The 55,310-nt window shown below is 71.9% G+C and carries 55 protein-coding genes (2 of these 55 cut by a window edge); 17 read left to right on the top strand and 38 right to left on the bottom strand.

Going from position 1 to position 55,310, the window contains the following annotated elements; genetic code table 11:
• From AB0I67_RS33145 to metH, 11 genes are all read right to left on the bottom strand, one after another.
• Positions 1-15: the beginning of an ABC transporter permease gene (locus tag AB0I67_RS33145; RefSeq protein WP_357931688.1), read on the bottom strand. The gene continues 999 nt to the left of window position 1, outside the view; only the first 15 of its 1,014 coding nucleotides appear in the window; the start codon lies at positions 13-15; its stop codon lies beyond the left edge, outside the window.
• Between the two features lie 72 nt (positions 16-87).
• The gene (locus AB0I67_RS33140; RefSeq protein ID WP_357931685.1) at positions 88-1,860 is read right to left on the bottom strand and encodes an ABC transporter substrate-binding protein; all 1,773 of its coding nucleotides are present in this window, start codon (positions 1,858-1,860) and stop codon (positions 88-90) included.
• Positions 1,861-1,923: 63 nt separating this feature from the next.
• Positions 1,924-2,922: an ABC transporter permease gene (locus AB0I67_RS33135; RefSeq protein ID WP_357931682.1), complete on the bottom strand. Its 999-nt coding sequence runs from the start codon at positions 2,920-2,922 to the stop codon at positions 1,924-1,926.
• A 361-nt stretch (positions 2,923-3,283) separates the two neighbouring features.
• Positions 3,284-3,790 carry a cellulose synthase gene (locus AB0I67_RS33130; protein ID WP_357931679.1) on the bottom strand — a complete coding sequence of 169 codons (507 nt, stop codon included), beginning with the start codon at positions 3,788-3,790 and terminating at the stop codon, positions 3,284-3,286.
• Between the two features lie 212 nt (positions 3,791-4,002).
• On the bottom strand, positions 4,003-5,067 hold the full coding sequence (locus AB0I67_RS33125) for an oligopeptide/dipeptide ABC transporter ATP-binding protein (protein ID WP_357931676.1): 1,065 nt from the start codon (positions 5,065-5,067) through the stop codon (positions 4,003-4,005).
• Positions 5,060-6,055, bottom strand: a complete 996-nt coding sequence (locus AB0I67_RS33120) for an ABC transporter ATP-binding protein (protein ID WP_357931673.1) — start codon at positions 6,053-6,055, stop codon at positions 5,060-5,062. Before AB0I67_RS33120 ends, AB0I67_RS33125 begins: the two co-directional genes overlap by 8 nt.
• Positions 6,052-6,960 carry an ABC transporter permease gene (locus tag AB0I67_RS33115; RefSeq protein WP_357931670.1) on the bottom strand — a complete coding sequence of 303 codons (909 nt, stop codon included), beginning with the start codon at positions 6,958-6,960 and terminating at the stop codon, positions 6,052-6,054. Before AB0I67_RS33115 ends, AB0I67_RS33120 begins: the two co-directional genes overlap by 4 nt.
• On the bottom strand, positions 6,957-7,964 hold the full coding sequence (locus tag AB0I67_RS33110) for an ABC transporter permease (protein ID WP_357931667.1): 1,008 nt from the start codon (positions 7,962-7,964) through the stop codon (positions 6,957-6,959). Before AB0I67_RS33110 ends, AB0I67_RS33115 begins: the two co-directional genes overlap by 4 nt.
• The gene (locus AB0I67_RS33105) at positions 7,964-9,640 is read right to left on the bottom strand and encodes an ABC transporter substrate-binding protein (protein ID WP_357931664.1); all 1,677 of its coding nucleotides are present in this window, start codon (positions 9,638-9,640) and stop codon (positions 7,964-7,966) included. The genes AB0I67_RS33110 and AB0I67_RS33105 overlap by 1 nt, the downstream gene beginning before the upstream one ends.
• A 125-nt stretch (positions 9,641-9,765) precedes the next feature.
• Entirely contained in the window at positions 9,766-10,416 is a 651-nt protein-coding gene (locus AB0I67_RS33100) for an HAD family phosphatase (RefSeq protein ID WP_357931661.1), read from the bottom strand.
• A 158-nt stretch (positions 10,417-10,574) separates the two neighbouring features.
• On the bottom strand, positions 10,575-14,078 hold the full coding sequence (gene metH, locus AB0I67_RS33095) for a methionine synthase (protein WP_357931658.1): 3,504 nt from the start codon (positions 14,076-14,078) through the stop codon (positions 10,575-10,577).
• A gap of 413 nt (positions 14,079-14,491) precedes the next feature.
• Here metH and AB0I67_RS33090 point away from each other — a divergent pair, with 413 nt between their 5' ends.
• The 4 genes from AB0I67_RS33090 to AB0I67_RS33075 all read left to right on the top strand — a co-directional run bounded on the left by AB0I67_RS33090 (position 14,492) and on the right by AB0I67_RS33075 (position 16,768).
• Positions 14,492-15,346 carry a PAC2 family protein gene (locus AB0I67_RS33090; RefSeq protein WP_357931655.1) on the top strand — a complete coding sequence of 285 codons (855 nt, stop codon included), beginning with the start codon at positions 14,492-14,494 and terminating at the stop codon, positions 15,344-15,346.
• Between the two features lie 250 nt (positions 15,347-15,596).
• Positions 15,597-16,082 (top strand): hypothetical protein, encoded by a 486-nt coding sequence (locus tag AB0I67_RS33085; RefSeq protein WP_357931652.1) that lies wholly within the window; start codon positions 15,597-15,599, stop codon positions 16,080-16,082.
• A gap of 96 nt (positions 16,083-16,178) precedes the next feature.
• Positions 16,179-16,580, top strand: a complete 402-nt coding sequence (locus AB0I67_RS33080) for a hypothetical protein (RefSeq protein WP_357931649.1) — start codon at positions 16,179-16,181, stop codon at positions 16,578-16,580.
• The gene (locus tag AB0I67_RS33075; RefSeq protein ID WP_357931646.1) at positions 16,541-16,768 is read left to right on the top strand and encodes a DUF6186 family protein; all 228 of its coding nucleotides are present in this window, start codon (positions 16,541-16,543) and stop codon (positions 16,766-16,768) included. Before AB0I67_RS33080 ends, AB0I67_RS33075 begins: the two co-directional genes overlap by 40 nt.
• Here AB0I67_RS33075 and AB0I67_RS33070 read toward each other — a convergent pair.
• From AB0I67_RS33070 to AB0I67_RS33040, 7 genes are all read right to left on the bottom strand, one after another.
• Positions 16,699-17,478 carry a CbiX/SirB N-terminal domain-containing protein gene (locus tag AB0I67_RS33070; protein WP_357931643.1) on the bottom strand — a complete coding sequence of 260 codons (780 nt, stop codon included), beginning with the start codon at positions 17,476-17,478 and terminating at the stop codon, positions 16,699-16,701. The two genes, AB0I67_RS33075 and AB0I67_RS33070, sit on opposite strands and share 70 nt — an antisense overlap.
• A complete protein-coding gene (locus tag AB0I67_RS33065; protein ID WP_357931640.1) occupies positions 17,475-18,638 on the bottom strand; it encodes a uroporphyrinogen-III synthase in 1,164 nt (387 codons plus the stop codon). Before AB0I67_RS33065 ends, AB0I67_RS33070 begins: the two co-directional genes overlap by 4 nt.
• 93 nt (positions 18,639-18,731) lie before the next feature.
• Complete coding sequence (gene nirD / locus AB0I67_RS33060) at positions 18,732-19,076, bottom strand: nitrite reductase small subunit NirD (RefSeq protein WP_357931637.1); 345 nt, start codon at positions 19,074-19,076, stop codon at positions 18,732-18,734.
• Positions 19,073-21,496, bottom strand: coding sequence for a nitrite reductase large subunit NirB (nirB, locus tag AB0I67_RS33055; protein ID WP_357931634.1), 2,424 nt, complete (start codon positions 21,494-21,496; stop codon positions 19,073-19,075). Before nirB ends, nirD begins: the two co-directional genes overlap by 4 nt.
• Positions 21,493-22,890 (bottom strand): FAD-dependent oxidoreductase, encoded by a 1,398-nt coding sequence (locus AB0I67_RS33050; protein ID WP_357931632.1) that lies wholly within the window; start codon positions 22,888-22,890, stop codon positions 21,493-21,495. Before AB0I67_RS33050 ends, nirB begins: the two co-directional genes overlap by 4 nt.
• Positions 22,887-24,902, bottom strand: coding sequence for a molybdopterin oxidoreductase family protein (locus AB0I67_RS33045; protein ID WP_357931628.1), 2,016 nt, complete (start codon positions 24,900-24,902; stop codon positions 22,887-22,889). The genes AB0I67_RS33050 and AB0I67_RS33045 overlap by 4 nt, the downstream gene beginning before the upstream one ends.
• 68 nt (positions 24,903-24,970) lie before the next feature.
• The gene (locus AB0I67_RS33040) at positions 24,971-26,251 is read right to left on the bottom strand and encodes an MFS transporter (protein ID WP_357931626.1); all 1,281 of its coding nucleotides are present in this window, start codon (positions 26,249-26,251) and stop codon (positions 24,971-24,973) included.
• 166 nt (positions 26,252-26,417) lie between these two features.
• Here AB0I67_RS33040 and AB0I67_RS33035 point away from each other — a divergent pair, with 166 nt between their 5' ends.
• The gene (locus AB0I67_RS33035; protein WP_357931623.1) at positions 26,418-26,840 is read left to right on the top strand and encodes a peptide deformylase; all 423 of its coding nucleotides are present in this window, start codon (positions 26,418-26,420) and stop codon (positions 26,838-26,840) included.
• Positions 26,841-26,844: 4 nt separating this feature from the next.
• Here AB0I67_RS33035 and AB0I67_RS33030 read toward each other — a convergent pair whose 3' ends face one another.
• Positions 26,845-27,093, bottom strand: coding sequence for a WhiB family transcriptional regulator (locus tag AB0I67_RS33030; RefSeq protein WP_357931620.1), 249 nt, complete (start codon positions 27,091-27,093; stop codon positions 26,845-26,847).
• Between the two features lie 90 nt (positions 27,094-27,183).
• On the bottom strand, positions 27,184-27,789 hold the full coding sequence (locus AB0I67_RS33025; protein ID WP_357931618.1) for an HAD family hydrolase: 606 nt from the start codon (positions 27,787-27,789) through the stop codon (positions 27,184-27,186).
• A 403-nt stretch (positions 27,790-28,192) separates the two neighbouring features.
• On the opposite strand from AB0I67_RS33025, the gene AB0I67_RS33020 reads away from it, so the two are divergent.
• Positions 28,193-29,374, top strand: a complete 1,182-nt coding sequence (locus tag AB0I67_RS33020; RefSeq protein ID WP_357931615.1) for a glycosyltransferase — start codon at positions 28,193-28,195, stop codon at positions 29,372-29,374.
• Positions 29,375-29,448: 74 nt separating this feature from the next.
• On the opposite strand, the gene AB0I67_RS33015 is transcribed toward AB0I67_RS33020, so the two are convergent.
• The 6 genes from AB0I67_RS33015 to AB0I67_RS32990 are packed head-to-tail and all read right to left on the bottom strand — an operon-like array spanning position 29,449 to position 33,748.
• On the bottom strand, positions 29,449-29,865 hold the full coding sequence (locus tag AB0I67_RS33015) for a CBS domain-containing protein (protein ID WP_357931612.1): 417 nt from the start codon (positions 29,863-29,865) through the stop codon (positions 29,449-29,451).
• Positions 29,866-29,903: 38 nt separating this feature from the next.
• A complete protein-coding gene (gene mshC / locus AB0I67_RS33010) occupies positions 29,904-31,115 on the bottom strand; it encodes a cysteine--1-D-myo-inosityl 2-amino-2-deoxy-alpha-D-glucopyranoside ligase (RefSeq protein ID WP_357931609.1) in 1,212 nt (403 codons plus the stop codon).
• A complete protein-coding gene (locus AB0I67_RS33005) occupies positions 31,093-31,722 on the bottom strand; it encodes an NRDE family protein (protein ID WP_357931607.1) in 630 nt (209 codons plus the stop codon). Before AB0I67_RS33005 ends, mshC begins: the two co-directional genes overlap by 23 nt.
• Positions 31,723-31,730: 8 nt before the next feature.
• Complete coding sequence (locus tag AB0I67_RS33000; protein ID WP_357931605.1) at positions 31,731-32,507, bottom strand: SCO1664 family protein; 777 nt, start codon at positions 32,505-32,507, stop codon at positions 31,731-31,733.
• Positions 32,504-33,052, bottom strand: coding sequence for a DUF3090 domain-containing protein (locus tag AB0I67_RS32995; RefSeq protein ID WP_357931602.1), 549 nt, complete (start codon positions 33,050-33,052; stop codon positions 32,504-32,506). The genes AB0I67_RS33000 and AB0I67_RS32995 overlap by 4 nt, the downstream gene beginning before the upstream one ends.
• A gap of 9 nt (positions 33,053-33,061) precedes the next feature.
• Positions 33,062-33,748 carry a histidine phosphatase family protein gene (locus tag AB0I67_RS32990; RefSeq protein ID WP_357931599.1) on the bottom strand — a complete coding sequence of 229 codons (687 nt, stop codon included), beginning with the start codon at positions 33,746-33,748 and terminating at the stop codon, positions 33,062-33,064.
• 51 nt (positions 33,749-33,799) lie between these two features.
• On the opposite strand from AB0I67_RS32990, the gene AB0I67_RS32985 reads away from it, so the two are divergent.
• Together AB0I67_RS32985 and AB0I67_RS32980 are read left to right on the top strand one after the other, a co-directional pair.
• Positions 33,800-34,744 (top strand): aldo/keto reductase, encoded by a 945-nt coding sequence (locus tag AB0I67_RS32985; protein WP_357931596.1) that lies wholly within the window; start codon positions 33,800-33,802, stop codon positions 34,742-34,744.
• A 120-nt stretch (positions 34,745-34,864) separates the two neighbouring features.
• Positions 34,865-35,779, top strand: coding sequence for a hypothetical protein (locus tag AB0I67_RS32980; protein WP_357931593.1), 915 nt, complete (start codon positions 34,865-34,867; stop codon positions 35,777-35,779).
• Positions 35,780-35,819: 40 nt separating this feature from the next.
• Here AB0I67_RS32980 and fabI read toward each other — a convergent pair whose 3' ends face one another.
• Positions 35,820-36,584 carry an enoyl-ACP reductase FabI gene (fabI, locus tag AB0I67_RS32975; protein WP_357931590.1) on the bottom strand — a complete coding sequence of 255 codons (765 nt, stop codon included), beginning with the start codon at positions 36,582-36,584 and terminating at the stop codon, positions 35,820-35,822.
• A gap of 2 nt (positions 36,585-36,586) precedes the next feature.
• Positions 36,587-37,282, bottom strand: coding sequence for a beta-ketoacyl-ACP reductase (locus AB0I67_RS32970; RefSeq protein ID WP_357931587.1), 696 nt, complete (start codon positions 37,280-37,282; stop codon positions 36,587-36,589).
• Between the two features lie 77 nt (positions 37,283-37,359).
• On the opposite strand from AB0I67_RS32970, the gene AB0I67_RS32965 reads away from it, so the two are divergent.
• A complete protein-coding gene (locus tag AB0I67_RS32965) occupies positions 37,360-38,853 on the top strand; it encodes a TldD/PmbA family protein (protein WP_357931584.1) in 1,494 nt (497 codons plus the stop codon).
• Entirely contained in the window at positions 38,853-40,223 is a 1,371-nt protein-coding gene (locus AB0I67_RS32960) for a metallopeptidase TldD-related protein (protein WP_357931724.1), read from the top strand. Before AB0I67_RS32965 ends, AB0I67_RS32960 begins: the two co-directional genes overlap by 1 nt.
• Here AB0I67_RS32960 and AB0I67_RS32955 read toward each other — a convergent pair.
• Both AB0I67_RS32955 and AB0I67_RS32950 read right to left on the bottom strand, forming a co-directional pair.
• Positions 40,207-41,274 (bottom strand): linear amide C-N hydrolase, encoded by a 1,068-nt coding sequence (locus AB0I67_RS32955; RefSeq protein ID WP_357931581.1) that lies wholly within the window; start codon positions 41,272-41,274, stop codon positions 40,207-40,209. The two genes, AB0I67_RS32960 and AB0I67_RS32955, sit on opposite strands and share 17 nt — an antisense overlap.
• Positions 41,275-41,383: 109 nt before the next feature.
• A complete protein-coding gene (locus AB0I67_RS32950; RefSeq protein ID WP_357931578.1) occupies positions 41,384-41,596 on the bottom strand; it encodes a dodecin in 213 nt (70 codons plus the stop codon).
• A gap of 37 nt (positions 41,597-41,633) precedes the next feature.
• Here AB0I67_RS32950 and AB0I67_RS32945 point away from each other — a divergent pair, with 37 nt between their 5' ends.
• The gene (locus tag AB0I67_RS32945) at positions 41,634-41,948 is read left to right on the top strand and encodes a DUF3099 domain-containing protein (protein ID WP_357931575.1); all 315 of its coding nucleotides are present in this window, start codon (positions 41,634-41,636) and stop codon (positions 41,946-41,948) included.
• A 279-nt stretch (positions 41,949-42,227) separates the two neighbouring features.
• On the opposite strand, the gene AB0I67_RS32940 is transcribed toward AB0I67_RS32945, so the two are convergent.
• The 3 genes from AB0I67_RS32940 to AB0I67_RS32930 all read right to left on the bottom strand — a co-directional run bounded on the left by AB0I67_RS32940 (position 42,228) and on the right by AB0I67_RS32930 (position 45,588).
• On the bottom strand, positions 42,228-43,205 hold the full coding sequence (locus AB0I67_RS32940; RefSeq protein ID WP_357931722.1) for an NTP transferase domain-containing protein: 978 nt from the start codon (positions 43,203-43,205) through the stop codon (positions 42,228-42,230).
• Positions 43,206-43,639: 434 nt separating this feature from the next.
• Positions 43,640-44,629 (bottom strand): GTP 3',8-cyclase MoaA, encoded by a 990-nt coding sequence (gene moaA / locus AB0I67_RS32935; RefSeq protein ID WP_357931572.1) that lies wholly within the window; start codon positions 44,627-44,629, stop codon positions 43,640-43,642.
• A gap of 167 nt (positions 44,630-44,796) precedes the next feature.
• On the bottom strand, positions 44,797-45,588 hold the full coding sequence (locus AB0I67_RS32930; RefSeq protein ID WP_357931569.1) for a CPBP family intramembrane glutamic endopeptidase: 792 nt from the start codon (positions 45,586-45,588) through the stop codon (positions 44,797-44,799).
• A gap of 326 nt (positions 45,589-45,914) precedes the next feature.
• On the opposite strand from AB0I67_RS32930, the gene AB0I67_RS32925 reads away from it, so the two are divergent.
• Positions 45,915-47,072, top strand: coding sequence for an RtcB family protein (locus AB0I67_RS32925; protein WP_357931566.1), 1,158 nt, complete (start codon positions 45,915-45,917; stop codon positions 47,070-47,072).
• Positions 47,073-47,151: 79 nt separating this feature from the next.
• Here the strand turns inward: AB0I67_RS32925 and AB0I67_RS32920 are convergent, their stop codons facing one another.
• The 3 genes from AB0I67_RS32920 to AB0I67_RS32910 form a co-directional block, all read right to left on the bottom strand.
• Positions 47,152-47,619: a hypothetical protein gene (locus AB0I67_RS32920; protein ID WP_357931563.1), complete on the bottom strand. Its 468-nt coding sequence runs from the start codon at positions 47,617-47,619 to the stop codon at positions 47,152-47,154.
• Between the two features lie 200 nt (positions 47,620-47,819).
• Entirely contained in the window at positions 47,820-49,226 is a 1,407-nt protein-coding gene (locus tag AB0I67_RS32915; protein ID WP_357931560.1) for a HAMP domain-containing sensor histidine kinase, read from the bottom strand.
• Entirely contained in the window at positions 49,223-49,897 is a 675-nt protein-coding gene (locus AB0I67_RS32910) for a response regulator transcription factor (RefSeq protein ID WP_357931557.1), read from the bottom strand. Before AB0I67_RS32910 ends, AB0I67_RS32915 begins: the two co-directional genes overlap by 4 nt.
• Before the next feature lie 140 nt (positions 49,898-50,037).
• Here AB0I67_RS32910 and AB0I67_RS32905 point away from each other — a divergent pair, with 140 nt between their 5' ends.
• Positions 50,038-50,544 carry a hypothetical protein gene (locus tag AB0I67_RS32905; RefSeq protein WP_357931554.1) on the top strand — a complete coding sequence of 169 codons (507 nt, stop codon included), beginning with the start codon at positions 50,038-50,040 and terminating at the stop codon, positions 50,542-50,544.
• A 222-nt stretch (positions 50,545-50,766) separates the two neighbouring features.
• Positions 50,767-51,549, top strand: a complete 783-nt coding sequence (locus AB0I67_RS32900) for an isocitrate lyase/phosphoenolpyruvate mutase family protein (RefSeq protein ID WP_357931551.1) — start codon at positions 50,767-50,769, stop codon at positions 51,547-51,549.
• A 70-nt stretch (positions 51,550-51,619) separates the two neighbouring features.
• Here the strand turns inward: AB0I67_RS32900 and AB0I67_RS32895 are convergent, their stop codons facing one another.
• Together AB0I67_RS32895 and AB0I67_RS32890 are read right to left on the bottom strand one after the other, a co-directional pair.
• Positions 51,620-52,141, bottom strand: coding sequence for a hypothetical protein (locus AB0I67_RS32895; protein WP_357931548.1), 522 nt, complete (start codon positions 52,139-52,141; stop codon positions 51,620-51,622).
• A gap of 151 nt (positions 52,142-52,292) precedes the next feature.
• Positions 52,293-52,805 carry a hypothetical protein gene (locus AB0I67_RS32890; RefSeq protein WP_357931546.1) on the bottom strand — a complete coding sequence of 171 codons (513 nt, stop codon included), beginning with the start codon at positions 52,803-52,805 and terminating at the stop codon, positions 52,293-52,295.
• 415 nt (positions 52,806-53,220) lie between these two features.
• On the opposite strand from AB0I67_RS32890, the gene AB0I67_RS32885 reads away from it, so the two are divergent.
• From AB0I67_RS32885 to AB0I67_RS32875, 3 genes are all read left to right on the top strand, one after another.
• A complete protein-coding gene (locus AB0I67_RS32885; RefSeq protein ID WP_357931543.1) occupies positions 53,221-53,502 on the top strand; it encodes a hypothetical protein in 282 nt (93 codons plus the stop codon).
• Between the two features lie 135 nt (positions 53,503-53,637).
• On the top strand, positions 53,638-55,095 hold the full coding sequence (locus AB0I67_RS32880) for a peptide MFS transporter (RefSeq protein ID WP_357931540.1): 1,458 nt from the start codon (positions 53,638-53,640) through the stop codon (positions 55,093-55,095).
• 13 nt (positions 55,096-55,108) lie between these two features.
• A protein-coding gene (locus AB0I67_RS32875; RefSeq protein ID WP_357931537.1) for a trimeric intracellular cation channel family protein crosses the window boundary here: on the top strand, positions 55,109-55,310 show its start. Its footprint extends 413 nt past the window's final position; 202 of the gene's 615 nt are visible here — the first part of the coding sequence; the start codon lies at positions 55,109-55,111; the stop codon falls past the right edge of the window.

Genomic DNA, 55,310 nt, shown 5'->3' with positions numbered 1-55,310 from the left:
GAGGTAGGTGACCACTGCTCCCCCGGTTCCGGTGGCCGGGCCCCGCGGGGCCCGGCCACCATCACCTCGGTCGTGCCGGATGGACGGTTACTGCTGCACACCCATGTTCAGGTAGTCGTACATGTCCCAGGCGCCGCTCACGAAGACGTTCGTGACGCCCTTGCCGCGCATCGGCAGGCCCTTGGAGTAGACGCCCGGAAGGACGTAGGCCCGCTCCATGACGATCTGGTCGATCTTCGCCCAGTACTCGGCGACCTTGTTGGCGTCGGTCTCACCGAGCGACTGGTCGATGAGGCCGTCGATCTCCTTGTCCTTGATGGACAGGTTGTAGTTGCCGCCCGACTCGCGGATGGTGCGGCTGTCCACGATCTGCGACATGAAGCCGAAGCCGGTGTTCCAGTCGGCGCCCCAGCCGTTGACGGCCAGGCCGATGCCGTTCTTCTTCACGAAGTCGGGCTTGCCGGCGTAGAGGCGGAAGTAGTCGCCGGTCGGGTAACCCTTCGGGTTGACCTTGATGCCGACCTTGGCCAGCGCCTGCTGGATGGCTTCGGCGGTGGCCTTCTCCTTCGGCCGGTCGGCGCGGTAGGAGATGTTGGTCTCGAAGCCCTCGGGCTTGCCGCAGGCGGCCAGGGCGGCCTTGGCCTTCTCGACGTCGCCGCTGCCGCTGGTCGGGTAGAGCTCGATCTTCTTCCAGCCGGCCAGGCCCGGAGGCATGAGGCTGGTCGCGATCTCGCCGCCGATGGCGCCGCCGTAGGCGTTCTGCAGGGCGTCGCGGTCGGCCGCGAAGAGCACGGCCTTGCGGCACTCGACGTTGTCGAACGGCGGGACGTCGGGGATGATCGAGGTGTACCAGGTCCGGGTGGCCGTCGGGTTGTCGGTCCGGGCCTTGAGCGCCTCGTCGCCGGCCACGCGGCCGAGCGCGGCGGGCTGCAGGCCGGTGCCGGCCACGTCCACGTGCAGGTCGCCCGAGATCAGGCGGTTGTCGAGGTCGTCGGCGTTGACGCCGAGCGAGATCTCGTACCGGTCCGGGAGGGCCTTGCGGATCGGGTCGGTGGCCTGGTCCCAGTTCGGGTTGCGGACCAGCACGTACTGCTTGCCGGCCTCGACGGTCTCGAACATGTAGGGGCCGGACGCGATCGGGTGCTCGCGGTACTTGGCGCCGGTGTCCTTGGCCTGCGGGACCGGGGCGGTCGCGGGCAGGGCCGCGAAGTAGTCGAAGCCGCCGAACGCCTTCTTCAGGTGGAAGATGATCGTCTGGTCGTCGGGGGTCTCGATCGCCTGGTCGGTCTTCACGTCCGGCGTCTTGTAGACGCTCTTGAAGTCCTTCGGCAGGTCGAGGAAGTCGTTGAAGTAGGTCGGGCCGTTCACCAGGACGGTCTTGTCCAGGGAGCGGAGCACCGCGTACTTGACGTCCTTCGACGTGATCGGCGTGCCGTCCTCGAACTTCAGGCCGGCGCGCAGCTTGTAGGTCCAGGTCTTGGCGTCGTCCGACGGGACGCCTAATGCCTCGGCGAGGTCGGGCACGAGCTCCTGGCCCTGCTTGCCGGGGGCCGGCTTGTAGGTGACCAGCGGCCGCGCGTAGATGCGGCTGAGGTTCCAGGACATGCCGTAGTAGGTGTCTCCGGGGTCGATGGAGTCCCAGTCCTCGGAGACGGCCATCTTCAGCGTCCCGCCCTTGGCGTCGGACGGGTTGAAGACGTTGTCGATGCCGGCGTTGAACTTGTCCTCCGCCGCCGCCGCGGGCTGCGAGGCCCCGCCGGGGCTGCCGGTGGCGCCGGGCGAGCTCTCCGTGCCGGTCGAGCCGCCGCCGCAGGCGGCCAGGGCGAGCGCGAGCGTGGTGCCCGCGGCCGCCAGTGCCACTTGTGATCTTCTCATCATTCCTACTTGCACCCCTTGGTGGTGGTGGACAACGAAAGTTGTCGGTCAGCGTGAGGACTTCGGGTCCAAGGCGTCGCGCAGCCCGTCGCCGAAGAGGTTGAACGCCAGCACGGTGATGAAGATCGCCATGCCGGGGAAGAACATGAAGTGCCACATGTTGTACCGGCGCACCGCGTCGGCGAGCATGCCGCCCCAGGTGGCGGTCGGCGCCTGGACGCCCACGCCCAGGAACGACAGCGCCGCCTCGAACAGCACGTTGGTGGGGATGAGCAGCGTGGCGTAGATCAGGATCGGCGCGATCAGGTTGGGCAGGATCTCGCGGAACAGGATGTACGGCCCGCGTGCCCCGAGGCTGCGCGCGGCGTCCACGAACTCCCGCTCACGCAGCGACAGGGTCTGCCCTCGGATGATCCGGGCGATGTACGGCCAGCTGAAGAAGCCGATCACGAAGATCAGCAGCCCGATGCGCAGCGTGTCGCCCTGGATCTTCAGCTCCTGCTCGAACTGGCCCAGCACGCCGACCAGGGCGATGGCGAAGACCAGGAGGGGGAAGGCGAGGAAGACGTCCATGATGCGGCTGATGACGGTGTCGACCCAGCCGCCGAAGTAGCCGGCGATGACGCCCATCACGGTGCCGATGATCACCGAGAGCACGGTGGCGAAGAAGGCGATGAGGAGCGAGATGCGCGAGCCGTACAGGACCCGGCTGAAGATGTCGCGCCCGTTGCCGGGCTCCACGCCGAACAGGAACTCCGAGCTGATCCCGGTCCCGCCGATGGGGAGGGTGAACGGGTCGAGCTGGTCCTTGTGGAACTCGTTGGGCGGGTGACCGAACCAGCTCACGATCAGCGGCGCGAACAGCGCGATGAGGATGAGCAGGACGATCACGATGCCGCCGGCGATGGCGACCTTGTCGCGCTTGAGGCGCATCCAGGCGATCTGACCGAGCGAGCGGCCCTGGATGGCTTTGGCGCTGGATAACTGGGCCACCGCCTCCGGCGTGGCCTCCGTCGCCGAGCCGGGGACGTCGAGCGGCGCGGACATCAGACCCCCACCAGGGGGGCGGATACCGCGGCCGTTCCGATGAAGACCGGCTCACTGCGTTCGGTCATGCTTCCTCCTTCGCATGACCAAGGCGCTGCGCAGCCTTCACTGCCAAAAGCGTGTCGCAGCCCCTGGATCTCAGACGGCTTGAGCCCGTCCGAGCGCCTCCGGGTCAGGGGCGCCCGTTCGCGCGGGGACCGCGGTGGCTAGGTCCCACGACGGAGGATGTATTGCGGGCAATTGTGCTGGCTAGTCCCTTGAGGGGGTCTGTGGCTCAACTGTGATCGGTGCGAAACGGGTTCGTGTTGATCTTGACGAGTTTGTCCGTGAGGGGTTCCGGTTAGGTCCCGGAACCGTGACATTAATTGATGCCGTGCTTTTTGAGGATGTCCTCGATGTCGGAGAAATCCTCGTCGCCGGCCGGCTTGCGGCGGGCCGGAGCGGCGGCTTTCGGTGCGGCCGGAACGGCCTGCGGGGCCGTCGGGGCGGCAGCGACAGCCGTACCCTTCTGCTCGGCTTTGACCGATTTGTCGGCCTTCTTCGGCCTGCCCTCCGTCTTGGCGAGCTTGCGGCCCCGCAGCACGCCGGTGACCACGAACAGCACCGCCGAGACCGCGGCCAGGATCACGCCCGCCCACACCATCGGGTTGAGCACCAGGCCCGTCACGAACCCCACGATCGACGAGCCGATGTTCCACAGCACGCCGAGCGCCCCGGTCAGCAGGGCCGCGATCGGCAGCAGCGACCAGGCCGCCAGCCGGAGCGCCGGCAGCAGGCCCCGGCGCCGCCAGGCGAGGTAGGTGAACACTCCCCCGGCCGCCGTCAGGCCGATGCACAGCGCCGGCCAGAAACTGGAATCGATCGGCATCTCGCCCCGCCCCTTCGTCTGTGGCTTTGTCCCCATCCTGGCACGCCCGCGCCGGGCCGGCGGTCCTCCGCAAGGAGGGTCCTGCCCTGAGGCGCCCTCGGGGGCATACCGGATGCGCCACCCCCGATACGGCGAAGCGCCCCGCCGTACGGGAAGGGCTTCTTCCACAGTACGGCGGAGCGCCGGGGAGTGAGCGGGCGGCGGCCGGCCGGTCAGACGGGCAGGCCGACCTCGGTCGCGGTCGGGTCGTGCGAGCTGGCCGCGGCCTGGATGCGGCCGGAGACGATCTCCTCCGACCAGTGGCAGGCCACCTTGCGCCCCGGCCGGATCTCCCGCAGCGCCGGCACCTCGTCGGCGCAGCGGGTGGTCTGCCGGAAGGGGCAGCGGGTGTGGAAGCGGCAGCCGGGCGGGATGTTGGCCGGCGAGGGCAGGTCCCCGGTGAGCAGGATGCGCTCACGCCGCTCCTCGACCTCGGGGTCGGGGATCGGGATCGCCGACATCAGCGCGATCGTGTACGGGTGCAGCGGCTCGGCGTACAGCTCGTCGGAGGAGGACTCCTCGACGATCGCGCCGAGGTACATGACCCCGATCGTGTCGCTGACGTGCCGCACCACCGCCAGGTCGTGCGCGACGACCACGTAGGTGAGGCCGAGCTGCTCCTGCAGGTCCTCCAGCAGGTTGACGATCTGCGCCTGGATCGACACGTCCAGCGCGGAGACCGGCTCGTCCGCGATGATCATCTCCGGGTTGAGCGCGATCGCGCGGGCGATGCCCACCCGCTGGCGCTGGCCGCCGGAGAACTCGTGCGGGTAGCGCCCGGCGGCGTTGGCCGGCAGGCCGACCACGTCGAGCAGTTCCCGCACGCGCGCGCCGTGATCGCCCTTGAAGGCGTGCGTGCGCAGCGGCTCGGTCAGGATCGACTCCACGCTCTGGCGCGGGTCCAGGGACGCCAGGGGGTCCTGGAAGACCATCTGGAGCCGGCGCCGCAGCAGCCGCAGCGGCTCGGGCCGCAGCGAGCGCATCTCGACGCCGTCGAAGGTGACCGTGCCGTCGGTGGGCTCGACCAGCCGGAGCATCGCCCGGCCGAGCGTCGACTTGCCGCAGCCGGACTCGCCGACCAGGCCGTAGGTCTTGCCCCTGCGGATGTCGAGGTCCACCCCGTCGACCGCCCGGACGTGCCCGACGACCTTGTCGACGAACACCCCCTTCTTGATCGGGAAGTGCACCTTGAGCCCGCGCACGGACATCAGCACGTCGTCGTTGGTCTGCTCAGTCATTCGATCCCCCGAGCGGGTTGTAGCAGCGCAGCTCGTGCTCCGGCCGCAGGCGGTCGGGCCCGAGCGCGGGCGGCGTGCCGACGCACTCCTCCACCCGGTTGCGGCAGCGCGGTGCGAAGGCGCAGCCCTCGGCCCAGGCCAGCATGTCGCGCGGCGAGCCCTGGATGGGTTCCAGGCGCTCCCCCCGGGGCTGGTCGAGGCGCGGGATGGAGGCGAGCAGGCCGCCGGTGTACGGGTGGCGGGGGTGGCCGAACAGCTCGCGCCGCCCGGCCCGCTCCACGATCCGCCCGGAGTACATGACGTGGACGCTGTCGCACATGCCCGCGACCACGCCCAGGTCGTGCGTGATCATGATGAGCGCGGTGCCGGACTCGCGCACGAGCTCCTTGAGCAGCTCCAGGATCTGCGCCTGGATGGTCACGTCGAGCGCCGTGGTGGGCTCGTCGGCGATCAGCAGCCGGGGCTTGGCCGCCAGCGCCATCGCGATGAGGGCGCGCTGGCGCATGCCGCCGGACAACTGGTGCGGGTACTCCTTCAGCCGCCGCGCCGGGTCGGGGATGCCGACCCTGGCCAGCAGGTCGGCCGCCTCCTTGCGGGCGGCGTCGCCGCTGAGCCCGCGATGGCGCACCAGCACCTCGGTGACCTGCGTGCCGATGGGGATCACCGGGTTGAGCGAGGTCATCGGGTCCTGGAAGACCATGGCCAGGTCGCGGCCGCGCATGCGGCGCAGCTTGTCCTGGGGCAGGCCGATCAGTTCGGTGCCGTCGAAGGAGATGCTGCCGCCGAGCCGTACGCCCCGCTTGGGGAGCAGGCCCATGATGGCCAGCGAGGTCACCGACTTGCCGCAGCCGGACTCGCCGACCAGGCCGACGGTCTCGCCGGGCGCGACGGAGAAGCTGACCTTGTCGACCGCGCGCACGTCCCGGCGGCCCCGACGGCTGAAGACGATCTCCAGATCGTTGACGTCGAGCAGGTTGTTCACGTTCACCGCCGGTACTTCGGGTCGAGGGCCTCGCGCAGCGCTTCGCCGAGCAGCGTGAAGCCGAGCGCGGCCAGGACGATCGCCACGCCGGGCGCGATGACCAGTTGCGGGGCGTTGGCCAGGTGGCGCTGCGACTCGGCGAGCATGCGGCCCCACTCCGGGATGGAGGGGTCCTCGCCGGACAGCCCGAGGAAGGCCAGGCCGGCCGCCTCGATGATGGCAGTGGCCAGCGTCAGGGTCCCCTGCACGATCACCGGGGTGAGCGAGTTGGGGAAGACGTGCCCGAGGATGATCCGGCTGCGCTTGACGCCCAGGGACTTGGCGGCCAGCGCGTAGTCGGCCTCGCGCTGGGCCAGCATCTGGCCACGCAGCAGCCGGGCGAAGACCGGGATGTTGACGACGCCGATGGCGATCATCACGGCGGTCATGCCCTGCCCCAGCATGGCGGCGATGCCGATGGCGAACAGCAGGCCGGGGATGGCGAGCATCATGTCGACCAGGCGCATCACGGTGGAGTCCACCCAGCCGCCCAGCCCGCCGGCCAGCAGGCCCAGGATGATGCCGCCGGCCATGCCGAACAGCAGCGAGACCACGCCGACCAGCAGCGACTGCCGGGCCCCCAGGATGATCCTGGACAGCAGGTCGCGGCCGTTGTCGTCCAGGCCCAGCCAGTGCTCCGCGCTCGGGCCCGGCACGTGGCCGGGGCCCTCGATCTGGGACAGGTCGGGGGCCATGGCGGTGTACGGGGCCAGCCAGTCGGCGAAGATCGCCACGAAGACGAACAACGCGATGAGGACGGCCCCGATGATCGCGGCGGGGTTGCGCGACAGCCGCTTGACGGCCTCGCGCCACAGGCCGCCGCCCTGCTCCTCGGCCACCGTGATGGCGGCCTCTGCGGCTCCAAGGCTCATTTGACCCTCACCCTCGGATCAATCAGGCCGTAGGCCACGTCCACCACCAGGTTGATCAGCACGAAGAGGGTGGCGATCACCAGGATGAACCCCTGGATGCTGGGATAGTCGCGGGTGGGAATGGCGTCGGCGACGAACTTGCCCACGCCGGGGAAGGCGAAGACGGTCTCGGTCAGGATCGCTCCCGACATGAGCAGGCCGAACTGCAGGCCGACCACGGTGGTCACCGGCAGCAGCGCGTTGCGCAGCACGTGCCGGCGGGTCACCACCCCGGCGGTGAGGCCCTTGGACTCGGCCGTGCGCACGTAGTCCTCGTTGAGCACGTCCAGCACGGCGGCGCGCGTGATGCGCGCGATGATCGCCAGCGGGATCGTGGCCAGCGCGACGGCCGGCAGGACCAGGTGCAGGATCGCGTCCCAGAAGGCGGCCATGTTCCCGGTGACCAGGCCGTCCAGGACGTAGAAACCGGTGGGGTGCTCGACGTTCAGCATCCGCGCCTCTTGCCGGCCGGTGTTGGGGAACCAGCCCAGCTTGACGGCGAAGACGTACTTCAGCATGTACGCGAGGAAGAACACCGGAATGGTGATGCCGACCAGCGAGCCGGTGATGGTGGCCGAGTCGAGCCACGTCCCGCCGCGCCGGGCCGCGAAGTAGCCCAGGGGGACGCCGACGACCACGGCCAGCAGCAGCGCCGTGACGCCGAGCTCGAAGGTGGCGGGGAAGCGCCGGATCATCTCGTCGAGGACCGGCTGATTGGTCTGGACAGAAGTGCCGAAGTCGAACTGCACGATCTTGCCCAGGAACCTGAAGTACTGGACGTAGATCGGCTCATCCAGGCCCATCTGCCGGTTGATGAGATCGATCTGCGCCTGGGTGGCGCGCTCGCCCAGAAGCGCCTGTGCAGGCGATCCGGGCAGCGCGCGCACCCATGCGAAGAGTGCTATCGACAGCCCCAGGAGCACGGGAACGAGCACCAGGAGCCGCCGGACGATGAACCGGAGCATCAGCCTCGGGACACCAGGGAGAAGTTCTCGTTGCTCAGCGGGTCGGTGAGGAAGCCCTTGATGTCCTTGCCGAGGCCGACGAACGACTTGTTGTGCACGTACGGCAGGCCGGGCAGGAAGTCCATGATGAGCTTGTTGGCTTCCTGGTACAGGGCGGTCCGCTTGGCGGGGTCCGTCTCGCGCTCGGCCTCGTCGAGCTTGCCGAAGATCTCCTTGTTGTCGAAGCTCCAGCGCTTCTGCGGGGCCTGGAAGAAGGTCCCGACGAAGTTGTCGGCGTCGGCGAAGTCGGCGTTCCAGCCGATCATGAAGATCATGGCCTTGCCGTTGTCGACGGCGTCGATGTACTCGGGGGTCCACCGCGCCGACTTGACGACGACCTTGAAGCCGGCGGCCTCGAGGTCGGCCTTGAAGGCCTCGAAGTTGGCCTTGGGGTCGGGCATGTACGGGCGGGTGACGCCGGTCGGGTACCAGAGCTCGACCGTCGGGTTGGCCACGCCGGACTCGGCGATGAGCTGCTTGGCCTTGTTCACGTCGTACGGGTAGGTCGTGACCTGCTCGTTGTAGCCGGCCAGCTCCGGCGGCATGAACTGGGTCGCCACGGTGGAGCCGGGCGGGTACTTCGCCTTGACCAGGGCCTCACGGTTGATCGCGTGGGCGATGGCCTGGCGGATCTTGGGGTTGTCCATCGGCGCGAGCTTCTGGTTGAAGCCGATGTAGCCCACGTTGAGCGCCGGGCGCTCCTGGATGGTGTAGCCGGCGCCCTTCAGCGTCTCGACGTCGGCGGGCTCGACCTGGTCGAAGCCGTCGATCTCGCCGCTCTCCAGAGCCTGGCGGCGGGCGGGGGCGTCGGAGATGGCGCGGAAGATCAGCGACTTGATCTTGGCCTTCTCGCCGTGGTAGCCGTCGAAGGCCTCCAGGGTGAGCTTGTCACCGCGGGCCCAGGAGACGAACTTGTAGGGGCCGGTGCCGACCGGGGCCTCGGTGGCGAACTTGCCGGTGAACTCCGGCGCGTCGCCCTTCATCTCGACCGCGTCGCCGCTCTTCTGGATCGCGGCGGGGCTGACCATCGAGAACGACGGCAGGCTCAGCGCGGAGATGAAGCTGGCCGACGGCGAGGCGAGGCTGATGACGATCTTGTCGGCGCCCTCGGTCTTGCAGCCCTTGTAGGAGCTGGGCGTCATCTCCGGGTCTTCGTTCTTCGCGAAGCCGCCGAAGACGGTCTGCCAGTAGTAGCTGACCGCGGGGTTCTGCTGGGCGCCCTTGAAGTTGAACCAGCGCTCGAAGTTCCAGCAGGCGGCCTCGGCGTTGAAGTCGGTGCCGTCGTGGAACTTCACGCCCTGCTTGAGGGTGAAGGTCCAGTTGGTGGCGTCGGTGGACTCCCACTTGGTGGCCAGCGCCGGGACCACGTCGGTGGCGCCGGGCTTGGTGCCGACCAGACCCTCGAAGATCTGGCGGACGACCCGGAGCGACTCGCCGTCGCTGACGTACGCGCCGTCCAGGGCCTTGGGCTCAGCCGACAGTGCCCAGACGAAGGCCTTGTCCCCGCCGCCCCCTGCGGAGGGCTGCGTGCTCTCGCCCGGCTGGTTGCCCGTCCCCCCGCCACCGCCACAGGCGGCCGCCGCCAGCAGCAGAGCGCCGCCGGCCACGACCGCGGACAGTCGCTTTCGTGCTTCCATATTCCACCTCAGTAAGTTCCGTCCTGCCAAGGACGGACCCGGTCATAGGTCTTCGGAGTATGGTCTCTGGCGGGGTTGTGTCAGGAAAAGCCCTAGTCACGACCTGTGTCGCAATCGTGATTGGGTCATGACCCGGTGGACACAAGGTCACGAAGTTGAGACACGTTGGTCTCAGTCAATGAGACCAGAACGAGACGTCCTGGCGCGGGCTCGATCGGCAGCAGGCTCGGCACCGCCACGACGGCGCACCCGGCCGCCGTTCCGGCCGCCACCCCGTTCGGCGAGTCCTCCAGGACCACGCAGCGGGTCGGCTCCACGCCCAGCCGCTGCGCCGCGGTCAGGTAGGGCTCGGGGTCGGGCTTGGTGTGCGTCACGTCGTCGGCGGTCACGATGGTGTCGAACCGCTCGCGGCCCACGAAGGTCAGCACCGCGTCGGCGATCTCCTTCAGCGAGGAGGTCACCAGCGCCACGGGCACCCCCTCGGCGCGCAGCGCGTCGAGCAGCTCCAGCGCGCCGGGCATCATCGTCACGCCCTCGCGCAGCCGGGAGATCATGCCCTGGATCATCCACTCACGCAGCGTCTCGGGGGCGACGTCGGAGCCGGAGACGGCCAGCATGTAGGCCACCGTGCGCTCCATCGAGCCGCCCACCAGGTGGGTCTGGTGCTCCGGCGTCCACTCGCCGCCGAGCTTGGCCATGACCTTGGTCTCCACCTCCAGCCACAGCTTCTCGGTGTCGACCAGAAGGCCGTCCATGTCGAAGAAGACCGCTTCCATGCATTCTCCCTGCTCTCGATCGGGCAAGTGTCAACGATGCCAGGCGGCCCGCGCATTCCTGCGCGCCGGGGTAGACGGGCCTTTGCCCAGCTCCTGACCCCGGGCATCCCGGAGGAGCGGGGCTCGGCCCGCCTGCCGTACCGATCGGGGAGGTCGGTTCAGACGTTGAAGTACTTCGCCTCCGGGTGGTGGGCGACCAGGGCGGAGGTGGCCTGCTCGGGGTGGAGCTGGAACTCCTCCGACAGGCTCACCCCGATGCGCTCGGGCCGCAGCAGTTCGAAGAGCTGCTGCTGGTCCTCCAGGTTGGGGCAGGCCGGGTAGCCGAAGGAGTAGCGGCAGCCCTGGATGTTGACCTTGAGCATGTCGTCCAGCGACTCACCGCCGCCGATGCCGAGCTCGGCCCGGACGCGGGCGTGCCAGTACTCCGCCAGCGCCTCGGTGAGCTGCACCGACAGGCCGTGCAGCTCCAGGTAGTCGCGGTAGGCGTCCTTGGCGAACAGCTCGGCCGTCGCCTCGGAGATGCGCCCGCCCATGGTCGCCACCTGGAAGGCCACGACGTCGGTCTGGCCCGACTCGCGCGAGCGGAAGAAGTCCGACAGGCACAGGTGCCGGTCGCGCCGCTGGCGCGGGAAGGTGAAGCGGGTGCGCTCGTCGCCGGCGTCGTCGAGGATGATCAGCGAGTCGCCGTCGCTGACGCACGGGAAGTAGCCGTAGACGACCGCCGCCTCCAGCAGGCCCTCGGTCTGGATCCGCTCCAGCCACATGCGCAGCCGCGGCCGGCCCTCGGTCTCGACGAGCTCGTCGTAGCCGGGCCCGTCGCCGCCGCGGGTCGGCTTGAGCCCCCACTGGCCCAGGAACAGCGCCCGCTCGTCCAGGAAGGAGGCGTAGTCGTTGAGCGAGATGCCCTTGACGATGCGGTCGCCGAGGAACGGCGCGACCGGCAGCGGGTTGTCGGCGGCCACGTCGGAGCGGGCGGGCAGCTCCTCGACCGCGGTGCGCTGGAGCACCGCGCCGGTCTTGACGCGGCGCTCGCGCAGCGCGGGCAGCGGGGCGCCCTCGCGCTTGTGCGCCATGAAGGCGTCCATCAGGCGCAGGCCCTCGAAGGCGTCGCGGGCGTAGCGGACCTGGCCCTCGAACATGCCCGCCAGGTCCTGCTCGACGTAGGCGCGGGTCAGCGCCGCGCCGCCGAGCAGCACCGGGAAGCGGGTGGAGATGCCCCGGGAGTTCATCTCCTCGAGGTTCTCCTTCATGATCACGGTCGACTTGACCAGCAGGCCGGACATGCCGATCACGTCGGCCCGCTTGTCCTCGGCCGCCTCCAGGATGGCGCTCACCGGCTGCTTGATGCCGAGGTTGACCACCTCGTAGCCGTTGTTGGACAGGATGATGTCGACCAGGTTCTTGCCGATGTCGTGCACGTCGCCCTTGACCGTGGCCAGCACGATCCGGCCCTTGGTCTCGCCCTCGACCCGCTCCATGTGCGGTTCCAGGTGGGCCACCGCGGTCTTCATCACCTCGGCCGACTGCAGCACGAAGGGAAGCTGCATCTGGCCGGAGCCGAACAGCTCGCCGACCGTCTTCATGCCGTCGAGCAGCACGTCGTTGATGATCTCCAGGGCGGGCCGCTGGGTCAGCGCGTCCTCGAGGTCGGCCTCCAGGCCCTTCTTCTCGCCGTCGATGATGCGGCGCTTGAGCCGCTCCCACAGCGGCAGCGCGGCCAGCTCCTCGGCCTTGCCCTGGCGCATCGCGGCCGCGTCGACGCCCTCGAACAGGTCCATGAAGCGCTGCAGCGGGTCGTAGCCCTCGCGGCGGCGGTCGTAGACCATGTCGAGCGCGACCTGGCGCTGCTCGTCGGGGATGCGCGCCATCGGCAGGATCTTGGAGGCGTGCACGATCGCCGAGTCGAGCCCGGCGTTGACGCACTCGTTGAGGAAGACCGAGTTGAGCACGATGCGCGCGGCCGGGTTGAGGCCGAAGGAGATGTTGGACAGGCCCAGCGTGGTCTGCACCGTCGGGTAGCGCCGCTTGAGCTCGCGGATGGCCTCGATGGTCTCCAGGCCGTCGCGCCTGGTCTCCTCCTGGCCGGTGGCGATCGGGAAGGTCAGGCAGTCGACGATGATGTCCTCGACGCGCATCCCCCAGTTGGCGGTGAGGTCGTCGATCAGCCGGGAGGCCACGCGCACCTTCCACTCGGCGGTGCGGGCCTGCCCCTCCTCGTCGATGGTCAGCGCCACCACGGCCGCGCCGTGCTCGCTCACCAGCCGCATGATCTTCTGGAAGCGGGAGTCGGGGCCGGCGCCGTCCTCGTAGTTGACCGAGTTGACCGCCGCCCGGCCGCCGAGCATCTCCAGGCCGGCCTGCAGCACCGCCGGCTCGGTCGAGTCGAGCATGATCGGCAGCGTGGAGGCGGTGGCGAAGCGGAAGGCCAGCTCCTTCATGTCGGCCACGCCGTCGCGGCCCACGTAGTCGACGCACAGGTCGAGCAGGTGGGCGCCGTCGCGGGCCTGGTCGCGGGCCATCTCGACGCAGTCGTCCCAGCGGCCGGCCAGCATCGCCTCGCGGAAGGCCTTGGAGCCGTTGGTGTTGCAGCGCTCGCCGATGGCCAGGTAGGAGGTGTCCTGCCGGAAGGGGACCGACTGGTAGAGCGAGGAGACGCCCGGCTCGGGCTGCGGCTTGCGCGCGGCCGGGGCCTTGCCCGGGCGGACCTCCTCCTGCTCCGGCGCGGGGGCCGCGGCGCCGACGCCGACGCGCTCCACCACGTGGCGCAGGTGCTCGGGGGTGGTGCCGCAGCAGCCGCCCACCAGCGTCAGGCCGTAGTCGCGGGTGAAGGCCTCGTGCGCGTCGGCCAGCTCGGCCGGGCTCAGCGGGTAGTAGGCCCCGTCGGCGGTCAGCACCGGCAGGCCCGCGTTCGGCATGCACGACAGCTTCAGGCGCGAGTGGCGGGCCAGGTGGCGCAGGTGCTCGCTCATCTCGGCCGGGCCGGTGGCGCAGTTGAGGCCGACGATGTCGACGCCCAGCGGCTCGATCGCGGTCAGCGCCGCGCCGATCTCGGAGCCCAGCAGCATCGCGCCGTTGGTCTCGATCGTCACCTGCGCGATGATCGGCACGTCGCGCCCGGCGGCCGAGATCGCCCGCTTCGCGCCGACGACCGCCGCCTTCACCTGCAGCAGGTCCTGGCTGGTCTCGATGATCAGCGCGTCCGCGCCGCCGGCGATCAGGCCCGCCGCGTTGTCGCGGTAGGCGTCGCGCAGCGTCTTGTACGGCAGGTGCCCCAGCGTGGGCAGCTTGGTGCCCGGGCCCATCGAGCCCAGCACGAACCGCGGGTGCTCCGGCGTGGACCAGCGGTCGGCCGCCTGCCGGGCCAGGCGCGCGCCGGCCTCGGAGTACTCGTACACGCGCTCGGAGATGTCGTACTCGCCGAGCGCCGACAGGTTGGCGCCGAAGGTGTTGGTCTCCACGCAGTCCACCCCGACCGCGAAGTACGCCTCGTGCACCCCGGCGACGATGTCCGGCCGGGTGACGTTGAGCACCTCGTTGCAGCCCTCGTGCCCCTCGAAGTCGTCGAGGGTGGGGTCCTGGGCCTGCAGCATCGTCCCCATCGCCCCGTCGGCGACGACCACGCGCTGGGACAGGACTTCACGGAAGGACGGGGAGCTGTTCATGCCCCCAAGCTTAGCGACCCCGGCCGTCCCGCCTGGCGCGCGATCACGGGGTGAGACACGCGTTTCCGTCTTCGCCGACGGCTCCGGTTTCCGTCTTGTGTACGGCTACCGCCCGTTGTGTACGGCTACCGCCCCTGAAGCCCGCTACGGGCGCCCACCTGGCCGATCAAGGCCGACGTCACTACCCCCGCCGGGCGCCCCCGACACCCGGCCCCTCCGGCGGCCCCCTTCGGCCGGGGCCCCTGAGACGGCGGGGACAGGAGGGAAAGCCCAGGAAAACACCCACGCGAACCCCGGTGCGCACGGGAACCCCGTGGGCGGCGGTGCGCTGGAAGCGTAAGGCCCCCGGAGTCGTGACGCGGCCCCCTCCTCACGGCATAGGCTTAGGCCACACCAGCGAGAGGAGGGCGCGCGTGATCGAGCTCGAAGGGCTCCCCGAGCTCGTCGACCCGGTGCTGATCGCCGCGTTCGAGGGGTGGAACGACGCGGGCGAGGCGTCGAGCGGCGTCATCGCCCACCTCGAGAACACCTGGCAGGCCCGGCCGCTGGCCGCCCTCGACCCTGAGGACTACTACGACTTCCAGGTCACCCGGCCCATCGTCGAGCTGAGCGAGGGCCTGCAGCGCTCGATCGTCTGGCCGACGACGCGGCTGTCGCACGCCCGCCCGCCGGGTGCCGAGCGCGACGTCGTCCTGCTGCGCGGCATCGAGCCGAACATGCGCTGGCGTTCCTTCTGCGAGGAGATCGTCGAGGTCTGCCGCGAGCTCGGCATCGAGCTGGCCGTGATGCTGGGCGCGCTGCTCAACGACTCCCCGCACACCCGGCCCGTGCCGATCATCGGCGCCGCCTCCGACGAGGGTCTGGCGCGCTCGCTCAACCTGGAGCTCAGCCGCTACGAGGGCCCGACCGGCATCGTCGGCGTCCTGCAGCACGCGCTCGGCGCGGCCGGGCTGCAGTCGGTGTCGCTGTGGGCCTCCGTGCCGCACTACGTGGCCCAGCCGCCCAACCCCAAGGCCACCCTCGCCCTGCTGCGCCGGGTGGAGGACCTGCTCGACATCCCGATGCCGGTGGGCGACCTCGAAGAGGAGTCACGCGCCTGGGAGCACGGCGTGGACGAACTCGCCTCGCAGGACACCGAGGTGGCGGAGTACGTCAAGGAGCTCGAGGAGCGCAAGGACGCCGCCGACCTGCCCGAGGCCAGTGGCGACGCGATCGCGGCCGAGTTCGAGCGTTACCTCCGCCGTCGCAACGGCAACACTGACAGCTAATTTTCAGCCTTTTCGCACTGGTTTCGCGCAACAATCGTTATCCGCGCTCTTTACGGCGGATCGCACCAGGCTGGCACTCCAACCGGCAACAATTTGATGACAAGGGGAAACGCGGTCGATAAACACCGCCGAATCCCGCCAGCGCCACGTCGAACCTGTCCATGTGACTGCGCACGTTAGGCCAACCATGGCGACTTCCCATGTAGATCCGCACCAAAGAAGTCAGGACACCAGGCTGCGCGTTCTGAAGATGGCTCTTTCGCTGCGCGAGAATCGCACCGGCGGACCCGTGGACCACTTCCTCGCCCTGCTCCAGGACCGTCTCCCGCTCTGGCTCCGCATCCTGCACAACCTCACGCCCGGTCAGGGCGAGGTCCAGGACAACCTCCGCTTCGCCGCCCGGGCCGGGATCGACTACTACGTCGAGGTCCAGTCGGCGGCGTTGCCCGCCTTCATCGAGCCGTCGGTGACCGTCCGCTACCGCGAGGCCGTCCGCGACAGCGAGCTCGGGCCGATGGCGGAGATCGTGCCGCTCTCGGTGTACTTGGAGGCCGAGCAGCGCCGTGGCCGCGTCGACGCCTCCGTCGACCCCACCGGCAGCGCCCGGCTGCTCCTGGCGGGGTGCTTCCAGCACGCCTACTATGAGATGTTCATGGGAGCGGACGCCGGGCACTCCCGGGACGCGGCCGCCGCGGAGATCGTCCGCGCACTCCGCCTCGAACCCGCCTCCGGCTGACCGGACGCCACCCGGTTCCCGCCCGTCCGGATTCTCGGGCCGCCTTCGGAGGCGGCTCGCCGGCCTGCGGGCTCGTCTGTCGGGAGGTGCTGACTCGTGACCCCATCCGCGCAAGGCCCCGCGGCCAGGGCCGTGCACCGGTTCGTGCCGGTGGTGCTGCCGTTGGGGGTGCTCGCGGTGGCGGGTGGCGGGCTGCCGTCCTTCGAGCCGCGCACCTATCTGGCGGTCGCCGCGGCCGGCACGGTGGTGGCCGTCCTGGCCCTCCGCCCCCGGCCCGCCGCTCCCCCGGCGCCCGCCACCCCGCCCAGCAGGTGGTGGCCGTGGGCGGGGCCGGCCGCCGTGTTCGGGGTGCTGGAGTTCTGGGCGCTGCTGTTCCCGGCCCCGGACCGGCCGACGTTCAGTGACCTGCTGGATCCGCTGCTGGCCGACCCGGTGGGCCGGGCGGTGGGGTGGTTCGCGTGGCTGCTGACCGGGTGGTGGCTGGTGCGACGGCGATGATGATGGCCGTGGCCTTCGCCGCCGTCCTGGTGGCCGCCGCCGTCCTCGACGTGACGGCCAGGCGGCGGCCGGAGTCGAGGCTGCCGACGCTGGGCAGGTGCCTGGCGGTGGTGCTGCGTCATCCGGCGGGGCGGGTGGCGGTGGTCCTGGCGTGGTGCTGGATGGGCTGGCACTTCCTGGCCCGCTGAACCGCCTCGTCGTAGCGCAGCCAGCCGAGCTCGGCCACCTCCTCGCCCAGCGGCGCGCTGACCAGGGGTGCCCCGGCGGCCCGGAGGCGGTCGTGGAAGAAACCGGGAGCCAGCAGGTAGGAGGCGATCGCGGTGTCCGGCCCGATGGCCGCGGCCAGGGGCGGGGTGCCCTCCGCCGTGAAGTCGGCGTCCCCGGCGTAGGCCGCGGTGACCGGCCGCGCCAGCCGTACGGCGAGCAACCGCGCGGCGGCCCGCACCTCGGCGCGGGCGGCCGGATCGCTGGAACCCGCCGCACCCAGGACCACCCGGTGCCGCGGCGTGAGCCCGGCCTCGTCCAGCCGGCGGGCCAGGGCGTGGGCCAGGAGCGGGTGCGGGCCGAGATACCGGGCCGGCAGCACGTCCGGGACGTGGCCGGAGGCGGGCCGGCGGGTGAGGGTTTCGGGGAGGTCCACGTGGACGTGGTAGCCCCCCGCCAGCAGGAGCGGCACGACGACGGCCGGGCCGGTGAGGGTCGCGAGCACGGAGCCGAGGGACGGGCGGCTGATCTCCAGGTAGGCGAGCGTCACCCGGTGGCCCGGACGGCGGGCGCGCATGACGTGGGCCAGGTGTTCCAGGGTCCGCTCGCCGGCCCGGCTGCGCGTCCCGTGGGCGGCCAGGACGAGCGCGGGCTCGGCGGAAGACAGCGGACCCGCGAGGGAGGGGGCGGTCATGGGGTGGGGCGGTCGCAGGCGAGGCGGTAGCCGCGCTTGACGACGGTCTCGATGACGTCGCGGGCGCCCAGGGCGCGGCGCAGGCGCGTGACGGCCATCTCGACGGCGTGTTCGGCCGAGTCGCGGCTCTGGCTGCCGGGCAGTACGGCACGCAGGTCGCCACGGTGGACGACATGGCCGGGCTTGTCGGCCAGGCGTTTGAGGACCGACATGGGCGCGGGCGGCAGCGGACGCAGGTCGCCGTCGACGACGACCGCGTGACCACGGATCTCCAGTGCGTGTCCGCCGGCGACCAGGCGGGTGACGCCGTGTTCGGGCAGGTGCCGGGCGAGGGTACGGGCCAGCGCGCCGAGCCGGGCCCGCTCGGGCTGGACGACGGGGACGCCCCGCGCGAGCAGGGGCTGGGCGGTGACCGGCCCGACGCACGCGGCCACGACGCCATCGGCGAAGGCGGCCAGCAGGTGCTCCTCCTGGCCTGCGGCACGGGCGGCGGCGAGCATGGCGTGGACGGCGGGCGCGCTGGTGAAGGCGACGGCGTCCACGGTGCCCGCGACGGTCTGGGTGATCAGTCGCCGCAGCGGCGAGGGGTCGCGGTAGGGCAGCCACCGGTAGACCGGCACCTCGATCACCTCGGCCCCCGCCCCCCGCAGCGCGGCCACGAACTCGGTGAGCGGCTCGCCGTGCAACTGGACGGCGATGCGGCGGCCGGTGAGGTCCTGGGCCAGCAGGTGCGCCTTGACCTCCTCGCACGATTCGGTGGCCGCGGTCCAGTGGTCGCTGAGCCCGGCCGCCCGGACCGCGCCCCGCGCCTTGGGGCCCCGGGTGAGCAGCCGGGCGGCGCCGAGCTGGGCGGCCAGCTCGGCGGACAGGCCCCAGCCCTCGGCCGCCGCCGTCCAGCCGCGGAAGCCCACGCCCGTGGTGATCACGACGTCGTCCAGCCGGCCGGCCAGCACGTCCCGGGTGGCGGCGAGCAGTTCGGCGTCCTCGGGCAGCGGGACCAGCCGGATGGCGGGGGCGCTCACCACGCGCGCGCCGCGCCGTTCCAGCAGCGCGCCGAACTCCTCGCGCCGCCTGGTCGCCGTGACGCCGATGGTGAAGCCGGCCAGCGCGTCGGGCGCGGTCTCCGGGGTGGGCGGGAGCTCCGCGGGCAGGGCGCTCATGGAGGTCTCCTTTCGGTTCTGGGTGGTACGGCAGGCCCGCGTCGTGCGCAGGACGGGGTTCGCGGGCGGGACGGGGTGAACGGCGCGAGGGGGCTACACGGCGACCTCCACCACGCCGTGGCGGGCGCGGACCCGGTAGGTGGCGACCGTGACCGCCGGGTCGTCGAGGCAGGCGCCGGTCCGCAGCGAGAAGACCTGCTTGTGCATGGGCGAGGCGACGGTCGGCTCGCCGCCGCGGCTGCCGACGATGCCGCGCGACAGCACGTGCGCGCCGCTGAAGGGGTCGAGGTTGTCGAGGGCGTGCAGGTGCCCGGTGTGGTCGCGGAAGAGGGCCACCTGCCGCCCGCCGACCAGCGCGCAGGCGCCTCGCTCCGGCAGCAGGTCGGCCACCCGGCAGACCGGGGTCCAGGTCAGGGTGGCGGACGGGCTCGGGTTCATCGGGACGACACCTCCAGGGGGATCAGGACCGGCTTGATCTGCTCGCGTTCGGTCTCGAAGGCGATCGACGGGTCGGGCACGCCGGGCGCGTTGACGAAGCTGGTGAAACGCCGGAGCTTGTCCGGATCGTCGAGCACCGCCCGCCATTCATCGAAATATCCGGCGACGTGGCGCTCCATCCGCGCCTCCAGCTCCGCACAGATCCCCAGCGAGTCCTCCACCACGACCTGCCGCAGGTACTCCAGCCCGCCCTCCAGCGACTCCAGCCACGCCGAGGTCCGCTGCAGCCGGTCGGCGGTGGCGATGTAGAACATCAGGAACCGGTCGATCACCCGCACCAGCTCCTCGGTGGACACGTCGGCCACCAGCAGGTCGGCGTGCCGGGGCCGGAAGCCGCCGTTGCCGCCGACGTACAGGTTCCAGCCCTGCTCGGTGGCGATGATCCCGAAGTCCTTGCCGCGCGCCTCGGCGCACTCCCGGGCGCACCCGGAGACGGCCGACTTGAGCTTGTGCGGGGCGCGCAGCCCGCGGTAGCGCAGTTCGAGGGCGATGGCGAGCCCGACGGAGTCCTGCACGCCGTACCGGCACCAGGTGGAGCCGACGCACGACTTGACCGTCCGCAGCGACTTGCCGTACGCGTGCCCGGACTCGAACCCGGCCTCGACCAGGCGCTTCCAGATCAGTGGCAACTGCTCGACCCGGGCCCCGAACAGGTCGATCCGCTGGCCGCCGGTGATCTTCGTGTAGAGCCCGAAGTCGCGGGCCACCTCGCCGATGACGATGAGCCGCTCGGGCGTCAGCTCGCCGCCCGGGATGCGGGGCACCACGGAGTAGGTGCCGTTCTTCTGGATGTTGGCGAGGAAGTGGTCGTTGGTGTCCTGCAGCGCCGCGAGCTCGCCGGACAGCACGTGCTCGCCGCGCAGCGAGGCCAGGATGGAGGCGACCACCGGCTTGCAGATGTCGCACCCGCGCCCGCGCCCGTGCGCCGAGACCAGCTCGGAGAAGGTGGCGATACCCCGCACCCGCACGATGTCGAACAGCTCGGCCCGGCTGTGCGCGAAGTGCTCGCACAGCGCCTTGCCGACCTCGACGCCGGAGCGCTCCAGAAGCTGCCTGAGCATCGGCACGCACGACCCGCAGGTGGCCCCGGCCCGGGTGCAGGCCTTGATCCCGGCCACCTCGGTCAGGCCGCGCTCGGCGATCGCCGAGCGGATCGTCCCGGCGCTGACGTTGTTGCACGAGCAGACCGACGCCTCGTCCGGCAGGTCCAGCGCCACCCCCGAACCGGCGAAGAGCAGGTCGGAGGGGGCGGCGGGCAGCGCCTTGCCGACGAAGCCCTTCAGCGCGGTGTACGGGGAGGCGTCGCCCACGCAGATGCCGCCGAGCAGCGTGGCCGCGTCGTCGCTGACGAACAGCCGCTTGTAGATTCCGGCCACCGGGTCCATGTAGACCACGTCCAGGGCCCCGGTCATCGCCCCGAACTGGGCGACCTCGACGCCGAGCAGCTTGAGCTTGGTCGAGGTCTCCGCCCCGCCGAACTCCGCGCCGCCGCTCATGATCCGGTCGGCGGCCACCTCGGCCATGGTGAAGCAGGGCCCCACCAGGCCGTAGACCGTGCCGCCGACCAGCGCGCACTCGCCGATGGCGTAGATCGCCGGGTCGCTGGTGCGCATCCCGGCGTCGGTCACGATGCCGCCGCGCTCGCCGACCTCCAGCCCGCAGCCGCGTGCCAGCTCGTCGCGCGGCCGTACCCCGGCGGAGAAGACCACCACGTCGGCGGCCAGTTCGCGGCCCCCGGCCAGCACGACCCTGCCCGGTTCGATGCGCTCCAGCATCTCGCCCGCGTGCACGGCCAGGCCCAGGGCCTCGATGTGCGCCTTGAGCACCGCGCCGCCGCCCTCGTCCACCTGGCGCGGCATCAGCCGGGGCGCGACCTCGACGATCGAGGTCTCCAGCCCGAGGCCGCGCAGCGCGTCGGCGGCCTCCAGCCCGAGCAGCCCGCCGCCGACCACCACGCCGGTCCTGGCCCCCCGCGCGGCGGCGCGGATGGCCTCCAGGTCGTCGATGGTGCGGTAGACGAAGGCCAGCCCGGCGCCGGGGACCGGCGGCACGAACGGCGCAGACCCGGTCGCCAGCACCAGCACGTCGTACGGCTCCCGCCGCCCGTCCTCGACGAGCACCGCCCTGGCCTCCCGGTCGACGGAGACCACGCGCGCCCCCAGCCGCGTGGTGACCCCCTCGGGCACCGGGTAGGCCAGGTCGGCCCCCTCGGTGAGGTGGGTGGTCAGCGCCACCCGGTCGTAGGCGGGCCGGGACTCCTCCCCCAGCACCACGATCTCGCCGCCGAAGCGGCGCTCGCGCAGCGTCTCCACCAGCCGCTGCGCGGCCGGGCCGTACCCGGCCACCACCAAGCGCGTCACGCGGTCGCCCCTTCCTGCTCGCACAGCCATCCGACGATTCCCTCCACCGCTTCGCGGCAGGTGCCGCAGCCGGTCGTGGCACGGGTGGCGGCGGCCACCGCGGCCACGTCGCGCGCCCCGGCCTCCCAGCACGAGCGGATCTGTCCCTTGGTGACGTTGTTGCAGTGGCACACCTTGGCCGAGTCCGGCATGCGCGTCGGGCTCGGCGCGCTGGGAGCGCTCCCGGCCAGGCCGGGGAACAGCAGCCCGGCGCGGTCGCCGGGCAGCGGGCCGCCCCGGTCGAACAGGTGGGTGAGGGTGCCCACGGCGTCGCTCTCGCCCAGCACGATCGCGCCGACCAGGCGGCCCTCCCTGATCACGAGCTTGCGGTAGGTGCCGCGGGCGCGGTGGCTGAAGCGCACCACCTCGGCGTGCTCCTCGGTGAGCTGCGTCTCGCCCATCGCGGCCAGCTCCACGCTGCGGGCCTTGAGCCGGGTGACCAGCCGCGAGCCGCGGTACAGCGCCTTGCCGCCGGTGATCACCTCGGCGGCGGCCGCGGCCTGCTCCCAGGCGGGCGCGACCAGGCCGTAGACGTGGCCGTCGTGCTCGGCGCACTCGCCGACGGCGAAGACGCTCGGGTCGTCGGTGCGCAGCTCGTCGTCGACGACGATGCCGCGCCGCACCTCCAGCCCGGCGGCCTCGGCCAGGCCGGTGAGCGGGCGCACCCCGCAGGCCAGGACGACCAGCTCGCCGGGCACGTGCTCGCCGCCGGCCAGCCGTACGCCGTCTTCGAGGACCTCGGCCACGTGCACGCCGGTGCGGATCTCCACGCCGAGGCCGGCCAGGGTCTCGCCGAGCACCAGCCCGGCCTCGGCGTCGAGCTGGCGTTCCATCAGGTGCCCGGCCAGGTGCAGCAGGGTCACCGGCAGGCCGCGCCCGGCCAGCCCGCGGGCGGCCTCGATGCCCAGCAGCCCGCCGCCGACCACGACCGCGCGGGCGGCCGAGCCGGCTTCGGCGAGGATGCGCCGGCAGTCGTCGAGGGTGCGGAAGGCGATCGCCCGCTCGACGCCGGGGATGGGCGGCACCAGCGGCTCGCTGCCGGTCGCCAGCACCAGCACGTCGTACGGCTCGCGCCGCCCGTCCTCGGTGACGACGGCGCGGGTCTCGCGGTCGATGGCGGTGACGCGGGTGCCGAGCACGGCCCGCACGTCGTGCTCGCCGTACCAGGAGGGGTCGAGCAGGCGCACCTGCTCGGGCCCGTGGCTGCCGGCCAGCACCTCCGACAGCAGCACGCGGTTGTAGGGCTGCCAGGCCTCGGCCCCGAAGACGGTCACCCGCAGGTCCGCCGAGCGGGCGCGCACCTCGCTGACCAGCCGGGCCCCGGCCATGCCGTTGCCCACGACGACGAGTCTCATGCCACACGCTCCAGTCGGACGGCGCAGACCTTGAACTCCGGCATGCGCGAGAGCGGGTCGAGCACGGGGTTGGTGAGACGGTTGGCGCCCTCCCAGTGGAAGGGCATGAAGACGGTGTCGGGCCGCACCGCGTCGGTGACGCGGGCCACGCCGCGCGCCGCGCCCCGGCGGCTGGTCACCTCGACCAGGTCGCCCGCGCCGATCTCGAGCTGGGCGGCCAGGTCGGGGTGGATCTCGACGAAGGGTTCAGGGGCGGCCTCGATGAGGGCGGCGATCCGGCGGGTCTGGGCGCCGCTCTGGTAGTGCGCCAGGAGCCGGCCGGTGGTCAGGTAGACGGGGTAGTCGGCACAGGTCTCCTCGGCGGGCGGCCGGTGCTCGACCGGGACGAGGCGGGCACGGCCGTCGGGGGTCGGGAACCGGTCGAGGAAGACGCGCGGGGTGCCGGGGTGCTCCGGCGCGGGGCACGGCCAGAACAGGCCGGTTTCGGCGGCCAGCCGCTCGTGGCTGATCCCGGCGTAGTCGGCCGGGCCGCCCGCGCTGGCGCGGCGCAGCTCGTCGAAGACCTCGGCGGGCTCGGCGGCGAAGTCGTGGCCGAGCCGTCCGGCCAGCTCCCGCAGGACCTCCAGGTCGGAGCGGACCCCGGCGGGCGGGTCGACCGCCCGGCGGCGCAGCAGGACGCGTCCCTCCAGATTGGTCATGGTGCCGCTCTCCTCGGCCCACTGGGTGGTGGGCAGCACCACGTGCGCCAGGGCGGCGGTCTCCGAGGGCACGAAGTCGGCGACGACCAGCAGGTCGAGCGCCTTGAGCCGTTCGGTGATCCGCAGCGAGGCGGGGGCGGACACGACCGGGTTGGAGCCGAACAGCAGCAGCGCTCGCGGCCCGTCCGGGGTGCCGAGCGCCTCCAGCAGCTCGTAGGCGCTGCGGCCGGGCCCGGGCAGGCTGGCGGGGTCCACGCCCCAGACCCCGGCGACGTGCGCGCGGGCGGCCGGGTCGTCGATACGGCGGTAGCCGGGGAGCTGGTCGGCCTTCTGCCCGTGCTCGCGCCCGCCCTGGCCGTTGCCCTGGCCGGTGAGGCAGCCGTAGCCGGAGCCGGGGCGGCCGGGCAGGCCGAGCGCGAGGGCGAGGTTGATGAAGGCGGTGACCGTGTCGGTGCCCTTGGCGTGCTGCTCGGCGCCGCGCCCGGTGAGCACGACGGCCCGGTCGGCGCGGCCGAGCGCGTGCGCGGCCTGGCGCATGCGGGCCACCGGGACCCCGGTGACGCGCTCGACGCGCTCGGGCCACCAGGCGGCCAGCGAGGTGCGCACGGCCTCGAAGCCGGTGGTGCGCGCGGCGAGGTAGGCCTCGTCGGCCAGCCCCTCGGCCAGCACCAGGTGGAGCAGCCCGAGCGCGAGGGCGAGATCGGTGCCGGGCAGCGGGCGCAGGTGCAGCCAGGCCAGCTTGGCGGTGGCCGAGCGGCGCGGGTCGATGACGATCAGGCGCGGCCCGGTCAGGTGCCGCACCAGCGGCGGCATCGTCTCGGCCACGTTCGCGCCGGCCAGCAGCACGACGTCGGCCTCGGCCAGGTCGGTCACCGGGAACGGCAGCCCGCGGTCGAGCCCGAAGGCCCGCTTGGCCGCGGCCGCCGCCGAGGACATGCAGAAGCGGCCGTTGTAGTCGATCTGGCTCGTGCCCAGCGCGACCCGGGCGAACTTGCCCAGCGTGTAGGCCTTCTCGTTGGTGAGGCCGCCGCCGCCGAAGACCGCCACCGAGTCGGGTCCGTGCTCGGCCCGCAGCGCGCGCAGCCGCCCGGCCACGTGGTCGAGCGCCGCCGTCCAGGAGGCCGGCTCGCCGTGCAGCAGCGGGGCGGTCAGCCGGTCGGGATGGGCGAGCAGGTCGGCCGCGGTCCAGCCCTTCTGGCACAGCGCGCCGCCCGCGTTGGCGGGCACGTCCCGGCGCGGCGCGACCGTCGCGGGCGAGCCCGGCGTCACCGTCATGCCGCACTGGAGTGCGCAGTAAGGGCAGTGCGTCTTCACGGGCTTGATGGTGCTCAGCGGTGATTTCACACCGAGGTCCCTTCTGTTACCAACGTGCTAACGGCCGTTCACACGCGGGCGTGAGCGAGCCGCGCGGCGCCGACCGGCCGGGCGTAGCACCACCACGTGGTGGCGAAACAGGCGGCGTAGAACAGGCCGAAGGCCAGGAAGGCGGCGGCCGGGCTGCCGCCGGCGGCGAAGGACATGCCGAAGGCGCGGTTGATGAGGAAGCCGCCGAACGCCCCGACCGCGGAGATGATGCCGACCGCGGCGGCGGCCTGGCGCCTGCCGTACTCGGGGCTGCGGCCGGAGGCGGCGGCCAGCGCGCCGAAGATGGCCGGGACCATCCGGTAGGTGGAGCCGTTGCCCAGGCCCGCGGTGACGAACAACGCCTGGAAGGCCAGCGCGAACAGCCAGAAGTCGCCCGAGCCCACGGCGAGCCACACCAGCGCCACTCCCCCGGCCATGGCGGCGAAGTTCCACAACGTGACCCGGGCTCCGCCGAGCCGGTCGGCCAGCCAGCCCCCGGCCGGGCGCACCAGCGAGCCGAGCAGCGGGCCGAGGAAGGCCACCGTCTGCCAGGCCGAGCCCGGGAACAGGCTCTTGGCCAGCAGCGGGAAGGCGGTGGAGTACCCGATGAAGGAGCCGAAGGTGCCGATGTAGAGGAAGGACATGAGCCACGTCTGGCCGTTGCCGGCCACCGCGAGCTGCTCGCGCGGCGAGGCCTTGGCGGTGGCCAGGTTGTCCATGAACAGCCAGGCGCAGCCGGCGGCCACCACGATGAACGGCACCCAGAACCAGCCCGCCGCCGCGAGGCCGAAGGCCCCGATGACCAGCGGCACCACGAGCTGCACCGAGCTGACCCCGATGTTGCCGCCGGCCGCGTTCAGCCCGAGCGCGGCCCCCTGGCGCGACTGCGGGTAGAAGTGCGTGATGTTGGCCATGCTGGAGGCGAAGTTGCCGCCGCCGAACCCGGCGGTGGCCGCGATGAGCAGGAAGACCCAGTACGGCGTGTCCGGCGAGCCCACCGCCCAGCCCAGCGCCAGCGCCGGGATGAGCAGCAGCAGCGCGCTGAACACGGTGTAGTCGCGCCCGCCGAAGCGGGCCGGCCCGAAGGTGTACGGCAGGCGCAGCGCCGAGCCCACCAGGTTCGGCAGCGCCACCAGCCAGAAGAGCTGGTCGGTGCTGAAGTCGTAGGCGCCGAGCTGGGCCGCCACCACGCTCCACACCGTCCAAACGGTGAAGCCCAGATGTTCGGCCAGGATGGAGAAGACCAGGTTCCGCCGGGCGACACGCCGCCCCGTGGCTCGCCAGAAGGCCGGGTCGTCCGGCCGCCAGTCTGAGATCATGATCCGGAGGCTAGGAAAGTGCGGTTACGCACTTGGCCACGGAGCGGCTGTGCGGCGGTTACTTCCCGGTCACCCGGGCAACATGCCGGTAACACCCGGACACGGTTGACTCGGCGGCATGCGGGGAATCCTGGCTCTGACGTCGCGACGCATCGGGGAGTTCCGCGTGCCTATCTGCGCCTACGATGATCCGGCCCTCCGGGTCGCAGCAGAACCGGTGACCGCCTTCGACAAGGAGCTGCGGCAACTCGTCAAGTCCCTCACCCTGACCATGCGCTCGGCCGCCGGCGGCGCCGGGCTGGCCGCGCCGCAGATCGGCGTCCCGCTGCGGGTGCTGGTCTTCGACTACGACGGGCGGGCCGGGCACCTGGTCAACCCGCGTTTGGAGCTGTCCGGCCGCAAGGTGATCGCCGACGAGGCGTGCCTGTCCGCGCCGGGGCGGTGGCGGCCGCTGGAGCGTTCCTTCGCGGTGACCGCCCGCGGCCGCGACATGTACGGCAAGCCGCTGACGGTCCGGGCGATCGGCATGCTGGCCAGGATCCTCCAGCACGAGGTCGACCACCTCGACGGGGTGCTGATCCCGCTGTAGCGGGTCAGGCGGCCCGGGGGGCGTAGCGCGCCGCGCGGCGTTCGCCGGGTTCCAGACCGCCCCAGACGCCGTGCTGCTGGCGGGTCTCCACCGCGTACTCCAGGCACGGGCGCCGCACCGGGCACCGGCCACAGACCGCCTTGGCGTGCGCGATCTGGGACCGGCTGGGCCCGAGCGGGGAGATGGGGAAGAACAGGTCCGGGTCCTGGTCCAGGCAGGCGGCCCGGTGGGACCAGTCGTACGCGTGGGTCATGAGGTCTCCATGCCTCCGAGGTCGGAGTTCCGTCCCCGGAGGGACAGATCGGAAAAACCCGCGCCTACCCCCGCGTTCCGCCCTCACACCTCACCAGCGGCTCCAGCTCGCGATCTGCGCCGGGTGCAACGCGCCGCCCGCGATCAGATGGTTGAGCGTGTCCACCGGTTCCATCTCCATGATCCGCTGCACCGCCTCCGGCAGGCTCGCGGCCAGCTCGTCGGCCTCGGCGAACTCCGAGGGCCGCGTCGCCGGCGTGGGCACCATGATCGCCCGCGCGCCGGCCGCCCGCGCGGCCTTCATGTCGCTGCCGATGTCGCCCACCATGACGCAGTCGAGCGGGCTGATGTCCATGATCGCCGCCGCCCGGATGATCAGGCCCGGCCGCGGCTTGCGGCACGAGCAGGCGTCCATGTCGTCGTGCACGCAGATCGCCCAGGCGTCGAACGGGCCGAGCAACTCCTCCACCCGCTCGTTCACCTGGTGCAACTGGTCGGGCGAGATCAGGCCGCGGGCCACGCCCGACTGGTTGGTCACCACGCCCACCAGCACGCCCGCGTCACGCAGCCTGCGCAACGCGGCCTGGGCGCCCGGCATGGGCCGGACCAGGGAAGGATCGCGGTTGTAGGGCACGTCGTGGATCAACGTTCCGTCACGGTCGAAAAGGACGGCTGCGGGACGGCGGGACTTGGACACTCGGCACCTCCTGGAAGTGTCCGGGAGCTACCCGGCGGCACGCCCGGCAAACGACCCGTGCCTGGCGGAGGGCCGGTGAGGTTTGACCGTCGCTCCCACAGGTAGCCGTTACCGCGACAGCGCGGGTACGAAAGGCGGTCCTGAAGCCACCCGAGCCGACCACCGCCGACCCCGGTCCGAAGGCCGGGCCGACCCGCGACCTGGTGCGCACGGCACATCCGGCCCCGTCCTCTCGCGGGAGCCGCACGACAGAACCTCGCACCCGGCCACGCCCCCGGCGAGGGGCCGCGGCCGGGCGATGGCTCACGCCGCCGGGCGGCCGCGAACACCCGGCGGCGGGCCCGTCCATGCCTGACCTCGGCGGGCGCCGAGCAGGCCGTCCAGGCCACAGGGAGCTGACGCCATGAAGGTAGATCTCATCTCGGAACACGCCGACCCGCTGGCCGCCCTCGGCGGCGTGGACGCCGGCGGGCAGAACGTCTACGTCTCCTGCCTGGCCGCCGCGCTGGCCGCTCGCGGGCACGACGTCGTGGTCCACACCCGGCGCACCGCGCTGGGCCAGAGGGCCGTCACGCTGCCGACCGGCGTGTGGGTGGAGTACGTGCCCGCCGGGCCGCCGCTGCCCATCCCGAAGGACGACCTGCCGCCCTACATGGCGCAGTTCGCCGGGCACCTGGCCCGCGGCTGGCGGCGGCGCCGGCCCGACGTGGTGCACGCGCACTTCTGGATGAGCGGGCTGGCCGCGCTGGAGGCCGCCCGGGGCAGCATCCCGGTCGTCCAGACCTACCACGCGCTCGGCACGGTCAAGCGCCGCTGGCAGGGCGCGGCCGACACCAGCCCACGGGTCCGGCTGGCCGCCGAGGCCCGGCTCGGCAGGCAGGCCGACGCGGTGCTGGCGACCTGCACCGACGAGGTCGCCGAGCTGCGGGCGATGGGCGTGCCGGCCGAGCGGATCTCGATCGTGCCGTGCGGCGTCGATCTCCAGACCTTCTGCCCCGAGCCGGGCGGGCGGCCCGTGCCCGGCCGCATCCTCAGCATCGGCCGTCTCGTGCCGCGCAAGGGCGTGGAAACCGTCGTGCGCGCCCTGGCCGAGCTGCCCGAAGCGCACCTGGTGGTCGCGGGGGGCTCGGCCGACGACAAGGAGGCCCGGCGGCTGGCGGAGCTGGCGCTGACCCTCGGCGTGGCCGGGCGGGTGCGGGTGCTCGGCAGCGTGCCGCGCCACCAGGTGCCCGCGCTGATGCGCTCGGCGCAGGTGGTCGCCAGCGTGCCGTGGTACGAGCCGTTCGGGCTCGTGCCGGTCGAGGCGATGGCCTGCGGCGTGCCGGTGATCGCCTCCGCGGTGGGCGGGCACCTGGACACCGTCGCAGGAGCGGGCCTGCTGGTCCCGCCGCGCGAGCCGCTGGCGCTGGCCACCGCGCTGCGGCGGGTGCTCGAGGCCCCGGAGCTGCGCTTCAGGCTCGGCCGCGCCGGCGCCCGCCGGGCCCAGGAACGGTACGGCTGGCCGCGCGTGGCCGAGCAGGTGGAACAGGTCTACCGGCAACTGGCCCGCGGCTCGGCGACCGAGCTGCTGGCCTCCGGCAGCTGAGACGGGCGTGGCCGCCGAGCCCGGAAGGGGCCGGCGGCCACGGACGCCCTCAGCGGGCGCGGTGTCTCAGGGACTCAGTCGGACGTCAGCACGTCCAGCAGGTCGCCCACGGTGGCGTCGGGCACCGCGCGGGTGACCTCGGCCAGCGAGACGATGCCCACCAGGGTGTGGCCGTCGATGACGGGCAGGCGGCGGACCTTGTGCCGGGCCATCGTCCGCAGGATCTCCCGCGTGTCGTGGTCGGCTCCGATCGTGACCGCCTCGCCCTGGGCCAGCTCGCCGGCCAGGCACGACTTCGGGTCCTTGCCCTTGGCCAGGACCTTCACCACGATGTCGCGGTCGGTGAGCATGCCCTTGAGCTTGTTGTCCGGGCCGCAGATGGGCAGTGACCCGACATCGAGCCTCGCCATCTTGTCGGCCGCGTCGAGAACCGTCTCGTCGGCGCTGACGCAGGTGCAGTCCGGGGTCATGATGTCACGGGCAGTCGGCATGGTCTCTCCTTTCGACTCATGACCCGACTGCCCACGAATCAGAGCTTCACTCCGAGAAGGGTGTCGGCGACCTTGGCCGCGAGGTCGGTCGGCTGCTCGCCCTCGCCGTCCAGGGCCTTCCGCGCCCAGTCGTCGAAGGCGGCCACGGCGCCCGGCGCGTCGAGGTCGTCGGCCAGGCGCTGCCGTACGGTGGCCAGCAGTTCCTCGGCGTGCGGGCCGCGGCCGGAGGCGACGGCGCGGCGCCAGAGGTCGAGCCGGGCCTCGGCGTCGGCGAGCTGGTCGGGGGTGTACTCCCAGTCGGCGCGGTAGTGGTGGGCCAGCAGCACGAGGCGGACGGCCATCGGGTCGTGCTCGGCGCGCAGCCGGGAGACGAAGACCAGGTTGCCCTTGGACTTCGACATCTTCTCGCCGTCGAGGGCGACCATGCCGGCGTGGGTGTAGAAGCGGGCGAAGGGCCACTCGCCGGTGGCGGCGTGCCCCTCGGAGGCGCCGCACTCGTGGTGCGGGTAGATCAGGTCGGAGCCGCCGCCGGCCACGTCGAAGCCCGCGCCGAGGTGGTCCAGGGCGATCGCGGTGCACTCGATGTGCCAGCCGGGCCGGCCGCGGCCGAGGCTGCTGTCCCAGGCCGGCTCGCCCGGGCGCTCGGCCCGCCACAGCAGCCAGTCGAGCGGGTCACGCTTGCCCGGCCGGTCGGGGTCGCCGCCGCGCTCGGCCGACAGGGCGAGCATCTCGGCCTCGGAGTAGCCGGAGACCTCGCCGAACTTGGGCGCGTCCGCGCGGCTGAAATAGACGTCGCCGTCGAGGTCGTAGGTGAGCGGCCGCAGCCGCTCCACCAGCGCCGCCACCCGGTCGATGACCTCCGTCACGCCGACGTACTCCTGCGGCGGGATCATCCGCAGGGCGGTCATGTCGGTGCGGAACAGTTCGATCTCACGCTCGGCCAGCGCCCGCCAGTCCTGGCCGGTCTGCTCGGCACGTTCCAGCAACGGGTCGTCCACGTCGGTGGCGTTCTGGGTGTAGTGCACCTCGTGCCCGTTGTCCCGCCACACCCGGCCGACCAGGTCGAAGGCCAGGTAGGTGTTGGCGTGGCCCAGGTGGGTGGCGTCATAGGGGGTGATGCCGCAGACGTACATCCGCGCGGTGGGCCCCGGGTCGGTCTGCCGGACCCGCCGGGCGGCGGTGTCGTAGAGCCGGAGCGGAACACTCTCGCCGGGAAGCCGAGTGATGTCAGGAGCGGACCACGATCTCATGGTCTGAGCCTATCTGCCGGAACTCGTAGCTCTGCGGGGTGACCAGGGTGATCGACAGGGAGGCGTAGACCCGCCCGTCGGGCAGTTCGTAGTGCAGCAGGAGCGCGCTGGGGTCGGCCGCGGGCTCGTCGCCGACCACCGACCACCAGTCGCTCGTGGCGCGGAAGCGGTCGAGGTGCGCGGTGACGCGCGGGCCCTCCATGCCGTCGTTGACGATCATGACCGTCTCGTCCGGCAGGAGCGTCTCGGTGAGGTGCTCGCCGTCCCAGCTCCACAGCCGGCCGCCGGCGCGGTCGGTGTAGACGAGGTGGAAGGGGTCGTACCTGGTCAGGTCCACCTCGGGCAGGCCGCCCACGGTCACCGCGCGCAGCGGCAGGTCGCCGCGGGAGACGCGGTCGGTCTCGGGGGCGAGGGTGCCACGGCCGTTGAGGAGGGCGGCCACCCGCCCGCTCTCGCGGTGGACGGCCAGCCACGTGCCGCCCGCCTTGAGGTCACGGCCGCCGACGACGCCGGGGTAGTCGTCGGGCCAGTGTTCGCCGGGCCCTTCCCAGGGACGGTCGGCCAGCTCGTCCCTGATGCCCATCAGGGCGCCCGGCCGTACGATCACGGTGCACATCAGATCGGCGGCCAGGGGACGGCCGGCCAGTCCTTGGACGGCGAGGGGTGCAGGCCGGTGTCGAGCAGCCGCCGGACCCGGCGCCAGGTGGCCTCGACCTCGGCCAGGGTGAGCAGCTCGCGCAACCGGCGGCCGAGCGTGCCGGACTCCAGGTCGCGCTCCAGGCCGGCCAGCACGCCGACGGCCTCGCGGCTGAGCGGCCGGCCGCGCCACTGCCACAGCACGGTGCGGAGCTTGTCCTCCTCGGCGAAGCAGACCCCGTGGTCGACGCCGTAGACGTGCCCGCTGGGCAGGGGCAGCAGGTGGCCGCCCTTGCGGTCGGCGTTGTTGACCACCGCGTCGAAGACGGCCATCCGGCGCAGGGCCGGGTTGCGGCTGCGGACCAGCGCGATCAGGTCGGGCTCCTGCCCGGCGTGGTCGTGGCTGTCGATCCAGAGCTGGCACATCCCGGGGCCGAAGGGGCCCTCGCGGTAGACGGTGGGCGGCACGATGCGCCAGCCCGTGGCACGGGAGACCTCGAAGGCGGCCACCTCGCGGGCGGCGAGGGTGCCGTCGGGGAAGTCCCACAGCGGCCGCTCGCCGCGCACCGGCTTGTAGACGCACGCGGCGGTGACGCCGCCGAGGGTGATGGAGCAGTAGAGGGTCATGTTGGTCGCCTCGACGAGGCGGCCGACCACCTCCATGCGGCCTTCGGCGAGCAGCCGCAGCGCCTCCTTCTCGGTCTGCCCCGCCGGAGGGGGGCTGAGCACGGGCTCACTCTCCGGCACGGTGCTCATGAAGCCACCTCACCCCCGCGGTAGCCGTTGAGGCGGACGCAGACGTGGCCCTCGGGGTCGAGCGGCTGGGTGCACAGCGGGCAGGGCGGGCGACCGGCGGCGACGAGCTGCAGGGCGCGGCGGGTGAAGGCGCGGGCGACGCCGGCGCTGATCCGCACGCGCAGCATCGCCGGGTCGTCGACCTCGACGGGCTCGTCGCCGAGGTACTCCTCGGCCTCGATGACCACGCGGGCCGTGTCCTCGTCCCATTGCAGCGCCATCGTGCCGACCCGGAAGTCCTCTTCGATGGGCAGGTCGAGCGGCCCGTCGTCGGTGAGGTCGGCGGGTGCCAGGGCGGGGATCTGGGCCGTGCCGCCGGACTGGCGCAGCACCTCGTCGAGCAGCTCGTCGAGCCTGCCCGCGAGTGCGGCCACCTGCAGCTTCTCCAGCGCTACCGTCGTCAGTCTGCCCTCTCCTTTGGCCTGCAGGAAGAAAGCCCGCGAACCCGGCTGCCCCACGGCACCGGCCACGAACCTCTCAGGTGGGTCGTAGTCGAAGACCGGCATAGCCTGACCTTACGTGGTTCCCGATCCGCCGCCGACGGCGGCATCGCTCCCGGTGAGGTTTTCTCCCCCGTCTTTCTCTCCCGAACCCTCTGGCAGCGTCAATTCCCCCATATCGTTAAGTTTGACCACAAAGGGGCGCAAGGGGGTGTAGCGAATCACCGTCAAAGCGGCCGGATCCGCACCGATTCGCTGAAATCCATCCAAGTGCAGGCCGAGGGCGTCCGCCACGATCGCCTTGATGACGTCGCCGTGCGTGCAGACCAGGTAGACAGCCTTCTCCCCGAGACGATCATTCCACTCCCGGACCGCTTTGACAGCGCGCGCCTGCATGTCCGCGATGGCCTCGCCGCCGGGGAAGGTGACCGCGCTCGGGTGGGCCTGGACCACCCGCCACAGCGGCTCCTCGGCCAGCTCCCTGAGCTCCCGCCCGGTCCACTCGCCGTAACCGCACTCGCCGAAGCGCTCGTCGGTCTGGATCTCCAGATCCCGCCCCCGCGCGACCGCCTCGGCGGTCTCCCGGCAGCGCTCCAGCGGGCTGGAGACGATCGCGTCCAGCCGGGTCCCGGCCAGCCGCCCGCCGAGCGCCTCGGCCTGCGCCCGGCCGCGCTCGTTCAGGTGGACGCCGGGGGTCCAGCCGGCGAGGACGGGACCGGTCAGCGGGGTCAGGCCATGGCGGGCCAGCAGCAAAGTCGTCACACGGCAAAGTATGGCCAGCCCCGGAGGTGGTTGGCGTAATCTAGCCGGATCATGGAACAGCGTTATGTGGGCCGGAGCGGCCTGTCGGTCTCCCGACTCGGCCTGGGGACGATGACCTGGGGGCTCGACACCGACCCCGAGGACGCCGCGGCCCAGCTCCGCACCTTCGTGGAGGCCGGCGGCAACCTCGTCGACACCGCCGACGTCTACACCTCCGGCGACTCCGAGCGGCTGCTGGGGCGGCTGCTGCGCGAGTCGGTGCGGCGCGAGGACGTGGTCCTGTCCACCAAGGCCGTGGTGACCCCGCTCGGCCCCCGCCCGCGTGACGCCTCGCGACGCCATCTCATCGCCGCCATCGACGCCTCGCTCTCGCGGCTCGGCGTCGACTACGTGGACCTGTGGCAGCTCCACGCCTTCGACGACGAGGTGCCGCTGGAGGAGACGCTGGCCGCGCTGGACGCCATCGTCAGCTCCGGGCGCGCGGTCTACGCCGGCGTGTGCGGCTACAGCGGCTGGCAGCTCGCCGCCGCGGCGACCGCCCAGCGCGTGGTGCCCGGCCGCATCCCGCTCGTCTCGGCCCAGGCCGAGTACTCGCTGCTGGCCCGGGAGGCCGAGCGCGAGCTGCTGCCGGCCGCCGCGCACGTGGGCGCGGGCGTGCTGGCCTCCTCGCCGCTCGGGCGCGGGGTGCTGACCGGCAAGTACCGCACGGGCATCCCGGCCGACTCGCGCGCCGCGGCGCCGCACTTCGCCGAGTACGTCCGCCCTTATCTGGACGAGCGCTGCCGCCGGGTGGTCGAGTCGGTGATGACCGCCGCCGACGGGCTGGGGCGCACGCCGCTGGCCGTGGCGCTGTCGTGGGTGCGCGACCAGGACGGCGTCTCCTCGGCGATCGTCGGGGCCCGCACCGCCACCCAGCTCAAGGCCATCCTCCAGGCGGAGGACCTGGTCCTGCCGAGGGAGATCCGGGAGGCGCTGGACGACGTCTCGTCCTGCTGACCCGATAGAACGAGAGTCCGACTCGCGTATCACTAGTCGATACCGAACCGCAACTTTCCGCGGGCAACGCGGGGCCGATCCGCGAGGATTCCCCCACGGAGAGTGTTTGGGGGGAGACAGATGCGACGCACCGCCGGGGTCCTGGCGTTCGCCATCGCCACGATCACGCTGGGCGCCGCTCCGGCCGCCGCGACCGCACCCTACCCGGCGCTGGGAAACACCCTGGGAGGCGCGCTGCTCGCCGACTGCGAGCAGGGCGGCGGCCTGCTGTCCGGCGTCACCGGCGGGCTGTGCGAGCTGGTGGACGGGGTGACCGACACGGTCGACTCGCTGACCGGCGACCAGCTCGGCCCGGTCACCGACGGCCTCGACGACACCGTGGGCGGCGTCACCAACCCGCTCGGCGAGGTGCTCCCCACCCCGCAGACCCCCGAGCCGACCCCGCCGCCCAAACCCGGCGACCAGTCCGAGCCCGCCGACACCGCCGACGCCGGCAAGCCGGGCGGGGGCGAGGGACTGCTGCCCAGCGTGCTCGACGAGGTCTGCCTGCCGGTGCTGGCCTGCAAGGGGCAGGGCGTGCTCGACGGGCTCACCCCGCCGCCGCCCAAGCCCGGTCTCACCACTCCCCCGCCGAAGCCGCGGCCCGAGCCGAAGCCCTCCGAGAAGGCGGACGAGGACGAGCAGGCGGTGCTGCCCACGACGGTGCCCGTGCCTCCGGACAGCCGGCCGTACCTGCTCAACAGCACCGAGCACGACCTCGGCGACGAGCCGGCCGCCGACCCCGACCGGGCCGGGCTCGGACTGCTGTGGCCGGGGCCGCTCACCGAGCGGCTGCGGGTACGGCTCAGCGACCAGCAGGTGGTACGGCCCAGCGACACCGACGGCGACGTGCTGGGCACGGCGCTCACCGCGACGCTGCTGGCCTCGGCCGTGCTGGCCACCCGCATCGTGCACAAGCGGCGGCGCAAGGCCGAGGAGAGCGCGTCCATCCCGTTCGAGCCGATGCGCGTCGGCGGCCGGCACCGCCTGGCCTGAGCGGCCCGGGTGCGAACAGGACGGTTCTCGAGCGGTGCGGTCAGACGCCCATGGCGTGGACGCCGCCGTCCACGTGGACGATCTCGCCCGTGGTGGCCGGGAACCAGTCCGACAGCAACGCCACGACCGCCTTGGCGGCGGGCGCGGTGTCGGCGAGGTCCCAGCCCAGCGGCGCCTTCTCCGGCCAGCTCTCCTCGAACTCCTTGAAGCCCGGGATCGACTTGGCCGCCATCGTGCGCAGCGGCCCGGCCGAGACCAGGTTGACGCGGATGCCGTGCTTGCCGAGGTCGCGGGCGAGGTAGCGGTTGGCCGACTCCAGGCCCGCCTTGGCCACGCCCATCCAGTCGTAGACCGGCCAGGCCTTGGTGGCGTCGAAGTCGAGGCCGACGACCGAGCTACCGGCCTTCATCAGCGGCAGGCAGGCCACCGCCAGCGACTTGTAGGAGAAGGTCGAGGCGTGCAGCGCGGTGGCCACGTCCTCCCAGCTCGTGTTGAGGAAGTTGCCGCCGAGGGCGGTCTGCGGCGCGAAGCCGATGGCGTGGACCACGCCGTCGAGGCCGTCGAGGTGCTCGCCCACCCGGTCGGCGAGGGTGCCGAGCTGGTCGGGGGAGGTCACGTCGAGCTCCAGCACCGGCGGCGGCTCGGGGAGCCGCTTGGCGATGCGCTCGACCAGGCTGAGCCTGCCGTACCCGGTCAGGACGACCTGAGCGCCCTGCTCCTGGGCGATCTTGGCCACTTGGAAGGCGATGGAGGCGTCGGTGAGGACGCCGGTGACGAGCAGGCGCTTGCCGTCGAGGATGCCCATGGTCAGTGCCCCATTCCCAGTCCGCCGTCGACGGGGATCACGGCCCCGGTGATGTAGGAGGCGTCGTCGCTCGCCAGGAAGCGCACGACGCGCGCGATCTCCGCCGATTCGGCCTGGCGGCCCAGCGGGATGTTCTTGATGATCGCCTCGCCGTCGAGCTCGGCGGTCATGTCGGTCTTGACGAAGCCGGGGGCCACCACGTTGACGGTGATGCCCCGCGAGCCGTACTCCCTGGCCAGGGAGCGGCCGAAGCCGACCAGGCCGGCCTTGGAGGCGGCGTAGTTGGCCTGCCCCGCCTGGCCGGACAGGCCCACGACGGAGGAGATGAGGATGATGCGGCCGCGCTTGAGCTTCATCATCGGGCGGATCGCGCGCTTGGCCACCCGGAAGGCGCCGGTGAGGTTGGCGTCGATCACCTCGGTGAAGGTCTCCTCCTTCATCATCGCCAGGAGCGTGTCCTTGGTGATGCCGGCGTTGGAGACGAGCACCTCGACGGGGCCCTGCTCGGCCTCGACCTTCGCGAAGGCGGCGTCGACGTCCTCGGCGCTGGTCACGTCGCAGCGGACGCCGAACAGGCCCTCGGGGGGCTCGCCCGATCGGTAGGTGACCGCGACGGCGTCGCCGCCCGCGGCCAGTTCTCTGGCGATCGCGAGGCCGATGCCGCGATTGCCGCCGGTGACGAGTACAGAGCGTGCCATAGGACCTGACGCTATCCCCTACCCGCGGGTATCCCCTTGTCCGGCCCGTACAAGATCGTAGGGCTAGGATCGTTGACATGCGCCAGATCGACGACGACTTCCGAGCTCTGCCGCTCGCCCGCCTGGCCGACGCCGCGCTGCAGCGGGCGCGTGAGCTGGGCGCCGAGCACGCGGACTTCCGGCTGGAGCGGGTGCGAGCCGAGTCCCTCAGCCTGTACGACGCCCGGCTCGAAGGCGCGATGGACGCCGACGACCTGGGCCTGGCGGTCCGGGTGGTGAAGGACGGCACCTGGGGCTTCGCCTCGGGCGTCGAGCTCACCCCCGAGGCGGCGGTCCGGGTGGCCGAGCAGGCGGTCCGGGTGGCCGAGGTGAGCGCGCCGATCAACCGCGAGCGGATCGAGCTGGCCGCCGAGCCGGTCTACCGCGACGTGGTCTGGGTCTCGCCCTACGAGGTGGACCCGTTCGAGGTGCCGCAGAGCGAGAAGGTCGCGCTGCTGGCCGAGTGGTCGGCGGGGCTGCTCAAGGGGCTCGACCACGCCAGCGCCCGGCTGCTGCAGGTCAAGGAGCAGAAGTTCTACGCCGACAGCGCGGGCACCAGCACGCTGCAGCAACGGGTGCGGGTGCATCCGGAGCTGACCGGCGTGAAGATCGGCGAGACCGGCTTCGAGGACATGTCGACGATCGCCCCGCCGGTCGGCCGGGGGTACGAGTACCTCACCGGCGCCCACTGGGACTGGGCCGGCGAGCTGGGCCGGCTGCCCGAGCTGCTGGCCGAGAAGCTGGCCGCGCCGAGCGTCGAGGCCGGGCCGCACGACCTGGTCATCGACCCCTCGAACCTGTGGCTGACCATCCACGAGTCGATCGGCCACGCCACCGAGCTCGACCGCGCCCTCGGCTACGAGGCCGCCTACGCCGGCACCTCGTTCGCCACCTTCGACCAGCTCGGCTCGCTGGTGTACGGCTCGCCGGTGATGAACGTGACCGGCGACCGCACCGTCGAGCACGGCCTGGCGACGATCGGCTACGACGACGAGGGGGTCGAGGCGCAGAGCTTCGACCTGATCCGCGACGGCATCCTGGTCGGCTACCAGCTCGACCGGCGGATGGCGCTGATGCAGGGCCTCGGCCGCTCCAACGGCTGCTCCTTCGCCGACTCGCCCGGCCACATGCCGATGCAGCGCATGGCCAACGTGTCGCTCCAGCCCGCGCCCGGCGGCCCCTCGACCGAGGAGCTCATCGGCCGCGTCGAGCACGGCCTCTACCTGGTCGGCGACAAGAGCTGGTCGATCGACATGCAGCGCTACAACTTCCAGTTCACCGCCCAGCGCGCCTACCGCATCGTCGACGGGCAGCTCGCCGGGCAGGTGCGCGACTTCGCCTACACCGCGACCACGACCGACTTCTGGGGGGCCATGGAGGCGGTGGGCGGGCCGCAGACCTACGTGCTCGGCGGCGCGTTCAACTGCGGCAAGGGCCAGCCCGGCCAGGTCGCGCCGGTCAGCCACGGCTGCCCCTCGGCGTTGTTCCGCGGCGTGCGGATCCTCAACACGGTGCAGGAGGGTGGCAAGTGATGGGCATGCAGGGCATGGTCGACAAGGCTCTGGAGTTGTCGCGGGCCGACGACTGCGTGGTCATCGCCGAGCACTCCTCCACGGCCAACCTGCGGTTCGCGGGCAACACGCTGACGACCAACGGCATGGCCGAGTCGACGCGGGTCACGGTGATCTCGGTGGTGGGCGGCGCGACCGGGGTGGTGTCCCGCTCCGCCGTACTGCCTGAGCAGTTGGAGGACCTGGTCGCGGCGGCCGACCGGGCGGCGCGCGAGGCGCAGCCGGCCGAGGACGCGCGGCCGCTGGTGTCCGGGCTGCCGGAGAGCCCGGGCTGGGCGCAGCCGCTCGCGCCGACCGACATCGGGGTCTTCGACCGGTTCGCCGCCGACCTCGGGCGCGCCTTCACCGCCGCCGAGGGCGCCGGCCGCCGGTTGTACGGCTTCGCCGAGCACTCGCTGACCTCGACCTTCCTCGGCACCTCCAGCGGCCTGCGGCTGCGTCACGACCAGCCCGGCGGGCGGCTGGAGCTCAACGGCAAGTCGGCCGACCTCAAGCGCTCGGCCTGGACCGGCGTCTACACCCGCGACTTCACCGACGTCGAGGTGGGCGCGCTGGAGGAGAGCCTGGCGACGCGGCTGGAGTGGGCCCGCACCCGGGTCGAGCTGCCGGCGGGCCGCTACGAGACCATCCTGCCGCCGAGCGCGGTCGCCGACCTGATGATCTACCTCTACTGGTCGGCCGGGGCGCGCGACGCCCTCGACGGGCAGAGCGTGTTCGCCAAGCCCGGCGGCGGCACGCGCGTCGGCGACCGGCTCTCGTCGCTGCCGGTGCGGCTCTACAGCGACCCGGCCGAGCCGGCGCTCGACTGCGCGCCGTTCGCCGTGGTGCACGCCTCCGGGCGGGATTCGTCGGTCTTCGACAACGGCCTGCCGACCCCGGCGGTGGACTGGATCTCCGGCGGCAGCCTCTCGGCGCTCCGGCAGACCCGCTACTCCGCCGAGCTCAGCGGCCTGCCCGCGACGCTGCCGGTGGACAACCTGATCATGACCGGCCCCGAGGGCGGGCGTTCGGTCGAGGAGATGGTGGCCGCCACCGAGCGCGGGCTGCTGCTGACCTGCCTGTGGTACATCCGCGCGGTAGACCCGCAGACCCTCCTGCTGACCGGGCTCACCCGCGACGGCGTCTACCTCGTCGAGGACGGGCAGGTCGTGGGCGAGGTCACCAACTACCGGTTCAACGAGAGCCCGGTGGACCTGCTCGGCCGGGTGACCGAGGTCGGGGCCAGCGAGCTGACCCTGCCCCGGGAGTGGAACGACTACTTCACCCGCACCCGGATGCCCGCGCTGCGGGTGCCCGACTTCAACATGTCGACGGTCAGCCAGGCGAGCTGAGCCGGAAGGTGTGCACCCGCTCCCAGCGCTTGGCGGTGACGAGGCGGGCGTCGAGCTTGGCCAGGTCGTAGACCACCGACCACCTCGTGTGGCCCTGGGCGACCTGGCTGAGCAGGTCCAGGCCGCCCGCCGGGCTCTCGGCCAGCGTGCGGTAGCGGGTGTCGCGCAGGCGGTCGGCGACGGTCGTGCCGGCCATCGTGATGTTGGTCAGCTTGTCGTCGTCGATCACGTTGAGCTTGCCGTCGCCGTACTCCACCACCACCGAGTCGCCCGAGCGATCGGCGATCAGGTAGTGCACCTGGATGCCGCTGCTGAAGTCGAGGTGGTAGCGGCCCATCAGCTCCACGGCCTCGCGCACGGTCGCGGCGCGGTCGAGGATCAGCCGGATGATGCGCGCGCTGGAGACCGTCGTACGGCCGGCCGGCTTCGGCAGGATCGCGGTGGGCGTCGTCGCCAGGCCGATCGCCAGGCCCTTCTCGTTCATCCCGTCGAACGGCACCAGCACCGCGTGCGCCAGCCGCCGGGCGTCGGCCTTCAGGTCGGCCGGGCCCTTGCGGTTGAGCACGTAGAAGGCGTCCACCAGCGAGATCGAGGCGTACCCGTCGGGCGGGTCGGCGTGCACCACCATCGCGGGGTTGGCGTGCCAGTCGAAGTTACGGCCGAACTCGGCGCCGCGCAGGAACAGCGAGCACGCCCAGCCGTCCTCGCGCTTGGCCAGCTCGGCCTCCGTCATCGGGGCGTCGGCCTCGTAGCCGCCGTGGTAGGTCATCTCGTACAGCGGCAGGTCGTCCACCTGGCGCAGGCTCGCGGCGGTGGCGGCTCGCTGCTCGGCGGTCTGGTGTAACAGGCTCTTCGGGGCGGCGGCCGTCGCCGACGCGGGCGCGCCTTGTCCGGGTGCGCTTGTGCCTGACGCGGCTGTTCCGGGCGCGGCTGTTCCGGACGCGCCCTTTCCGGGCGCGGCTTTCCCAGGCGCGGCGCCGGTGGCCGGCGCGCACGCCGCCGTCCCGAGCGCGACGGCGACGAGCAGGGCGGCGGTACGGCGGAGCCTCACCCCAGCAGTGTCGCGCCTGCCGCGGCGGCTGTCACGCCCCGGTTCCGTCGCCCTCCCCGCACCGACGGTCACGCGCCTGGTCCGGCTGCCTCGATCCGGTGGGCCTCTGTCAGGCGTCTTCGAGCCGGAAGCCGACCTTCATCCCGACCTGGAAGTGCGCGACCTCCCCCTGGTCGATGTGCCCCCGGATCTCGGTGACCTCGAACCAGTCGAGGTGCCTGAGGGTCTGCGAGGCCCGCCGGATACCGTTACGTATGGCCTGGTCGACGGAGTCTGACGAGGTGCCGACGATTTCGGTCACCCGGTAAGTTCGATCGGTCATATCGGCATGATCGCACGTGAGGCGTAGGGTGGAAGGCGTGAAGGGCTGGCACAGGAAACCGGTCGTCCATCAGGTGACCGACGCACGGCCGTCGCTCAGCACGGACATCGGGCGGCGGGAGAAGCGGTACCTCATCCAGATGGGGATCCGCACCCTCTGCCTGATCCTGGCGGTCGCACTGCCGGTGCCGTGGCCGTACCGGCTGCTGTTCATCGCGGCGGCGGTGTTTTTGCCATACATAGCGGTAATCGGTGCCAATGAGCGTGGCAAGGATCTTCCTCCGCCTAGCTTTGACACACCGGAGGCTAACCAAAGCGAGATACCACTCCATCGACGCGAGATCGGGTCGTGACTTAGTCTTGACGCATCCCACGGGTACTAGGTGTACGCTTTAGCCAAGCGCTCCGGTCCCCCGTCGGAGTGCTGGTGCCGGCGTTCCGGGCCCCCGTCGGAACGCCGATGAAGCGACGCCGGGTGGTTTGCCCCCGTAACCACCCGGCGTCGCCCTTTTCCAGAACCCCTTATGGACGGTCGGTCCGATAGGGCGGCTTTCCGAAATCGTTTACAGTCCCCGGCTGGATATTCACAGCTAATCCTCAGCTTGGGTTGACAAGTACTGATTTGTCGGGAGTCAGCCGTCGGTCAGGGTCTCGGTCGTCGCCCGCTCCCAATTGCGGGCCAGCGTCGTCAGTTTCGCCACCGCGTCTTCCGGCGCCGTCCCCGCCCCTTGTGCCAGGCCCAGCAGATAGGCCGTCAGCGGCGCCGCCGGCCTGGCCACGCCATGGGCCACTTCCTTGGTCAGGTCCAGGATCAGGTCCCGGTCCACCGCCGCCGGGTCCACGCCCAGTTCCTTGCAGACCAGCGCGGTCCACTCGGTCAACACGTTCATGCGTGCCTCCTCCAGATCGTCCATAGTGTCGCAGTCGAACCACGCCCGCCCCGGCAGCGCCACCCGCCGCGGCTTCAGGGGGCCGAGCAGCCCCCGCAGCGAGTCCCCCTCATACCGCGCCAGCGCTTCCCGCAGCAGGTTGGTGGGCCACACACTCGTCAACCACTGCTCCCGCCCACCCTCATCCACCAGCACCACCCCGCCACTGCTTTCAGCCTCACCGCCCCCGCCGAGGCCCAGGGCGCTGTCTCCCCCCCGGCTCGAGATCGTGTCCTCGCTGCGGCCCGCGCTGGGTCCCCGCCTCTGCCCCGGCCTCGCGCCCGCCCCCTCCGAGCCGGTCGCGCCACCGCCCACGCCGACCGCTGGGTCCACGCCCTCGCTCCCCGCCGCCGTCGCGATCGGTGGGACAGCCCCGGCCGCCGCGGCCCGGAGCGCGACCACGTGGTCGTGCAGCAGGAACGGCAGGTCGGCCGCCAGCACCACCACCTGCGGGGCCGTCACCTCCGCCAGCCCGGCCCGCAACGCCCGCACCGGCCCGCCCCCCGGCGGGTCCTCCCTGGTGAACACCACCCCGTCCAGATCTCGCGCGGGCCCGACCACCACCACCCGCCCGGCATCCGCAACCGCCGCAACCACCCGTTCCAGCAGGGATCTAGCCCCTACCGTCATCCCAGGCTTGTCCGCCCCGGACATCCGCCGAGCCGCTCCCCCGGCCAACACGACCGCGTCATAACCGATCACCCGCCCAGGCTACGCCGCCCCTCTCCCCACCACTCAGGGCCGAGCCTTCCTCAGAGCCAGGCTCGCCTAAGGTGCTCGGGATCTGGGGTGGGTGCTCGGCAATTACAGGTGGTGCTCGGGAGCTGGAGGTGGGTGCTCGGGAGCTGGACGTGGGTGCTCGGGAGCACAGTGGCGGCTCCGGACATTCGGCTGGGGTGTCTGTCGGATCGTGACGTCCGTCTGACCCGTAGCCAGGGTTCCCGCCAGCCCTCCCCGGCGGCCTCAGCGTCCCGGTTACCGCGCCACCCGGCACCACGGGCAGCCGCTCCGGCCGAAAGGGACGAGCGCCGGAACGGGGAGCGGCCACCCACTCCGGCGTACAACGGCCCAGCCGGGGGGCCGAGTCCGGCCGCCCCGGACAACCCAGGGGGTGGTCAGCCGCCGATGGCCGACATGGGACGGTTGGGCTGCAGGAAGCTGGGGTCGTCGATCCCGTGCCCGGCCCGCTTCCCCCGCACAGCCACGATCCACCGCTCGGCCAGTTCCTCGTCCGAGGCCCCACCGCGAAGGGCGGCCCGGAGGTCGGACTCCTCGGTGGCGAAGAGGCAGTTGCGCACCTGCCCGTCCGCGGTCAGCCGTACCCGGTCACAAGACCCGCAGAACGGCCGCGTGACCGACCCGATGACGCCCACCCGAGCAGGCCCCCCGTCCACCACGAACCGCTCGGCCGGAGCGCTCCCGCGCTCCTCAGCATCATCGGGGGCGAGGTCGAAAGAACCAGAGAGCAGGTCGAGGATCTCGTCGGCGGTCACCATGCTCGCCCGATCCCACCCGTGCTGGGCGTCCAGCGGCATCTGCTCGATGAAGCGAAGCTCATACCCCTGCTCCAGGCAGAACCGCAGCAACGGCACCGCCTCGCCCTCGTTGATCCCCCGCATGAGGACCGCGTTGACCTTCACCGGCCGCAGCCCGGCGGTGTGCGCCGCGGCGAGGCCGGCGATGACGTCGTCGAAGCGGTCGCGGTGGGTCAGGCGCTTGAAGTGGTCGCGGTCGAGGGTGTCGAGCGAGACGTTCACCCGGTCGAGCCCGGCGTCCTTCAGCGGGACCGCCAGGCGCGACAGCCCGATGCCGTTGGTGGTGAGCGAGATCTGCGGCCGGGGACGGAGCTCGGCGGTACGCCGGACGATGTCGACCAGCTCGCGCCGGATGAGCGGCTCGCCCCCGGTGTAGCGGACCTCGGTGATGCCCAGCATCTCCACGCCGATCCGCACGAGACGGACGATCTCGTCGGCGGTCAGCAGCTTGGCGTTGGGCAGCCAGTCGAGCCCTTCGGGTGGCATGCAGTACGTGCAGCGCAGATTGCACTTGTCGGTGAGAGACACCCGAAGATCCGTGCTCACCCGCCCGAACGTGTCCTTCAACAAGGGTGCCACCTCCCATCCCGTGAGTGGCTTCAGCCTACGGCCTGCCTCCGACAGGAAAACCGGAGGGATCTACCAAGCGGCGGTCACCCCTTGATCGAGACGGGTTGCCACAGCCCCGCTACCACGTCCACCAGGTCGTCCGGGCCCTCGTCGATCGGCCGGCCGGGTTAAGCCCGGCGCGGGCGCATCAGCCAGACGGCGGCGGCGATGGTGAGCACCCAGCCGATCACTTCGATGAGCAGGTGGTCCGTCGCGCTGGGGACGGACTGCAGCAGGTACACCCGGACGCTGTTGATCGCTCCGTGCGTCAGGACCGCGGGCCAGACGCTCCCCGACCGCCGGCGAAGGGCGAGCAGCAGCGGCGCCCAGGGCAGCATGCCGGCGAAGTAGATGACGATGTCCCAGAGCGGCCGGTCACCGATGACGGCGAGGACCGGCAGGTGCCAGACGATCCAGACCAGGCCGCTGACGAAGGCCAGCGGCCAGAACCCCCATGACGCGGCGCGCGTGGCCAGCCAGCCGCGCCAGCCGAACTCCTCTCCGATGGCGAAGACGGACTGCATGACGAAGACCGGAACGATCCATATGGTCGCCGCGAGGATCTGGTCGAGCGGGTTGAGCGGCCAGATCCCCGTCGCCAGGGCGATGGCGGTCTGGATCGCGGCGATCAGGGCGATGAGGCCGATGCCGATGCCGGCCCACTTGGGCGTGCCGCGCCACGTGGTGGCGAACGTCTCCCGGAACGTCCCCGGCCGTCGGGCGAGCCACATGATGATCGCCGCGAGCATCGGGGTCAGCTGCAGGATCGGCGTGATCAGGTTGTTGAGGTCCGGGGAGACGAGCCGGAAGACCATCGGAACGGACAGCGCGAAGCACAGCAGGACGGCGATCGCGAAGAACCACGTGACTTCGGCGACAGTGGATCTGGAAGAGCTGGGGCGCGTGCGGGACGCGGTCATGAGGATCTCGTTTCGTGCGGGCGCGAGGGTCTAGCTCGACGGGTGAACTGTGGTGCGGCCCGGAGCGGCCGTCCCGGACTCGGGAAGAGGCGTGACGACGCTGGGAGGCGGGAAACGCACAAGCTCGACGCTAGGACCGGCGGAGGCGGTCCTGCCTCACCCGAAGGGGTGAACCGGTACCGCCCGTCCGGATGGAATTCGTGGCGGGTGACGAGCCCCCGGCCCGTGTGCTCGCACGGCTGGAACCGGGCGGCCTCGATAAAATGAGTGGGATTTCCTTTCTGGTCAGGCCACACTGATCACCAACCAGAAGGAGAGACTTTCAAATGTCGCCCAACCAGCCCGCACCGAACCTGCTGTCGTGGGCCAGCGAGATCGACGAAGCCGCGATCATGCAGGCCGCACGTGCCGCCCGCCTGCCATTCGTTTCCGGTCACGTCGCTCTAATGCCAGACGCGCATGTCGGCATCGGTGCGACGGTGGGCTCGGTAATTCCGACCAAGAATGCCATCATCCCCGCCGCGGTCGGCGTGGATATCGGCTGCGGAATGGTCGCCACGGAAACGACGCTCACCGCCGCCGATCTGCCGGACACCTTGGCCGCGCTGATGCCGATGGTGGAGCGCCGCATTCCCGCCGGGGTGGGGAAGGGTCACAGCGATCCGTCGATGGACCGCGCTCTGGGCGAGCTCGGGCTGCCCCACACCGCCCTGGACGCCCGGCTCACCAAGAAGGTGTCCGACCAGTTCGGGACCCTCGGCTCCGGCAACCACTTCGTGGAGGTCTGCCTCGACGAGCGCGACCGGGTCTGGACCGTCCTGCACTCGGGCTCGCGCGGCATCGGCAACCAGCTCGCCACGATGCACATCGTGGGTGCGAAGAAGCTGATGAAGAAGCAGGAGATCGGCCTGGAGGACCCGGACCTGGCCTACCTCGTCCAGAACACTCCGGAGTTCACCGCGTACATCGAGGACATGCTGTGGTCGCAGCGCTACGCCATGGCCTCGCGGGCGCGGATGGACAAGGTCCTGATCAACGCGCTGTTCCACGTCGTCGGCACGGGCCGGCGCGTCCGCACGATCAACTGCCACCACAACTTCACCCAGCAGGAGACCCACTACGGCAAGTCGTTGTGGATCACCCGCAAGGGCGCGATCAAGGCCGACCACGGTGACGAGGGCGTCATTCCCGGGTCCATGGGGACCCAGTCGTACATCGTGCGTGGGCGGGGGAATCCGGAGTCGTACAACTCGTGCTCGCACGGGGCGGGGCGCCGGATGTCGCGGACCAAGGCGAAGAAGGAGCTTTCGGCGGCTTCGCTCACTCAGGCGATGCGCGGGCGTACGTGGAACGTTGACCGGGCCGCTGCTTTGGTGGACGAGCACCCTGAGGCGTACAAGTCCATTGATCAGGTGATGGCGGATCAGAAGGATCTGGTCGAGATTCAGCACACGCTTCGGCAGATCTTCAATTACAAGGGGTAGGCCGGTCGCCGGCGAGCTAGACCTTTGTTTCGCCTTTCATAAGTGGCCGATATCGAAACTGGGAAAGTCCCGGCGGGGGTCACTTGCTCTGGGCGGCCTGGTCGTAGTCGGCGCAGCGGCGGGTGCCGCCCTCGGGGACGGTCACCCGGATGGCATCCACGGGCACGCGGCGCTGGGCGGCGGTGGCGGCGGCGATCGTGCAGACGAGTTGGCCGGTGGCCAGGTGCGGCAGGCGGGTTGCCTGGGACACCTGGCCGCCGTTCACCGTGTAGGAGGTTTCGTCGACGCGGAGGGGGAGGTTGGCGGGCAGGTGGGTGTCGAGGGCGCGTTCGCGTTCCTTGTCGGTGGGGCCTGCTCTCAGGAGGTTCACGGCTTCTGCGGCGGTCAGGGGGCCGTCGGGGCGGCCTACGGGGACCAGGTGGTTGTCGCGGACGAAGTACAGGTGGCTGCCCTCGGTGAAGCCGCGGGCCGGTTCGCCGGCGTCGACCACGCCGGTGGGGGCGATGCCGCAGGCGGCCACGGTTAGCAGGAGGAGGGCGGCCGCCAATCCGCGCGCTCGTGGAAGCCTCAAAGGGCGGCGAGAAGAGGATCCCGACGCACGGGGGCCACGGGTGGGGAGGCGGCGGGTCACGGGCGGAGGCCCCCAAAGGTGGGACTCCCGAAACTGAGGGGTCACGGGTGGAGGCTCCCAAAGGTAAGACTCCCGAAGCTGAGGGGTCACGGGTGGGGACTCCCGAAGCTGAGGGGTCATGGGCGGGAGCTCCCCATGGTGGGAGGACCGGAGTGGGGGCTTCGGGGCAAGGTGAGGGTGAAGAGGGCGGTGGGGGTGGCGGTGAGGGTGCCGCCGTGCAGGAGGGCGTTCTCGCGGGCGATGGCGAGGCCCAGGCCGCTGCCGGCGGAGCGGGTGCGGGCGGTGTCGGCCTTGTAGAACCGCTCGAACACGTGCGGCAGGACGTCCGCCCCCAGGCCGGGCCCGTGGTCGGTCACCTCGACGAAGGCCAGCTCGTCCGTGGCGCGGACCCGGACGGTGACAGGCGGTGAGCCGTGCCGCAGGGCGTTGCCGACGAGGTTGGCGACGATGACGTCCAGCCGCCGCGGATCGACCGGTACCCGCAGCCCGGTGGGCAGGTCGGCGGTGACCTGGTCGGTCCATCCCCGCGACCGCAGGCAGCCGGCCACCGCCGCGCCGAGGTCCACGTCGTCGAGGTTGAGCACGGCCGCCCCGGCGTCGAAGCGGGAGATCTCCATGAGGTCGTCGACGAGCCGGCTGAGCCGGGCGATCTCGGCGGTGACCAGGCGGGCCGCCTCCCCCGCGCCGCCGTCGAGCCGCTCGGCCCCGGCCTGCAGCACCTCGGTGACCGCGGTGGCGGCGGCCAGCGGGGTCCGCAGTTCGTGGGAGACGTCGGCGACGAACCGCCGCGACCGGGCCTCCATCTCGCGCAGCTCGCCGACCGACCGTTCGAGCGCGGCGGCGGTCTCGTTGAAGCGTCCGGCCAGCCCGGCGAGCTCGTCGCCGCCGCGCACGGGCAGCCGCGTCTCCAGCCGCCCCTCGCCCAGTCGCCGCGCGGCGCGGTCCAGGTCGGCGACCGGCCGCAGGACGCCTCGCGCGGCCAGCAGGCCGGCCAGGACCGCGAGCAGGACCACCGGGAGCGCCGCCGCCTGCGCGGCACGGGCCACCGCGGCCTCGTCGGCGGCGGCCTGGGCCAGCGACTCCACCAGGTACACGGTGACGCCCGAGGGCGTGCCGCCGGCGCGGAGCATGACCCGGCTCCCGCCCACCAGGTACGGTACGCCGTCGCGCGCGACGCGCTGCCAGGCGAGCCGGGGCCGGTCGAGGAGGCGCTGCCGCAGCTCGGCGGTGATGCGCGCGTCGCTGGGCACGGCGCCGTCCCGGACCACGTACACCTTGCGGTCGCCCACTTCGAGGTCCTCGGCGAGCGAGGCCAGCTCGTCGTCGGTGGCCGGGAGCGCCACGTCGCGCGAGAGCAGCAGCACCCGGTGCCGGAAGTCGTCGAGCAGCCGGTCCTGGACGCCGCTGAGCAGGTTGCTGCGCGCCTTGTAGTAGGTCAGCCCGGCCGCCCCCACCGCGCTCAGCCCGCCCACCAGCACGAACGTGATCACCAGCCGGGCACGCAGCCCGCGAAGCCACCTCATACCGGCCCGAACCGGTAGCCGAAGCCGCGCACGGTCTGGATGTAGACCGGTTCGGCCGGGACCTGTTCGATCTTGGCGCGGAGGCGCTGCACGCAGGCGTCCACGAGCCGCGAGTCGCCGAGGTAGTCGTGCTCCCAGACCGCCTCCAGCAGGTGTTGCCGGCTGAAGACCTGGCCGGGGGCGGCCGACAGGTGCAGCAGCAGCTTCAGTTCCATCGGCGGCAGCGCGACCGGCCGGCCGGCCAGCCGTACGGTCAGGGAGGTCCGGTCCAGGGACAGCTCGCCGTACGTCTCGACCGGGGAGGGCTGGCTCTCGCCGCGGCGCAGCACCGCCCGGATGCGCGCCTCCAGCACCTGCGGGCGCACCGGTTTGACCACGTAGTCGTCGGCGCCCGCCTCCAGCCCGCCGACCACGTCGAAGTCGTCGCCGCGGGCGCTCAGCATGACGATCGAGGTCGCCGTGGTGGCCCGGATGCGCCGGCAGACCTCGAAGCCGTCGATGCCGGGGAGCATCAGGTCGAGCACCACCACGTCGGCGGCGAAGCGGGGCAGGAGCGCCAGACCGTCCTCGCCGGAGGCGGCCGACTCGACCTCGTGGTCCCTGCTCTTGAGGGCGAGCGTCAGCGCGTCCCTGACGGCGGGGTCGTCCTCGATCAGCAACACGCGAGCCATGCGTTCCAGTATCGGAGGCTTCGGCGGGCGGTTTGTCCGGTCTCGGAAGCTATTACACGTTCATGACATCGTGCTGACGGCCTGCTCATCGGGGTCGGCCAGGGTGAGGGGCACGTCAGCGATCCCCTTTGGAGGAACACGTGTTGATCACCAAGCGCCGGCTCGCCGGACTGGCCGCCCTGCCCTTCCTCGCGCTCGGTACGGCCTGCGGCGCGCAGAGCTTCGCGGCCACCGAGACGCCCGCCGCGTCGAGCGGCCAGGCCAAGCCGAGCTGGCACGAGACCGCGGTGAAGTTCGCCGGCTGCATGCGGGCCAACGGCGTCGACATCCCGGACCCGGTCAAGGGGCAGGACCTGGACACCAGCGCGGTCACCAAGGTCACCCAGGCCAAGCTCGACGCCGCGATGAAGGCGTGCAAGGAGTGGGACTCGGTCATCCTCGGCGGGTCAGAGCCGGCCACGCCCGAGGAGGAGGCCAAGTTCGCGGCGTGGGCTCGGTGCCTGCAGCAGGGCGGGGTGTGGCAGCCGGTCGGGTCCGAGGCCAAGCCTGAGGGGTTCCAGCAGGTCAAGCCGGGGTCGGCGGAGGAGCGGAAGGTCTTCGAGAGCTGCGCCTCGCTGGCGCCGCCCGCGCCGTACGAGCAGGGCTGACCGGCCGGGCCGCACCCCGGCGGGCCATCCCCCTCCGGCAGGAGGGGTGCCGGGGAGCGGCCCCAGGCCACCGCTTCGTGAGAACCGAGTGGACCCCGGGCGGTCTGGGCGGGGGCCTGACCGTGACGTCTGATCCCGGCTCGTGAAAGGCCGACGCAGGGCCTGACCGTGAGGTCTGATCCCGGCGGGTGGGGGGCCGGGGCGGCTGCGTAGAGTCGCCCCATGACGACCCGAGCCGAAACCTTCGCCGCCCTGCACCGCCCCGGAGACCCCCTCCTGCTGCCCAACGCCTGGGACGTGGGCTCGGCCGCGGCCATCGCCGCCGCCGGGGCCAGGGCCATCGCCACCACCAGCGCCGGGGTCGCGTGGTCCCTGGGCTTCGCGGACGGCGCCGACCTGGGCGCGGACCGCAACGCCGCCCTGGTCGAGCGGATCGCCGCCACGGTGGACGTGCCGGTCTCGGCGGACATCGAGGCGGGCTACGGCGCGGTCGCCGAGAGCGTCGCCGCCGTGGTGCGGGCGGGCGCGGTGGGCGTCAACCTGGAGGACCGGGTGGGCGCCGACCTGCTGCCCCCGGCCGAGCAGGCCGATCGGCTGCGCGCCGCGCGGGCCGCCGCCGACCGCCTGGGCGTGCCCGTCTGGATCAACGCCAGGACCGACGTGTACCTGGCCGGCAGCGGGCGGCTGGAGGAGGTGCTGGAGCGCGCCGAGGCCTACGCGGCGGCGGGGGCCTCCAGCCTGTTCGTGCCGGGCCTGATCGACCTGGAGGCGCTCAAGCGGCTCTCGGACGGGCCGCTGCCGGTCGCGGTGATGGCCTGGGCGGGCGCCCCGTCGGTCGCGGAGTTCGCCGCGGCCGGGGTGGTGCGGATCAGCCTGGGTTCGTCGATCGCGCAGGCGGCCTACGCGCTGGCCGCGCGGGCGACCACCGAGCTGCTGGAGAAGGGCGTCTACGACGCCACCGCGGACGGCCTGCCGTACGGCGAGCTGAACGCGTTGCTCGGCTGAGCGAGCACGGAATGCGCGAAGGAGCCCGGCCGCCGAGCGGCCGGGCTCCTTCGTCTTCGAGCGGGTACGGCTAGCGGTGCAGGACCTTGACCCAGTCGCTGGCCTCGTCGCCGTTGTAGTAGCGGCCACCCTCGTAGATGGCGCGGAAGGTGCCGGAGGTGTAGGCCGGGACCTTCAGGTGGAAGTAGCCGGAGCCGCCGGTGCGGACCTTGTCCACGAACTCCCAGCGGTGGGAGCCGTCGGGCTGGAAGAGGATGATGATCTTCCGGCCGCCGAGGCGGTTCCAGCCGTTGGCGCGCTCGCACCAGTCGGACTTGATGACCTGGACGACACCGTCGATGTAGCCGCCCTCGCAGTGGACCGAGAGCCGGCCGTCGAGGTGGAGGGTACGGCCGGCCCAGGCGGGCTCGGGGTTGACGTCGAAGCTCAGGCGGGTGTAGCCGCCGTCGTGGTCGTAGTCGAAGTCACCGTTGTGCCACCCGTTGTCGTAGTAGGGCGGGTTGGTGACGGCCGACGCGGGCGCGGCGGCGGTGGCCAGGACGGTGGCGCCCAGCGCCGCAGCGAGGGCGCCGGCAGCGAGACGTCGCATCATGATCTAGGAATTCCTCTCCCCGTGGGCAGCACGCTCCGGGACAAAGCGTGCCTACGGCAACGACGCTCCACGGTAAAGAAAGGTTTGAACAATTAAGATCACGATTCGATAACTCCACCACTCCGAAGGGATATTTATCCCATTTATCGGCTTAATGTCCTTTTTTCTGGCCGGCGATGTGCACCGCGGGACCCCAGCCGGGCGCGTAGTGCTTGTTGCCGGGGAAGCGGAGCTGCCACCATCCGCGGGCGCGGTTCGGGATCACCCGGGCGAAGCCGCCGTCACGTCCGGTCGTCGCGGTGCCGACCTTGGTCCAGACGACGCCGTTCGGCTTGCGGTGCATGATCTCGACCTTGGTGCCGGCGAAGGCCGCGTAGTCGCTGTAGCCGGCCGGGTCCACCCGGTCGAGCTCGCCGCTCAGCCGCACCGCCTTCTGGCCTCTGATCTTGCTCACGTGGGCCGAGGTCAGCCTGGTGGCGCGGCGGAGCTGGAAGGTGGTGTGCCGGGTGACCGTACTGCCGTCGGCGGCCTTCGCGGTGGCGGTCACCGTCCAGAGACCGGAGGGGTAGAAGCGGTTCAGGCCGCGGGCGGGCAGGAAGCGCCAGGTCTCCCAGCCGTCCGCGCTCGACGCCATGCGCTCCACCCGGCGCGGCTGTCCCGTCATAGGCGCCTCGACCTCGGGGCGTGGCCCGGCGGGGCCCGACGCGTCCGGCGGCGGACCCGAGGGCTCGGGAGCGGGCGGCCGATCCCCAGGGCCTCCAGGGACCCCCGGACGCCCCGAAGTCCCGGGAGCTTCGGCGACGGGCGGCGAGGGGTGCGGCCGGGAAGCAGGAGCCGGCGGCCGCTCGGCGGAGGGTGCGGAAGCGGGCGGTCCGGAGACAGGCGGGCCGGAAGCCGGCGGCGCGGGCTCACCGGGCGCGGAAGTGGGCGGTGCGGGCTCACCAGACGGGGCCGGCTCACCGGGCGGTGCGGGCTCACCGGGCGGTGCGGGCTCGCCGGGCGGGGCGGAGGGTTCGCCCGGCGGCCCGGACGGCGGCTCCGAGGGCGTGGACGGCCCCGGCGGAGAGGACGGGGGCGCAGTGGAAGGTTCCTGGACGGGCGCACCGCGCCGGGGCCGGCCGGGCGCGACGTCGATGGTCACCCCGTCCTCCCCCGCGGCCCCCCGCGCGACCACGTCGATCACCAGCCGTACCGACCCGCTGGGCCCCACCACCGGCTGCGCCGGCCGTACGACGATCTCCTTGATCTCCGGCCCGGCGGCAGCGGCGGTCCCGGTGACGGGCACCGCGAGCGCTCCCGCCATGAGCGAGGTGAGCAGAACTCGATTCGTCATGATCAACACGGTAGGAACCGCCCGGTAATGCCCGGGGACATGACACCCGCCCCGGTTGGCAAAGCATCGGGTGATCCACGTCCGAACCTGGGTAGCCCACGGCAGAGCTGGAAAGACGCCTTGTAAGTGACGTAGAGTGACTGATCGAATACAAGGGGGGATCATGACAGCAGAGCGCACGTTCTTCGGTCACCCGAGGGGTTTGGCCACCCTCTTCGGGACCGAGATGTGGGAGCGCTTCAGCTTCTACGGCCTGCGCGGCATCCTCGTGCTGTTCCTGATGGCCCCGCCGGTCCGTAACGGCCTGGGCCTGGACGAGACGACCGCGGTCCCGATCGTCGCGCTGTACGGCGGCACCGTCTACCTGACCTCGCTGCCCGGCGGCTGGCTGGCCGACCGGGTGCTGGGGGCCAGGCGCACGGTGTTCTGGGGCGGCGTGATCATCATGCTGGGCCACATCTCGATGGCCATCCCGATCCACTCCTCCGCCCTGATCTGGCTCGGCCTGTTCCTGATCATCTGCGGCACCGGCCTGCTCAAGCCGAACATCTCCTCGATGGTCGGCTACCTCTACCGCGACGACGACGACGCCCGCCGCGACGCCGGCTTCTCGCTGTTCTACATGGGCATCAACATCGGCGCCGCGCTGGGCCTGTTCGTCACCCCGCTCCTGGCCGGCGACGACCGCTGGCACCTCGGCTTCGGCGCCGCCGCGGTCGGCATGGCGCTCGGCCTGATCATGTACACCGCGCGCCGCAAGAGCCTGGACGGCGCCGGCGAGGCGCCCCCGCGGCCGCTGTCGCCGGCCGAGTCGCGCAAGGCCGTGCGGGTGATCGCCTTCTCGCTGCTGCTGCTCATCGCCGCGGTCCTGATCTGGGGGGCGACCGGCACGCTCACCGTGGGCACGGTCCCGACCGTGGTGACCGTGCTGAGCATCCTGGTCGTGGTCGGCTACTTCGTCTACGTCTTCCGCAGCGCCGGCGAGATCACCGCCGACGAGCGGCAGGGCATGCGGGCCTACATCTGGCTGTTCATCGCCGCCGCCATCTTCTGGATGATCTTCCAGCAGGCGGCCGGCCCGCTCACCGTCTTCACCGAGAAGCGCGCCGACCTGAGCGTGCTCGGCTGGACCGTCCCGGCGGGCATGGTCCAGAACTTCAACTCCATCTTCGTGATCATCCTGGCCCCGCTCTTCAGCATCCTGTGGCTGCGGCTGGGCAACCGGGTCAACACCCCGCAGAAGTTCACCGCCGCGCTCTTCCTGGTCGGTCTCAGCTTCGTGCTGGTGAGCTGGCTGAACGCCAGTCCCGGGCAGATCGCGCTGCTGTGGCTGGCGCTCATCTACCTGATCCAGACGCTCGGCGAGCTGTCGCTGAGCCCGGTGGGCCTGTCGGTCACCGCCAAGCTCGCGCCCGCCTCGCTCAAGGGCCAGATGATGGGCATCTGGTTCCTGGCCCCGGCGGTCGGCGAGCCGGTGGGCGGCCAGGCCTACAAGTTCCTCGTCCCGGCCTTCGGCCCGACCGGCTACTTCCTGACGCTGGGCCTGGCGGCGGTGGTGGCGGGCCTCATCCTCATCGTCTTCACCGGCAGGCTCAAGCGGCTCATGAACGAACACGCGTGAGACCATCCTCACCGTGTCAGAACTGCTCGACCTCGTCGGAATCTTCATCTTCGCCCTGACCGGGGCGCTCATGGGCGTGCGCAAGCGCCTGGACGTGGTGGGCATGCTCGTGCTCGCCGAGATCACCGCCCTGGGCGGCGGCGTGGTGCGCGACCTGATCCTCAACGTGCCGCCCATCGCCTTCCAGAGCCTGGGCTACGTGCTCACCCCGGTCC

Origin of the sequence: Nonomuraea sp. NPDC050310 (assembly GCF_040655795.1) — a bacterium.
In the GTDB taxonomy this organism is placed as follows: Bacteria; Actinomycetota; Actinomycetes; order Streptosporangiales; family Streptosporangiaceae; genus Nonomuraea.
The sequence above is the reverse complement of the archived record's forward strand: the minus strand, read 5'-3'. Positions and strand labels throughout refer to the sequence as shown.

Excerpts from the sequence above, each read along its gene's own strand:
- AB0I67_RS33135 (WP_357931682.1), bottom strand. The coding sequence starts at position 2,922 with ATGTCCGCGCCGCTCGACGTCCCCGGCTCGGCGACGGAGGCCACGCCG.
- AB0I67_RS33130 (WP_357931679.1), bottom strand. The coding sequence starts at position 3,790 with ATGCCGATCGATTCCAGTTTCTGGCCGGCGCTGTGCATCGGCCTGACG.
- AB0I67_RS33125 (WP_357931676.1), bottom strand. The coding sequence starts at position 5,067 with ATGACTGAGCAGACCAACGACGACGTGCTGATGTCCGTGCGCGGGCTC.
- AB0I67_RS33115 (WP_357931670.1), bottom strand. The coding sequence starts at position 6,960 with ATGAGCCTTGGAGCCGCAGAGGCCGCCATCACGGTGGCCGAGGAGCAG.
- AB0I67_RS33110 (WP_357931667.1), bottom strand. The coding sequence starts at position 7,964 with ATGCTCCGGTTCATCGTCCGGCGGCTCCTGGTGCTCGTTCCCGTGCTC.
- AB0I67_RS33105 (WP_357931664.1), bottom strand. The coding sequence starts at position 9,640 with ATGGAAGCACGAAAGCGACTGTCCGCGGTCGTGGCCGGCGGCGCTCTG.
- AB0I67_RS33100 (WP_357931661.1), bottom strand. The coding sequence starts at position 10,416 with ATGGAAGCGGTCTTCTTCGACATGGACGGCCTTCTGGTCGACACCGAG.
- metH (WP_357931658.1), bottom strand. The coding sequence starts at position 14,078 with ATGAACAGCTCCCCGTCCTTCCGTGAAGTCCTGTCCCAGCGCGTGGTC.
- AB0I67_RS33085 (WP_357931652.1), top strand. The coding sequence starts at position 15,597 with ATGGCTCTTTCGCTGCGCGAGAATCGCACCGGCGGACCCGTGGACCAC.
- AB0I67_RS33070 (WP_357931643.1), bottom strand. The coding sequence starts at position 17,478 with ATGACCGCCCCCTCCCTCGCGGGTCCGCTGTCTTCCGCCGAGCCCGCG.
- AB0I67_RS33065 (WP_357931640.1), bottom strand. The coding sequence starts at position 18,638 with ATGAGCGCCCTGCCCGCGGAGCTCCCGCCCACCCCGGAGACCGCGCCC.
- nirD (WP_357931637.1), bottom strand. The coding sequence starts at position 19,076 with ATGAACCCGAGCCCGTCCGCCACCCTGACCTGGACCCCGGTCTGCCGG.
- AB0I67_RS33050 (WP_357931632.1), bottom strand. The coding sequence starts at position 22,890 with ATGAGACTCGTCGTCGTGGGCAACGGCATGGCCGGGGCCCGGCTGGTC.
- AB0I67_RS33040 (WP_357931626.1), bottom strand. The coding sequence starts at position 26,251 with ATGATCTCAGACTGGCGGCCGGACGACCCGGCCTTCTGGCGAGCCACG.
- AB0I67_RS33030 (WP_357931620.1), bottom strand. The coding sequence starts at position 27,093 with ATGACCCACGCGTACGACTGGTCCCACCGGGCCGCCTGCCTGGACCAG.
- AB0I67_RS33020 (WP_357931615.1), top strand. The coding sequence starts at position 28,193 with ATGAAGGTAGATCTCATCTCGGAACACGCCGACCCGCTGGCCGCCCTC.
- AB0I67_RS33015 (WP_357931612.1), bottom strand. The coding sequence starts at position 29,865 with ATGCCGACTGCCCGTGACATCATGACCCCGGACTGCACCTGCGTCAGC.
- mshC (WP_357931609.1), bottom strand. The coding sequence starts at position 31,115 with ATGAGATCGTGGTCCGCTCCTGACATCACTCGGCTTCCCGGCGAGAGT.
- AB0I67_RS33000 (WP_357931605.1), bottom strand. The coding sequence starts at position 32,507 with ATGAGCACCGTGCCGGAGAGTGAGCCCGTGCTCAGCCCCCCTCCGGCG.
- AB0I67_RS32995 (WP_357931602.1), bottom strand. The coding sequence starts at position 33,052 with ATGCCGGTCTTCGACTACGACCCACCTGAGAGGTTCGTGGCCGGTGCC.
- AB0I67_RS32985 (WP_357931596.1), top strand. The coding sequence starts at position 33,800 with ATGGAACAGCGTTATGTGGGCCGGAGCGGCCTGTCGGTCTCCCGACTC.
- AB0I67_RS32980 (WP_357931593.1), top strand. The coding sequence starts at position 34,865 with ATGCGACGCACCGCCGGGGTCCTGGCGTTCGCCATCGCCACGATCACG.
- fabI (WP_357931590.1), bottom strand. The coding sequence starts at position 36,584 with ATGGGCATCCTCGACGGCAAGCGCCTGCTCGTCACCGGCGTCCTCACC.
- AB0I67_RS32970 (WP_357931587.1), bottom strand. The coding sequence starts at position 37,282 with ATGGCACGCTCTGTACTCGTCACCGGCGGCAATCGCGGCATCGGCCTC.
- AB0I67_RS32965 (WP_357931584.1), top strand. The coding sequence starts at position 37,360 with ATGCGCCAGATCGACGACGACTTCCGAGCTCTGCCGCTCGCCCGCCTG.
- AB0I67_RS32960 (WP_357931724.1), top strand. The coding sequence starts at position 38,853 with ATGGGCATGCAGGGCATGGTCGACAAGGCTCTGGAGTTGTCGCGGGCC.
- AB0I67_RS32950 (WP_357931578.1), bottom strand. The coding sequence starts at position 41,596 with ATGACCGATCGAACTTACCGGGTGACCGAAATCGTCGGCACCTCGTCA.
- AB0I67_RS32930 (WP_357931569.1), bottom strand. The coding sequence starts at position 45,588 with ATGACCGCGTCCCGCACGCGCCCCAGCTCTTCCAGATCCACTGTCGCC.
- AB0I67_RS32925 (WP_357931566.1), top strand. The coding sequence starts at position 45,915 with ATGTCGCCCAACCAGCCCGCACCGAACCTGCTGTCGTGGGCCAGCGAG.
- AB0I67_RS32915 (WP_357931560.1), bottom strand. The coding sequence starts at position 49,226 with ATGAGGTGGCTTCGCGGGCTGCGTGCCCGGCTGGTGATCACGTTCGTG.
- AB0I67_RS32910 (WP_357931557.1), bottom strand. The coding sequence starts at position 49,897 with ATGGCTCGCGTGTTGCTGATCGAGGACGACCCCGCCGTCAGGGACGCG.
- AB0I67_RS32900 (WP_357931551.1), top strand. The coding sequence starts at position 50,767 with ATGACGACCCGAGCCGAAACCTTCGCCGCCCTGCACCGCCCCGGAGAC.
- AB0I67_RS32895 (WP_357931548.1), bottom strand. The coding sequence starts at position 52,141 with ATGATGCGACGTCTCGCTGCCGGCGCCCTCGCTGCGGCGCTGGGCGCC.
- AB0I67_RS32890 (WP_357931546.1), bottom strand. The coding sequence starts at position 52,805 with ATGACGGGACAGCCGCGCCGGGTGGAGCGCATGGCGTCGAGCGCGGAC.
- AB0I67_RS32880 (WP_357931540.1), top strand. The coding sequence starts at position 53,638 with ATGACAGCAGAGCGCACGTTCTTCGGTCACCCGAGGGGTTTGGCCACC.